50 protein-coding genes and 1 pseudogene (1 of these 51 cut by a window edge) are annotated in these 50,770 nt (G+C 63.8%); 39 read left to right on the forward strand and 12 right to left on the reverse strand.

All coding sequences use genetic code 11. The features are described from left to right. The 21 genes from PSOLE_RS10535 to urtE all read left to right on the forward strand — a co-directional run. A protein-coding gene (locus PSOLE_RS10535; protein ID WP_074856137.1) for a response regulator crosses the window boundary here: on the forward strand, positions 1–835 show its 3' portion. Its footprint begins 770 nt before the window's first position; 835 of the gene's 1,605 nt are visible here — the last part of the coding sequence; its start codon lies beyond the left edge, outside the window; the stop codon is at positions 833–835. 96 nt (positions 836–931) lie between these two features. Further along, a complete protein-coding gene (locus PSOLE_RS10540) occupies positions 932–2,896 on the forward strand; it encodes a methyl-accepting chemotaxis protein (protein WP_074856139.1) in 1,965 nt (654 codons plus the stop codon). A 326-nt stretch (positions 2,897–3,222) separates the two neighbouring features. Beyond that, a complete protein-coding gene (gene dsbD, locus PSOLE_RS10545; RefSeq protein WP_074856141.1) occupies positions 3,223–5,007 on the forward strand; it encodes a protein-disulfide reductase DsbD in 1,785 nt (594 codons plus the stop codon). Between the two features lie 265 nt (positions 5,008–5,272). After that, complete coding sequence (gene aroQ, locus PSOLE_RS10550; protein ID WP_074856144.1) at positions 5,273–5,719, forward strand: type II 3-dehydroquinate dehydratase; 447 nt, start codon at positions 5,273–5,275, stop codon at positions 5,717–5,719. A gap of 50 nt (positions 5,720–5,769) precedes the next feature. Then, complete coding sequence (gene accB / locus PSOLE_RS10555) at positions 5,770–6,231, forward strand: acetyl-CoA carboxylase biotin carboxyl carrier protein (RefSeq protein ID WP_004425115.1); 462 nt, start codon at positions 5,770–5,772, stop codon at positions 6,229–6,231. A 17-nt stretch (positions 6,232–6,248) separates the two neighbouring features. Continuing rightward, positions 6,249–7,604, forward strand: coding sequence for an acetyl-CoA carboxylase biotin carboxylase subunit (gene accC, locus PSOLE_RS10560; RefSeq protein WP_074856146.1), 1,356 nt, complete (start codon positions 6,249–6,251; stop codon positions 7,602–7,604). A gap of 128 nt (positions 7,605–7,732) precedes the next feature. Further along, positions 7,733–8,611 carry a 50S ribosomal protein L11 methyltransferase gene (gene prmA / locus PSOLE_RS10565; RefSeq protein ID WP_074856148.1) on the forward strand — a complete coding sequence of 293 codons (879 nt, stop codon included), beginning with the start codon at positions 7,733–7,735 and terminating at the stop codon, positions 8,609–8,611. Between the two features lie 53 nt (positions 8,612–8,664). Then, positions 8,665–9,942 carry a DUF3426 domain-containing protein gene (locus PSOLE_RS10570; protein WP_074856150.1) on the forward strand — a complete coding sequence of 426 codons (1,278 nt, stop codon included), beginning with the start codon at positions 8,665–8,667 and terminating at the stop codon, positions 9,940–9,942. A gap of 219 nt (positions 9,943–10,161) precedes the next feature. Beyond that, positions 10,162–11,160, forward strand: a complete 999-nt coding sequence (dusB, locus tag PSOLE_RS10575) for a tRNA dihydrouridine synthase DusB (protein WP_026088754.1) — start codon at positions 10,162–10,164, stop codon at positions 11,158–11,160. Continuing rightward, the gene (gene fis, locus PSOLE_RS10580) at positions 11,157–11,477 is read left to right on the forward strand and encodes a DNA-binding transcriptional regulator Fis (RefSeq protein ID WP_003242613.1); all 321 of its coding nucleotides are present in this window, start codon (positions 11,157–11,159) and stop codon (positions 11,475–11,477) included. The genes dusB and fis overlap by 4 nt, the downstream gene beginning before the upstream one ends. 74 nt (positions 11,478–11,551) lie before the next feature. Continuing rightward, positions 11,552–13,159 carry a bifunctional phosphoribosylaminoimidazolecarboxamide formyltransferase/IMP cyclohydrolase gene (gene purH, locus PSOLE_RS10585; protein WP_074856152.1) on the forward strand — a complete coding sequence of 536 codons (1,608 nt, stop codon included), beginning with the start codon at positions 11,552–11,554 and terminating at the stop codon, positions 13,157–13,159. Positions 13,160–13,361: 202 nt separating this feature from the next. Beyond that, positions 13,362–14,651 carry a phosphoribosylamine--glycine ligase gene (gene purD / locus PSOLE_RS10590; RefSeq protein ID WP_074856154.1) on the forward strand — a complete coding sequence of 430 codons (1,290 nt, stop codon included), beginning with the start codon at positions 13,362–13,364 and terminating at the stop codon, positions 14,649–14,651. A 115-nt stretch (positions 14,652–14,766) separates the two neighbouring features. Then, on the forward strand, positions 14,767–17,544 hold the full coding sequence (locus PSOLE_RS10595; protein ID WP_074856156.1) for a hybrid sensor histidine kinase/response regulator: 2,778 nt from the start codon (positions 14,767–14,769) through the stop codon (positions 17,542–17,544). Between the two features lie 75 nt (positions 17,545–17,619). Further along, positions 17,620–18,213, forward strand: coding sequence for a MarC family protein (locus PSOLE_RS10600; protein WP_004425132.1), 594 nt, complete (start codon positions 17,620–17,622; stop codon positions 18,211–18,213). A gap of 270 nt (positions 18,214–18,483) precedes the next feature. Beyond that, positions 18,484–20,283 carry an allophanate hydrolase gene (gene atzF / locus PSOLE_RS10605; RefSeq protein ID WP_172480655.1) on the forward strand — a complete coding sequence of 600 codons (1,800 nt, stop codon included), beginning with the start codon at positions 18,484–18,486 and terminating at the stop codon, positions 20,281–20,283. An 8-nt stretch (positions 20,284–20,291) separates the two neighbouring features. Further along, the gene (locus tag PSOLE_RS10610; protein ID WP_004425136.1) at positions 20,292–20,996 is read left to right on the forward strand and encodes a GntR family transcriptional regulator; all 705 of its coding nucleotides are present in this window, start codon (positions 20,292–20,294) and stop codon (positions 20,994–20,996) included. 73 nt (positions 20,997–21,069) lie between these two features. After that, on the forward strand, positions 21,070–22,335 hold the full coding sequence (gene urtA / locus PSOLE_RS10615; RefSeq protein WP_074856160.1) for an urea ABC transporter substrate-binding protein: 1,266 nt from the start codon (positions 21,070–21,072) through the stop codon (positions 22,333–22,335). 101 nt (positions 22,336–22,436) lie between these two features. Next, positions 22,437–24,005, forward strand: a complete 1,569-nt coding sequence (gene urtB, locus PSOLE_RS10620; RefSeq protein ID WP_074856162.1) for an urea ABC transporter permease subunit UrtB — start codon at positions 22,437–22,439, stop codon at positions 24,003–24,005. 125 nt (positions 24,006–24,130) lie between these two features. Beyond that, positions 24,131–25,219 (forward strand): urea ABC transporter permease subunit UrtC, encoded by a 1,089-nt coding sequence (gene urtC / locus PSOLE_RS10625; RefSeq protein ID WP_074856165.1) that lies wholly within the window; start codon positions 24,131–24,133, stop codon positions 25,217–25,219. Beyond that, positions 25,216–26,058, forward strand: a complete 843-nt coding sequence (gene urtD, locus PSOLE_RS10630; protein ID WP_074856167.1) for an urea ABC transporter ATP-binding protein UrtD — start codon at positions 25,216–25,218, stop codon at positions 26,056–26,058. The genes urtC and urtD overlap by 4 nt, the downstream gene beginning before the upstream one ends. Before the next feature lie 102 nt (positions 26,059–26,160). Next, positions 26,161–26,859 carry an urea ABC transporter ATP-binding subunit UrtE gene (gene urtE / locus PSOLE_RS10635; protein ID WP_074856169.1) on the forward strand — a complete coding sequence of 233 codons (699 nt, stop codon included), beginning with the start codon at positions 26,161–26,163 and terminating at the stop codon, positions 26,857–26,859. Between the two features lie 177 nt (positions 26,860–27,036). Here the strand turns inward: urtE and PSOLE_RS10640 are convergent, their stop codons facing one another. After that, positions 27,037–27,723, reverse strand: coding sequence for a class II aldolase/adducin family protein (locus PSOLE_RS10640; RefSeq protein WP_074856171.1), 687 nt, complete (start codon positions 27,721–27,723; stop codon positions 27,037–27,039). A 182-nt stretch (positions 27,724–27,905) separates the two neighbouring features. Here PSOLE_RS10640 and PSOLE_RS10645 point away from each other — a divergent pair, with 182 nt between their 5' ends. Further along, the gene (locus tag PSOLE_RS10645) at positions 27,906–29,225 is read left to right on the forward strand and encodes an aspartate aminotransferase family protein (protein ID WP_074856173.1); all 1,320 of its coding nucleotides are present in this window, start codon (positions 27,906–27,908) and stop codon (positions 29,223–29,225) included. 152 nt (positions 29,226–29,377) lie between these two features. Here PSOLE_RS10645 and PSOLE_RS10650 read toward each other — a convergent pair whose 3' ends face one another. Further along, complete coding sequence (locus PSOLE_RS10650; protein WP_244597245.1) at positions 29,378–30,301, reverse strand: aminotransferase-like domain-containing protein; 924 nt, start codon at positions 30,299–30,301, stop codon at positions 29,378–29,380. 44 nt (positions 30,302–30,345) lie between these two features. On the opposite strand from PSOLE_RS10650, the gene PSOLE_RS10655 reads away from it, so the two are divergent. From PSOLE_RS10655 to PSOLE_RS10665, 3 genes are read left to right on the forward strand one after another with little or no spacing between them, the layout of a single operon-like run. Next, positions 30,346–30,513, forward strand: a complete 168-nt coding sequence (locus PSOLE_RS10655) for a hypothetical protein (protein WP_211098120.1) — start codon at positions 30,346–30,348, stop codon at positions 30,511–30,513. After that, positions 30,506–31,264 (forward strand): amino acid ABC transporter ATP-binding protein, encoded by a 759-nt coding sequence (locus PSOLE_RS10660; RefSeq protein WP_074856176.1) that lies wholly within the window; start codon positions 30,506–30,508, stop codon positions 31,262–31,264. Before PSOLE_RS10655 ends, PSOLE_RS10660 begins: the two co-directional genes overlap by 8 nt. Positions 31,265–31,319: 55 nt before the next feature. Beyond that, complete coding sequence (locus tag PSOLE_RS10665; RefSeq protein WP_074856178.1) at positions 31,320–32,078, forward strand: SDR family NAD(P)-dependent oxidoreductase; 759 nt, start codon at positions 31,320–31,322, stop codon at positions 32,076–32,078. A 66-nt stretch (positions 32,079–32,144) separates the two neighbouring features. Here the strand turns inward: PSOLE_RS10665 and PSOLE_RS10670 are convergent, their stop codons facing one another. Further along, on the reverse strand, positions 32,145–32,858 hold the full coding sequence (locus PSOLE_RS10670; RefSeq protein WP_074856180.1) for a sulfite exporter TauE/SafE family protein: 714 nt from the start codon (positions 32,856–32,858) through the stop codon (positions 32,145–32,147). 178 nt (positions 32,859–33,036) lie between these two features. On the opposite strand from PSOLE_RS10670, the gene PSOLE_RS10675 reads away from it, so the two are divergent. The 5 genes from PSOLE_RS10675 to ureC all read left to right on the forward strand — a co-directional run bounded on the left by PSOLE_RS10675 (position 33,037) and on the right by ureC (position 37,014). Next, the gene (locus PSOLE_RS10675) at positions 33,037–33,873 is read left to right on the forward strand and encodes an urease accessory protein UreD (RefSeq protein ID WP_074856182.1); all 837 of its coding nucleotides are present in this window, start codon (positions 33,037–33,039) and stop codon (positions 33,871–33,873) included. Positions 33,874–34,057: 184 nt separating this feature from the next. Beyond that, positions 34,058–34,360 carry an urease subunit gamma gene (ureA, locus tag PSOLE_RS10680; RefSeq protein WP_017678731.1) on the forward strand — a complete coding sequence of 101 codons (303 nt, stop codon included), beginning with the start codon at positions 34,058–34,060 and terminating at the stop codon, positions 34,358–34,360. A 3-nt stretch (positions 34,361–34,363) separates the two neighbouring features. Then, positions 34,364–34,864, forward strand: coding sequence for a GNAT family N-acetyltransferase (locus PSOLE_RS10685; RefSeq protein WP_004425164.1), 501 nt, complete (start codon positions 34,364–34,366; stop codon positions 34,862–34,864). A 7-nt stretch (positions 34,865–34,871) separates the two neighbouring features. Beyond that, the gene (locus PSOLE_RS10690) at positions 34,872–35,180 is read left to right on the forward strand and encodes an urease subunit beta (protein WP_074856184.1); all 309 of its coding nucleotides are present in this window, start codon (positions 34,872–34,874) and stop codon (positions 35,178–35,180) included. Positions 35,181–35,313: 133 nt separating this feature from the next. Then, positions 35,314–37,014 carry an urease subunit alpha gene (ureC, locus tag PSOLE_RS10695; RefSeq protein ID WP_074856185.1) on the forward strand — a complete coding sequence of 567 codons (1,701 nt, stop codon included), beginning with the start codon at positions 35,314–35,316 and terminating at the stop codon, positions 37,012–37,014. 185 nt (positions 37,015–37,199) lie between these two features. Here the strand turns inward: ureC and PSOLE_RS10700 are convergent, their stop codons facing one another. The 8 genes and pseudogenes from PSOLE_RS10700 to PSOLE_RS10735 all read right to left on the reverse strand — a co-directional run bounded on the left by PSOLE_RS10700 (position 37,200) and on the right by PSOLE_RS10735 (position 42,857). Continuing rightward, complete coding sequence (locus tag PSOLE_RS10700; protein WP_074856187.1) at positions 37,200–37,745, reverse strand: REP-associated tyrosine transposase; 546 nt, start codon at positions 37,743–37,745, stop codon at positions 37,200–37,202. A 101-nt stretch (positions 37,746–37,846) separates the two neighbouring features. Next, positions 37,847–38,289: pseudogene (locus PSOLE_RS10705) on the reverse strand (hemerythrin domain-containing protein). A gap of 74 nt (positions 38,290–38,363) precedes the next feature. Then, the gene (locus PSOLE_RS10710) at positions 38,364–38,630 is read right to left on the reverse strand and encodes a DksA/TraR family C4-type zinc finger protein (RefSeq protein WP_004425171.1); all 267 of its coding nucleotides are present in this window, start codon (positions 38,628–38,630) and stop codon (positions 38,364–38,366) included. Between the two features lie 69 nt (positions 38,631–38,699). Continuing rightward, on the reverse strand, positions 38,700–39,563 hold the full coding sequence (locus tag PSOLE_RS10715; protein ID WP_088339316.1) for an isocitrate lyase/PEP mutase family protein: 864 nt from the start codon (positions 39,561–39,563) through the stop codon (positions 38,700–38,702). Positions 39,564–39,699: 136 nt separating this feature from the next. Further along, a complete protein-coding gene (locus tag PSOLE_RS10720; protein ID WP_244597244.1) occupies positions 39,700–40,143 on the reverse strand; it encodes a type II secretion system F family protein in 444 nt (147 codons plus the stop codon). Between the two features lie 128 nt (positions 40,144–40,271). Beyond that, positions 40,272–41,027 carry a substrate-binding periplasmic protein gene (locus tag PSOLE_RS10725; protein WP_074856189.1) on the reverse strand — a complete coding sequence of 252 codons (756 nt, stop codon included), beginning with the start codon at positions 41,025–41,027 and terminating at the stop codon, positions 40,272–40,274. 53 nt (positions 41,028–41,080) lie between these two features. After that, positions 41,081–41,854 (reverse strand): substrate-binding periplasmic protein, encoded by a 774-nt coding sequence (locus PSOLE_RS10730; RefSeq protein WP_004425179.1) that lies wholly within the window; start codon positions 41,852–41,854, stop codon positions 41,081–41,083. Between the two features lie 79 nt (positions 41,855–41,933). After that, a complete protein-coding gene (locus PSOLE_RS10735) occupies positions 41,934–42,857 on the reverse strand; it encodes a substrate-binding domain-containing protein (RefSeq protein WP_004425181.1) in 924 nt (307 codons plus the stop codon). A gap of 165 nt (positions 42,858–43,022) precedes the next feature. Between PSOLE_RS10735 and PSOLE_RS10740 the strand changes: the two genes are divergently transcribed. The 8 genes from PSOLE_RS10740 to PSOLE_RS10775 all read left to right on the forward strand — a co-directional run bounded on the left by PSOLE_RS10740 (position 43,023) and on the right by PSOLE_RS10775 (position 48,833). Continuing rightward, positions 43,023–43,748 (forward strand): VC0807 family protein, encoded by a 726-nt coding sequence (locus PSOLE_RS10740; RefSeq protein WP_074856191.1) that lies wholly within the window; start codon positions 43,023–43,025, stop codon positions 43,746–43,748. 12 nt (positions 43,749–43,760) lie between these two features. Further along, on the forward strand, positions 43,761–44,198 hold the full coding sequence (locus PSOLE_RS10745) for a YqaA family protein (RefSeq protein WP_004425185.1): 438 nt from the start codon (positions 43,761–43,763) through the stop codon (positions 44,196–44,198). 237 nt (positions 44,199–44,435) lie between these two features. Further along, positions 44,436–45,413 carry a lysylphosphatidylglycerol synthase transmembrane domain-containing protein gene (locus tag PSOLE_RS10750; RefSeq protein WP_074856193.1) on the forward strand — a complete coding sequence of 326 codons (978 nt, stop codon included), beginning with the start codon at positions 44,436–44,438 and terminating at the stop codon, positions 45,411–45,413. Positions 45,414–45,475: 62 nt separating this feature from the next. Then, the gene (locus PSOLE_RS10755; protein WP_074856195.1) at positions 45,476–46,741 is read left to right on the forward strand and encodes an Hsp70 family protein; all 1,266 of its coding nucleotides are present in this window, start codon (positions 45,476–45,478) and stop codon (positions 46,739–46,741) included. A gap of 285 nt (positions 46,742–47,026) precedes the next feature. Then, positions 47,027–47,191, forward strand: a complete 165-nt coding sequence (locus PSOLE_RS24670) for a hypothetical protein (RefSeq protein ID WP_244597243.1) — start codon at positions 47,027–47,029, stop codon at positions 47,189–47,191. Between the two features lie 140 nt (positions 47,192–47,331). Then, a complete protein-coding gene (locus PSOLE_RS10765) occupies positions 47,332–47,598 on the forward strand; it encodes a hypothetical protein (protein ID WP_242444984.1) in 267 nt (88 codons plus the stop codon). 271 nt (positions 47,599–47,869) lie between these two features. Further along, positions 47,870–48,403, forward strand: coding sequence for a hypothetical protein (locus tag PSOLE_RS10770; protein WP_004425194.1), 534 nt, complete (start codon positions 47,870–47,872; stop codon positions 48,401–48,403). Between the two features lie 4 nt (positions 48,404–48,407). Then, entirely contained in the window at positions 48,408–48,833 is a 426-nt protein-coding gene (locus PSOLE_RS10775; protein WP_074856199.1) for a bleomycin resistance protein, read from the forward strand. 38 nt (positions 48,834–48,871) lie between these two features. On the opposite strand, the gene PSOLE_RS10780 is transcribed toward PSOLE_RS10775, so the two are convergent. Then, a complete protein-coding gene (locus PSOLE_RS10780; RefSeq protein WP_074856201.1) occupies positions 48,872–49,771 on the reverse strand; it encodes an AEC family transporter in 900 nt (299 codons plus the stop codon). A 275-nt stretch (positions 49,772–50,046) separates the two neighbouring features. Here PSOLE_RS10780 and PSOLE_RS10785 point away from each other — a divergent pair, with 275 nt between their 5' ends. Next, the gene (locus PSOLE_RS10785; protein WP_074856203.1) at positions 50,047–50,478 is read left to right on the forward strand and encodes a hypothetical protein; all 432 of its coding nucleotides are present in this window, start codon (positions 50,047–50,049) and stop codon (positions 50,476–50,478) included. The last annotated feature ends 292 nt before the right edge of the window (positions 50,479–50,770 follow it).

Below are 50,770 nucleotides of genomic sequence, written 5' to 3' on the forward strand. Positions count from 1 at the left end.
CCAGGCGACGCACACCGAGCGCGTACTCAACAGTGCCGGCATTCTCACCCACACCCTTACCGAGCCTATCCTGGCGATGGATGCGCTGGCCGAGTTCCAGCCGGATCTGATCATCCTCGACATGTACATGCCCGAGTGCAACGGCACCGAACTGGCCAAGGTGATCCGCCATAACGACCGCTACGTCAGCGTACCGATCATCTATCTGTCGGCCGAGGACGACCTCGATAAGCAGCTCGATGCCATGAGCGAGGGCGGCGACGACTTCCTCACCAAGCCGATCAAGCCACGCCACCTGATCGCCACCGTACGCAACCGCGCGGCACGTGCGCGCAACCTCAAGGCGCGCATGGTGCGTGACAGCCTCACCGGCCTGTACAACCACACCCATACCCTGCAACTGCTCGACGACGCCTGCTACCGCGCACGCCGTGAAGAGCAGCCGCTGGCCTTCGCCATGCTCGACATCGACCACTTCAAGAAGGTCAACGACACCTACGGCCACCCCATGGGAGACCGGGTGATCAAGAGCCTGGCGCTGTTCCTCAAGCAACGCCTGCGCAAGACCGACCATATCGGCCGTTATGGCGGCGAGGAATTCGCCGTGGTACTGCCCGACACCGATGAACAATCGGCGCTCAAGGTACTGGAGGAAATTCGCCAGCGCTTCGCCGAAATCCATTACCCAGCCCAGCCGCAGGATCTGTCCTGCACCTTCAGTTGCGGCATTGCCATGCTGCAACCAGGCCTGGATGGCAATGCCCTGTCCAAGCGCGCCGACGAAGCACTGTACAAGGCCAAGCATGGCGGGCGTAATCGGGTCGAGCTGTACTGATAGCAATCTGATTGCACTTACCCCTGTGCCGTCATAAAACAGCAACCAAACCGCAATAAGCTCGCGACCATCGTCCAGTCGTCGATCGAGCCCGCCATGCGCCTCAAGCTGCTCACCAACCTCAATACAGCGCTGCTGGTCACTGTCTGCGTCGCGCTGGCGGCCACGCTCTGGTGGTCGCAGCGCGCCTTGCAACAGCCCATGCAACTGATGGCACGCTACCTGACGCTGTCCCAGCAGTTCCAGAGCCAGGTGGCCGATAACATCCTGGCCTACCTGGCCAGCGGCAATACCGTGCAGCACAGCACCGCGACCCAGGCCATCGACACCTTCGAGCAAGACCTTGCGCAACTCCCACCGCAACTGATCGTCGAACTGCGCCCAAGCCTCGAGCAACTGCGCGACTTCAGCGCCAATCAGTTGCTGGCGGCCGGCAAACTGGCCGGCGACCCACAAGGGCTGCTGCTGCAGGCCGAACGCGAGATGCTCGCCACGCTGGAACAACTGAGCCAGTACGTCGCAGATGCCAGCAGCCCCGCCGCCGGTGACTACCGCAAACCACTGCAGGAAGCCGGTTCGCGCCTGCTGAGGCTGGCCCACGCCCGCGAGCGCTTCATCGGCCAGGGTCGTAGTGAGCTACTCGGCGATGTCGAACGCGAACTCAAGGCTCTTGCTCAGCTGGCAGAGGCGCTGGATAAGTTGCCGCTACTCGGCGTACAGCAGGCCGATAGCTCTGCCAGCGTCGGTTTCGCCGCGCTGCTAGGTCTGGATGAGGCACAGCAGGAGCAACAGGCGCAGGACCGTGGCATCGAGCTGAAGCGTGAGTTGAATGCCCTGGTACGTCGCTACCCCGGTGAACTGCAGCGCACCCGTGAGCTGGTCGAGCAACGTCAGCAACTGGCCGTAACCACCACCGAACGCGTGACCCAGGTGCAACAGGCACTGGCGGCGCTGGAGCCGCTGGTGCAGAACGAATATGACCGCATCCAGGGTGAAGTACGCCTGCTCCAGGGCCTGATGATCGGCCTGATCCTGCTGATCGCCCTGCTCATCGACCGCATCCAGCGGCGCCTGTCGCAGGTGCTGGGCCATCTGGTTCCTGCCCTGTCGCGCTGGGCCAGCGGCGACTTCGCCATGACGATCACGATCGATTCGCGCACCCGCGAATTGCGTGACATCGAGGATTCGCTCAACCACCTGCGCCGCTACCTGGTGGAGCTGGTCGCCAGCATCCGCCATCACGCCGAACAGGTTGCCGACTCCAGCCACACGCTGGCCGACCTCACGGGAGGCCTGCACGCTGGCGCCGAACGCCAGGCCGGCGATACGGCATTGATCCGTGATGCGCTGGGCGAGCTGGAAGCAACCATCGGCCAGGTCGCCGAGGATGCCAGCCAGACCGCCGACGCCAGCCGCGACGCCGACCGCGCCTTGGTCCAGGGCCAACAGGTCATCGGCCAGAGCCTGGAAGGGCTGTATGCCCTGGTCACCGAGGTGCAGGGCAACGCCCAGGCCATCGAGCGCCTGGCCGACGAGACTGCCACCATCGGCAGCGTGCTCACGGTGATTCGCGGCATTGCCGAACAGACCAACCTGCTCGCCCTCAACGCCGCCATCGAGGCCGCGCGCGCCGGCGAGGCCGGCCGCGGTTTCGCCGTGGTCGCCGACGAGGTGCGCTCACTGTCACAGCGCACCGGCAGCGCCACCGCGGAAATCCAGGATGTCATCGGCCGCTTGCAACAAGCCGCGCATCAGTCGGTACAGACCATGCGTGCCCAGGTCGAACACGCCGAAGCGACCGCGGGCAAGGCCGAAGCGGCCGATGGTGCGCTGGACGAGATCGTCAGCGCCATCCGCACCATCGCCAGCATGGCCGGGCGCATCGCCGAGGCCACTGCCCAGCAGAGCGATGCGGTCAGTGAGATTCGCGAACATGGCGAACGCATCCACCAACTGGGCGACGACAACCTCGGCCTGATCGCCAACGGACGCAGCGAGAGTGAACGCCTGCTGCACTTGGGTGGCCAGTTGCACAGCGCCGTACAGGCGTTTCGCGTCTAACAGGCCGTTGAAAAACGTAGGCGAGGCAGCCAATGCAAGGCAAAAATAGGCGAAAAGCGGAGTTTACGAGCTGTAAATGAGCATTTTGATCGGACTCGCGCACGAGCCTGTTTTTAACGCAGCAGTAGCAACGCAGATAGTTTTTCAACAGCCTGCTAAGCGCCTGCGACACGGCAGCGCAGGCTTGATCTGCACGGGAACTCGACAAGGCCGGCCTGCTCCAAGGTTCCGCTCATCCCGGCAATCGACGCCCCGGCGCGGCGACGACGATACGGGTGAGCGCTTTCCGGTATCATGCCGCCACCTTTCGCCGAGATATTCGCCCGATGTCACTGTGTCGACTGCTGCTTCCCCTGCTTCTGCTCTGCCTGAGCCTGCCCGCCAGTGCCAACCTGTTCGACCAGCGCCCTGCTACCTCGCCGATTGGCGCACCGCTGAACAACAGCAGCGATTTCCTGCCGGTGCGTGAAGCCTTCAAGCTGAGCCTGGTGAGCAGCGACTCACAGGCAGTGACGCTGCGCTTCGTCGCGGCCGAGGGTTACTACCTCTATCGCCATCGATTCAATTTCAGCGTCGAACCGGCGGACTTGGTGCTCGGCGACGCCCAATTGCCAGCAGGCGAAGCCAAGCACGATGAATACTTCGGCGATGTCGAGGTGTACTACGGCGTGCTGGATATCCGCGTGCCGCTGGACAACCCGGATAACCGCCCGCTGCGCCTGCAGGTGGACTATCAGGGCTGCGCCGACAAGGGCCTGTGCTACCCGCCGGAAAGCGAGTTCATCGAGGTCGGTGATATGCCTGCCGCCAACAGCAGCGATGGGGCATCGATGGCATCCGGCTGGAACTGGAAAGAGCTGGCGCTGTTCTTCCTCGGCGGTCTGGCACTGACCTTCACCCCCTGCGTGCTGCCGATGCTGCCGATCCTCTCCGGCGTGGTGCTGCGCGGCCAACTGGGCGGCCTGCGCAGCCTGACCCTGTCACTGGCTTATGTCCTGCCGATGGCCGCCTGCTTCGCCATTCTCGGCACGCTGATGGGGCTGTTCGGCGCGGGCCTCAATCTGCAGGCTCGCCTGCAATCGGCCTGGGTATTGGTGCCTTTCGCCGCCTTCTTCGCCTTCTTCGCGCTGGCCATGTTCGGCCTGTTCGAGCTGCGCCTGCCTCGTTTCATCAGTGAACCTCTGGATCGCCTGGCAGGCAAAACCCATGGCGGCTCGCATCTGAATGCAGCCCTGCTCGGCGTACTCTCCAGCCTGCTGGTCAGCCCCTGCGTTTCGGCGCCGCTGGTCGGTGCCCTGCTTTATATCAGCGCCAGTGGCGATGCCTTGGGCGGCGGCCTGAAGCTACTCGCGCTCGGCCTCGGTATGGGTACGCCGCTGGTGCTGTTCGCCGTTGGCGGAGGTGCGCTGCTGCCGAAAACCGGCACTTGGATGGTCACGGTGCGCAATGCCTTCGGCGTGCTGCTGCTGGCCGTTTCGGTCTGGCTGCTCGAGCGCGTACTGCCGGGCAGTCTCAGTCTGGCTCTATGGGGGCTACTGGCTGGCGGTGTGGCGGTATTCCTCGGTGCGCTGGAGTTCGGCCCCAAAACACATCGACAAAAGCTCGGCCAGATCGCCGGTCTGGCACTGCTGGTCTATGCCCTGGCCGCCTGGGTCGGTGCGCTACAGGGTGCAAGCGACCCGCTCAAGCCACTCGGCCAGCTGGCTGGTGCCGGCCAAAGCAGCGCCAAGAGCGGTGCCTGGCAAACCCTGAGCAGCCCCGCCGAACTGGACGCCGCACTGGCCGAGGCCAAAGCCGGCGGCCAACCGCTACTGCTGGACTGGTACGCCGACTGGTGCATCAGCTGCAAGGTCATCGAGCGCGAGGTGTTCGGCAATGCCGAAGTAGGCAGCAAACTGGCCGGCTGGCGCCTGATCCGCTTCGATATCACCGAAAGCAATGCCGCCCAGCGCGCTCTGCTGGATCGTTACAACCTGTTCGGGCCACCGGCCATCCAGTTGTTCGCCGGCAATGGTGACGAATTGCTCGATCTGCGTGTCGTAGGTGAGATCAATGCCGCCACCTTCGCGGGCCGTCTGGATCAGGCAAGTAGCCGCCTAGGAAAACGCTGAAAAGCCCCAAACCGTCACTCCCGCGAAGGCGGGAGTCCAGGTACTGCGGGGTCTGGATTCCCGCCTTCGCGGGAATGACGACTATTTCAGACCATCCCCAGGTAGCTGAACGCCGCCAAGACGATCATCGCTAGCGCCTGGCAACGACCAAAACCAACGCTATAGTCATATTTCTGCCGCAAACAGCAGGCATCGTGTCGACTATTGCTGACATCGCGCAGCTGCGGCATAGTCCTGCGCAGCCCGAACAACAAGGAACGCGACCATGGCCACCCTACTGGTGCTGCACGGCCCCAACCTCAACCTGCTGGGCACCCGCGAGCCCGACAAATATGGCGCCACCACCCTGGCCGAGATCAATCAGGATCTGGAGCGCCGCGCCCGCGAGGCTGGCCACCACCTGCTGCATCTGCAGAGCAATGCCGAATACGAATTGATCGACCGCATTCACGCCGCAAAGGGTGAAGGTGTCGACTTTATCCTGATCAATCCCGCCGCTTTTACCCATACCAGCGTCGCATTACGTGACGCATTGCTGGCGGTGAGCATCCCATTCATCGAAGTGCACCTGTCCAACGTGCACAAGCGTGAACCTTTCCGCCATCACTCCTATTTTTCCGACGTTGCAGTAGGGGTGATCTGCGGCCTTGGCGCCAGCGGTTATCGGCTGGCCCTGGAAGCGGCACTCGAACAACTGACCGGGCGCGCCTGACGCGACGCTCGGTAGACAAGTCCTACCTCACCTCTGGGAGTTGAACCTTCATGGATATCCGTAAAGTCAAGAAACTGATCGAGCTGCTGGAAGAGTCCGGTATCGACGAGCTGGAGATCAAAGAGGGCGAAGAGTCCGTACGTATCAGCCGCCACAGCAAGCAGCCGGCCTACGCGCCGCAGCCGGTCTACGCTCAGGCTCCTGCGCCGGTCGCCGCCCCGGTTGCCGCAGCTGCACCGAGCGCTGACGCTGCCCCGGCCGCCGCACCGAAACTGAACGGTACCGTCGCGCGCTCGCCGATGGTCGGCACCTTCTACCGCGCGGCTTCGCCGACCTCGGCCAACTTCGTCGAAGTCGGCCAGACCGTGAAGAAAGGCGACATCCTGTGCATCGTCGAAGCCATGAAGATGATGAACCACATCGAGGCCGAAGCCAGCGGCGTGATCGAGTCCATCCTGGTGGAAAACGGCCAGCCGGTTGAGTACGACCAGCCCCTGTTCACCATCGTTTGATGCCCGGGGAGCCTGCAATGCAGAAGCTGGAAAAAGTCCTGATCGCCAACCGTGGCGAAATTGCCCTGCGTATCCTGCGTGCCTGCAAGGAGCTGGGTATCAAGACGGTGGCCGTGCACTCCACCGCCGACCGCGAACTGATGCACCTGAGTCTGGCCGACGAATGCGTCTGCATTGGCCCGGCTCCTGGCTCGCTGTCGTACCTGAACATCCCGGCGATCATCAGCGCAGCTGAACTGACCGGCGCCACGGGCATCCACCCGGGCTACGGCTTTCTCGCCGAGAACGCCGACTTCGCCGAACAGGTGGAGAATTCCGGTTTCGCCTTCATCGGCCCTAAAGCCGACACCATTCGCCTGATGGGCGACAAGGTATCGGCCAAGGAAGCCATGATCAAAACCGGCGTACCGGTAGTTCCCGGCTCCGACGGCCCGCTGCCGGAAGACGAGGAAGAAGCCCTGCGCATCGCCCGTGAAGTGGGCTACCCGGTGATCATCAAAGCTGCTGGCGGCGGCGGTGGTCGCGGCATGCGCGTGGTGCATAAGGAAGAAGACCTGATCAAGTCGGCCAAACTGACCCGCACCGAAGCCGGTGCAGCGTTCGGCAATCCGATGGTCTATCTGGAAAAATTCCTCGGCAACCCGCGCCACGTCGAAGTCCAGGTGCTGTCCGACGGCCAGGGCAACGCGATTCACCTGTACGACCGCGACTGCTCGCTGCAGCGTCGCCACCAGAAGGTGATCGAAGAGGCTCCGGCCCCACTGATCGACGAGAAGGCCCGCGCCGAAGTGCTCAAGCGCTGCGTCGATGCCTGTGTCGAGATCGGCTACCGTGGCGCCGGCACCTTCGAGTTCCTCTATGAAGACGGTCGTTTCTACTTCATCGAGATGAACACCCGCGTTCAGGTGGAGCACCCGGTCACCGAGATGGTCACTGGTATCGACATCGTCAAGGAGATGCTCAGCATCGCCGCTGGCAACAAGCTGTCGATCAAGCAGGAAGACGTGAAGATCCTCGGTCACTCGGTCGAGTGCCGGATCAACGCCGAAGACCCGGACAACTTCATGCCCAGCCCAGGCAAGGTCAAGCATTTCCATGCTCCGGGCGGTAATGGCGTGCGCGTCGATTCACACCTGTACAGCGGCTACAGCGTTCCACCGCACTACGACTCGCTGATCGGCAAGCTGATCACCTTCGGCAAGGACCGTGACGAAGCCATGGCCCGTATGCGCAATGCCCTGGACGAGATCGTGGTCGATGGCATCAAGACCAACGTGCCGCTGCACCGCGACCTGACTCGCGACAAGGGTTTCGTCAAAGGTGGCGTTAACATCCATTACCTGGAAAAGAAACTGGGTATGGACAAGCACTGAGTCCTGACTCGCTGCTTCACAGGGGCTGCCTTCGGGCGGCCCCTGTCGTTTCAGCGGTCGAACTGGCAAGCCGCCCGCCCCATCAAGTAAGCTGCGCGGCCAAACGCGCGCCCTTCACGAGGTTTTCCATGCCCTGGTTACAAGTCCGTCTCGCCATCACTCCTGAGCAGGCAGAAACCTACGAGGATGCGCTGCTGGAAGTGGGCGCCGTATCGGTAACCTTCATGGACGCCGAAGATCAGCCGATCTTCGAGCCGGATCTGGGCACCACCCCGCTGTGGTCGAACACCCACCTGCTGGCCCTGTTCGAGGCCGACACCGACGAGACCGCACTGCTCGCCCACCTGCAACTGCTGTGTGGCGGCGCACTGCCGGAGCATCATGTCGAGCGCATCGAGGACCAGGACTGGGAACGCAGCTGGATGGATGGCTTCCAGCCGATGCGCTTTGGCCAGCGCCTGTGGATCGTGCCGAGTTGGCACGCCGCGCCGCAGCCGGACGCGGTCAATCTGCTGCTCGATCCAGGCCTGGCCTTCGGCACCGGCACCCACCCGACCACCGCACTGTGCCTGGAATGGCTCGACGGCCAGAATCTGGACAACTGCAGCGTGCTCGACTTCGGCTGCGGCTCGGGCATCCTGGCGATCGCCGCCCTGTTGCTCGGTGCGCCGCAGGCAGCGGGCACCGATATCGACCCGCAGGCGCTGGAAGCCTCGCGCGACAATGCTTCGCGCAACAGCATCGATCCGGCGCGCTTCCCGGTGTATCTGCCGGCCGACCTGCCTCAGCAGCCTGCCGACGTGGTCGTCGCCAACATCCTCGCCGGCCCGCTGGTTTCTTTGGCACCTCAGATCACCGCGCTGGTCAAAAGCGGTGGACGCTTGGCGCTGTCGGGTATCCTCGCCGAACAGGCTGAGGAAGTCCGCGCCGCTTACGCAAGCGCCTTCGACCTCGACCCAACGGCCGTCAAGGACGGCTGGGTGCGCATCAGCGGCGTCAAGCGCTGAACCGCGCGCAGTCGTTGCGTTAGACTAGCTGCTTGGATTTTCCGGACCCGCGCATGAGCGAAAGCCACGTCACCCAGTGCCCCAATTGCCGTACCAGCTTCCGCGTCAGCCAGGCGCAGCTGGCTGCTGCCCATGGCGCAGTACGCTGCGGTGCCTGCCTGCACGTGTTCAATGCTGCCGAACAACTGTTCGGCCCGCGTGCCGTCGCACCTGCGCCAGCGGCAGCTAAAACGGTGAGCGCTCCGGCCACAGCCCAGCCCGACACACACACCAGGCCGCCAGCGACCAAGCCCGCCGACGATACCCTGTGGATTCATGACGATCTCGACCTGGACAGCCTCAACCTCGATGAGGAACTGGCCAGACTGGAGGAGCAGGAACAGCAGTTGTCGCAGCAGTTCCTCGCGCTGGAACAGGCGCCGCGCTACGCCGAGAATTTCGGCAGCCGCACGACGGACGAGCCCGACGACGTGCATGACGAAGCCTGGGCCGAAGCCCTGCTGCGTGACGAGCCGGTGAAGCGCGAGCGCGACAGCTTCGAACTGCAACCGACTGAAGAGCAGCCTGAACCGATCACCGCACCTGAGCCCAAAGCGGCCATTGAATTCGTCGCTCCCGCCGCGCCCCGCAAGCAGCAGCCCATCGCCGATGACCTCGACGACTCCGTTGAGCCGCGCCTGGGTGATCTCGATGACGAGCAGACCGAACCGGAGCGCCAGGACAAAGACCTGCGTACGGCACCTGAAGAACCCAAGGTAGTACGCAACGAGCCGGGGCTGCGCGAGGAACGGCTGTTCGAACTGGACGACGAACCCCTGCAACTCGACTGGCACCAGCCACCGGCCACATCATGGGGCCGTCTGTTCGGCTGGTGCTTGCTCAATCTGCTGGCGGCTGCTGGCCTGCTGGCACAATACGCTGCCTACAACTTCGATGAGCTGGCACGCCAGGACCGCTATCGCCCCTGGTTCGAACAACTGTGCCCGAACATCGGCTGCACCCTGCCCTCGAAAGTCGACATCAGCCAGATTCGCAGCAGCAACCTGGTGGTACGCAGCCACCCGGAGTTCTCCGGCGCACTGATCGTCGACGCCATCCTGTACAACCGCGCGCCTTTCGCCCAACCCTTCCCGCTGCTGGAGATGCGCTTCGCCGACCTGGGCGGACAACTGGTCGCCAGTCGTCGCTTCAAACCCAGCGAGTACCTGGCCGGCGAGCTGGCCGGACGGAGCGAGATGCCACCGCAGACGCCCATCCACCTCTCCCTGGACATCCTCGACCCCGGCCCTCGCGCGGTGAACTACAGCCTGAGCTTCCATTCGCCCGAGTAGTCTGGAGACGGCGCGCCCCGTGGTCGCAGGTCTTCCATCTAACTGCTGGCGATCAGCCCATAGCTGTTCAGAATTTGTTCAAAACGACCTTTATCCGGTCATCCAGAGCGGGTATCATGCCCACCCTTTCGCGAGCACCGCCCCACCATCGTCTTCCCCGCCGAACACAGTGGAGGGCAGGTTTTGATCGCAATCGACCAAACCCAGCAGGGACGCCCCATGTCGGCCCCACGTATTGGCCCTTACACATTGCCCAATCGGTTGATCCTGGCCCCCATGGCCGGTGTTACCGATCGCCCGTTCCGCCAGCTGTGCCGCCGCCTCGGCGCCGGCCTGGTGGTGTCGGAGATGGTCACCAGCGATGTGCGCCTGTGGAACAGCCGCAAGTCCAGTCTGCGTTTGCTGCATGCCGGTGACCCCGAGCCGCGCTCGGTACAGATCGCCGGTGGCGACCCGCAGATGATGGCCGACGCAGCACGCAAGAACGTCGAATTGGGCGCGCAGATCATCGACATCAACATGGGCTGCCCGGCCAAGAAGGTCTGTAACAAGGCCGCCGGCTCCGCCCTGTTGCGTGACGAGCCGCTGGTACGGGAGATCCTCGACGCCGTGGTCGGTGCGGTGGACGTGCCGGTGACCCTGAAGATTCGCACCGGCTGGGACCGGCAGAACAAAAACGGCATTACCGTGGCGAAAATCGCCGAAGATGCCGGCATTGCTGCACTGTCCGTACACGGTCGCACCCGCGCCGACCTTTATACCGGCGAAGCCGAGTACGACACCATCGCCGCCATCAAGCAGGCGATATCAATTCCGGTGTTCGCCAATGGCGACATCGACTCTCCACAGAAGGCCAAGGCCGTGCTCGACGCCACTGGCGCCGACGCCCTGCTCATTGGCCGCGCCGCCCAAGGGCGGCCGTGGATCTTCCGTGAAATCGAGCACTACCTGCGTACCGGCGAAACCCTGCCGGCACCGAGCCTGCTCGAAGTGGAACGCATTCTGCTAGAGCACCTGGCTGCACTGCACGCCTTCTATGGCGAATTGATGGGCACGCGTATCGCCCGCAAGCATGTCGGCTGGTATCTGGCAACCCTGCCGGGCGCCAGGGAGTTTCGCGCCCAATTCAACCGTCTGGACAGTACGGACGCACAGTGCGCCCACGTTCGCGCGTTCTTCCGCGAACGGCACAACGATGGAAACGAGGTGGCCGCATGACGTTGATGACAGAGACCCTAGTGAGTGGAATTGCACCCGTGAGTGACAACACCAGCCTTAAACAGCACCTGAACACGCCGAGCGAAGAGGGCCAGACCCTGCGCGGCGCCGTGGAGAAGGCGTTGCACAATTACTTCGCCCATCTCGAGGGCGCGGACGTCACCGACGTGTACAACCTGGTGCTCACCGAAGTCGAAGCGCCGCTGCTGGAAACCGTCATGAATCATGTGAAAGGTAACCAGACCAAGGCCTCCGAGCTGCTCGGCCTGAACCGCGGCACGCTGCGCAAGAAGCTCAAGCAGTACGACCTGCTGTAACCCTGAACTCCCGAAAAGGGCGGCCCGCATGAGCCGCCTTTTTTGCTGATATCCCCGCTCTGATGGATAGTGAAATGACCGACCAGACCACCCTTCTGCCTGTCCGCCGCGCGCTGATCAGCGTTTCCGACAAGACCGGCGTTCTCGAATTCGCTCGCGAACTGGCCGCCCTCGGTGTCGAGATTCTCTCCACCGGCGGTACCTACAAGCTGCTCAAGGACAACGGCGTAGCCGCAGTGGAAGTGGCTGACTACACCGGCTTCCCGGAGATGATGGACGGCCGCGTGAAGACCCTGCACCCGAAGATCCACGGCGGCATCCTCGGCCGTCGCGCCATCGACGGCGCGGTGATGGAACAGCACGGCATCAAGCCGATCGACCTGGTCGCGGTCAACCTCTATCCCTTCGAAGCCACCGTGGCCAAGCCTGATTGCTCTCTTCCCGACGCCATCGAGAACATCGACATCGGCGGCCCGACCATGGTCCGCAGCGCGGCGAAGAACCATAAGGACGTCGCCATCGTGGTCAACACCGGCGACTACGCCGGCATCGTCGCCTCCCTCAAGGCCGGCGGCCTGAGCTACGCCCAGCGTTTCGACCTGGCGCTGAAGGCCTTCGAACACACCGCTGCCTACGACGGCATGATCGCCAACTACCTGGGCACCATCGACCAGGCGGCGGACACCCTGTCCACCGAAGGCCGTGGCGCTTTCCCGCGTACCTTCAACAGCCAGTTCATCAAGGCGCAGGAAATGCGCTACGGCGAGAACCCGCACCAGAGCGCGGCGTTCTACGTCGAAGCGAAGAAGGGCGAAGCCAGCGTCTCCACCGCCGTGCAGCTGCAAGGCAAGGAACTGTCGTTCAACAACGTCGCCGACACCGACGCCGCGCTGGAATGCGTGAAGAGCTTCGTCAAGCCGGCCTGCGTCATCGTCAAGCACGCCAACCCCTGCGGCGTGGCCGTGGTACCGGAAGACGAGGGCGGCATTCGCAAGGCCTACGACCTGGCCTACGCCACCGACACCGAGTCGGCGTTCGGCGGCATCATCGCCTTCAACCGCGAGCTGGATGGCGAAACCGCCAAGGCCATCGTCGAGCGCCAGTTCGTCGAAGTGATCATCGCCCCGAAAATCAGCGCCGCCGCCCGTGAAGTGGTGGCCGCCAAGGCCAACGTGCGCCTGCTCGAATGCGGCGAATGGCCGGCCGAGCGTGCTGCGGGTTGGGACTTCAAGCGCGTCAACGGTGGCCTGCTGGTGCAGAGCCGCGACATCGGAATGATCAAGGCAGAAGACCTGAAGATCGTCACCCAGCGCGCGCCGAGCGAGCAGGAAATTCACGACCTGATCTTCGCCTGGAAAGTGGCCAAGTTCGTCAAATCCAACGCCATCGTCTACGCCAAGAACCGCCAGACCGTGGGCGTCGGCGCCGGCCAGATGAGCCGCGTCAACTCCGCCCGTATCGCCGCGATCAAGGCCGAGCATGCTGGCCTGCAGGTGCAGGGCGCGGTAATGGCCTCCGACGCCTTCTTCCCGTTCCGCGACGGTATCGACAACGCCGCCAAGGCCGGCATCACCGCAGTGATCCAGCCCGGTGGCTCGATGCGCGACAACGAAGTGATCGCTGCGGCCGACGAAGCCGGCATGGCCATGGTGTTCACCGGCATGCGCCACTTCCGCCATTGATGATTGTGCCCACGCTCTGCGTGGGCGCGCAGCCTGGGACGCAGAGCGTGGGCACGATCCAGATCCACCCTGCACACAGGCGAGACGTAGGAGCCCGCTTGCGGGCGATCAACCCGCAAAGCATCGCCGGCAAGCCGGCTCCTACAAACAGCACAGACTGATCCTCCTCACGCAGAGCGTGGGAACGATCCAGGAGAATGCAATGAATGTATTGATCATCGGCAGCGGCGGTCGTGAACACGCCCTGGCCTGGAAAGTGGCGCAGGACAAACGCGTCGAGAAGGTCTTCGTCGCCCCGGGCAACGCCGGCACTGCGGTGGAAGCCAAATGCCAGAACGTCGCCATCGACGTGCTGGCCATAGAACAGCTTGCTGATTTTGCTGAGCAGAACGTGCAACTGACCATCGTCGGCCCGGAAGCGCCGCTGGTCAAAGGCGTGGTCGACCTGTTCCGTACGCGCGGCCTGGATATCTTCGGCCCCACCGCCGCTGCCGCCCAGCTGGAAGGCTCCAAGGCCTTCACCAAGGACTTCCTGGCACGCCACAAGATCCCGACTGCCGACTACCAGAACTTCACCGAGATCGAGCCGGCACTGGCCTATCTGCGCGAGAAAGGTGCACCGATCGTGATCAAGGCCGACGGCCTGGCCGCCGGCAAGGGCGTGATCGTCGCCATGACCCTGCAAGAGGCCGAAGACGCGGTGCGCGACATGCTCGCCGGCAACGCCTTCGGTGAAGCCGGCTCGCGCGTGGTGATCGAGGAGTTCCTCGACGGCGAAGAAGCCAGCTTCATCGTCATGGTCGACGGCGAGAACGTGCTACCGATGGCCACCAGCCAGGACCACAAGCGCGTCGGCGACGGCGACAGCGGCCCGAATACCGGCGGCATGGGCGCCTACTCGCCAGCCCCGGTAGTCACCGCCGAAGTACACAAGCGCGTGATGGACGAGGTGATCTACCCGACCGTGCGCGGCATGGCCAGCGAAGGCAACGTCTACACCGGCTTCCTCTATGCCGGCCTGATGATCGACAAGGCTGGCAAGCCCAAGGTCATCGAGTTCAACTGCCGCTTCGGCGACCCGGAAACCCAACCGATCATGTGCCGCCTGGAAAGCTCCCTGGTGCTGCTGGTCGAGGCTGCCCTGGCCAAGGCCCTGGACAAGGTCGAAGCGACCTGGGACCCGCGTCCGACCGTGGGCGTGGTGCTGGCCGCCGGTGGCTACCCGGGCGACTACGCCAAGGGCGATGTCATCGAAGGTCTGGATGAAGCCGCCAAGCTCGACGGCAAGGTGTTCCACGCCGGTACCGCACTGAAGGACGGCCAGATCGTCACCGCTGGCGGTCGCGTACTCTGCGCCACCGCCATCGGCGCCAGCGTTGCCGACGCCCAGCAGCAAGCCTATCGCCTGGCCGAGAAAATTCGCTGGAACGGCATGTTCCACCGTAACGACATCGGCTACCGCGCCATAGCCCGCGAGCGCGGCGAAGGCTAAGGCCAGCACCACTCGGAGAATACGGTGCGGATAGCGCAAAAAGCCGCGCCGCGCCGTATTCTCGCGAGCAGATGCTTGGCTATAATCCGGCCACTCATTTAGAAGGATTTTGCCCGTGCGCCGGCTCAGGATTGCCATCGGACTACTCGCCAGCATGCTGTTTCTCAGCCTTGCGCTGACAGCCAGTGCGAACTCAGTCCCGCCAAGCGCGCACAGCTGGTCCTATCTGGTCGACGCCAGTGCCCGCCTGGGCCTCGAAGAGGTCCGCGCCCAGCGCCAGCAGTTCAAGCCCCTCAGCAAGCAGTCCTTTACCTTCCCGCCCAGTGACCACGCCGTCTGGCTGCGTGCCGAATTCGCACCGCAGCAGCAGCCCGCCTGGCTGTGGATATTCTCGCCGCGGGTGCAGTACCTCGATTACTACCTGCTGAGAGATGGCCAGCTGGAGCAGAACCTGCACACCGGCGAGGCCATGCCGCTGGATTCGCGACCGCTGCCGTCGCGCTTCTACCTGATGCCGTTGCCCAATGACGGCCAGGCCCGCGTCGCCTATGTCCGCCTGACCTCCAACCACCCGCTGATGACCTGGTTCAAGGTGATGGATCAGGCCGAACTGGTCAGCCTGGAAAAACCCGCCTACCTCTACGGCATGCTGTTCGGTGCTCTGCTGCTGACCCTGTACAACCTCATCCGCTTCATCTACAGCCGCAGCGCCAGCGGCCTATGGCTGGCCGGGGTGAACATCGGCCTGGCCGTGTGCTCCTCGGCCAACCTCGGCATTTTCGCCCAATGGCTGCCCAGCCTGGGCTACAACCAGTCATTGATCGCCGACCTCTCAGCGCTATTCGCCGCCTTCAGCGCCCTGGCCTTCGGCCTGAGTTTCATGCACGGCACCCCCGTGCAGCGCAGCCCACTCAACCGCCTGCTGCAGGGCAATGCCTTGCTGATCCTGGCCTACGCTCTGTGCATCGCCGTCACCGGGTTGTTCTGGTACAGCTCGCTGGTCTATTTGCTAGTGGTCATGAGCTCGATCAATCTGCTGCTGGTGAGCAGCCGGCACTGGCGCGCCGGTTATCAGCCGGCACGCCTGATCACCATAGGCATGCTGGTTTTCAACCTGGGCTTCGGCTTCTTCGTGCCGGTGCTGCTCGGCTTCGATCAGCTCAATCCGGGCTGGCTGGTGCTGGGCGTGTTCAGCGTTGCCACCCTGGCCGGCCTGATTCTCAGCGTGTCGCTGACCGAGCGGCAGCGGCAGATCCAGCGCGACACCCTGCAGGAAAGCACCGCCCTGGCCGCCAGCAGCGCCGAGCTGAAGGCCAAGGCCGAGTTCCTGGCCAAGATCAGCCATGAGATCCGCACACCGATGAACGGTGTACTGGGCATGACCGAGTTGCTGCTGGGCACGCCACTGTCGGCCAAGCAGCGTGACTACGTGCAGACCATCCACAGTTCGGGCAACGAGCTGCTCACCCTGATCAACGAAATCCTCGACATTTCCAAGCTCGAATCCGGGCAGATCGAGCTGGACGACGTGCAGTTCGATCTCGGCGCACTGATCGAAGACTGCCTCGACATCTTCCGCGCCAAGGCCGAACAACAGCGCGTGGAGCTGATCAGCTTCATCCAGCCGCAGGTACCACGGGTGATCAGCGGCGACCCAACGCGCCTGCGCCAGGCCCTGCTGAGTCTGCTGGACAACGCCTTCAAGCAGACCGACGAGGGCGAGATCCTGCTGGTCGCCGCCCTCGACAGCAGCGACGGCCAACACCGCCTGCGCATCGCCGTGCAGGACAGCGGCCGCCCGCTGCTGGCGGAAGAGCGCGACGCCCTGCTCAACGCCGAACTGCAGAGCCGCGACTTCCTTTCTGCCACCCGCCTGGGCGGGCGTCTTGGCCTGATCATCGCGCGCCAACTGGTGCGCCTGATGGGCGGCGAGTTCGGCATCCAGGGCAGCGGCAACCAGGGCACCACCCTGTGGCTGACCCTGCCGCTGGACGCCGCCCGCCTGGAACAGCCGGAAACCGACCTGGACAGCCCGCTGCAGGGTGCACGCCTGCTGGTGGTGGACGACAACGACACCTGCCGCAAGGTGCTGATGCAGCAGTGCAATGCCTGGGGCATGCAGGTCAGCGCCGTGCCCTCCGGCAAGGAGGCCCTGGCCCTGCTGCGCACCAAGGCACACATGCGTGAATACTTCGACGCGGTGCTGCTCGACCATGACATGCCCGGCATGACCGGCATGCAGCTGGCCACCAAGATCAAGGAAGACCCGAGCCTCAACCACGACATCCTGCTCATCATGCTCACCGGCATCAGCCACGCGCCGAGCAAGGTGATCGCACGTAACGCCGGGATCAAGCGCATCCTGGCCAAGCCGGTAGCCGGCTACACGCTCAAGACCACCCTGGCCGACGAGCTGGCACAGCGCCCCAACGACACCCCCGCCCAAGCCGCACCGACGCCGGTGAGCACACCACTGAACGTGCCGGCCGACTTCCGCATCCTGGTGGCCGAAGACAACAGCATCTCGACCAAGGTAATTCGCGGCATGCTCGGCAAGCTCAACCTCAAGCCAGACACTGCCAGCAACGGCGAAGAAGCCCTTAGCGCGATGAAGGCAAAGCCCTACGACCTGGTACTGATGGACTGCGAGATGCCGGTGCTCGATGGTTTCTCTGCCACCGAACAGCTGCGTGCCTGGGAAAAGAGCGAGAAGCGCCCGCGCACGCCGGTGGTGGCGCTGACTGCGCATATCCTCAGCGAACACAAGGAACGCGCGCGTGCCGTCGGCATGGATGGCCATATGTCCAAGCCGGTGGAGCTGTCGCAACTGCGCGAGCTGATCGAGCACTGGATCGCCGAACGCGAACTGCATCGCCAGCGCGAGGTATCGTAAGTGTCGTAGGGCGGGTGAAACCCGCCTGACTGTCGATGGCGGGTTGCACCCGCCCTACTCTCAAACGAGCGCCCCATGTCCGAGTTGTTCAGCCTGTACTTGAAGATGCTGGTGCTCTACAGCCCCTTCTTCGTCCTCTCCTGCTTTATCGGCCTCAGCCGCGGCTACACCCTCAAGGAACGCAAGCGCCTGGCCTGGAAGGTGGCGCTGGCCACGCTGATCGCCAGCGTGCTGCTGTACCTGTTCGGCAAGCACATTTTCACCCTGTTCGGCATCACCATCGACGCCTTCCGCATCGGCGCAGGCTCGGTGCTGTTCATCTCCGCGCTCGGCATGGCCCAGGGCAAGTCGGCGGTGCAGAGTGATAACGTGCAGCAGGATGTGACCATCGTACCGCTGACCATCCCCATCACCGTCGGCCCCGGCACCATCGGCGCCCTGCTGCTGATGGGCGCCAGCCAGCCGCACTGGGACGACAAGCTGGTAGCGGTGGCAGCGATCTTTCTCGCCAGCCTTACCGTCGGCGTGGTGCTGTACCTGTCCAACCAGTTCGAGCGCCTGCTCGGCGACCAGGGACTGCAAATCGTCAGCCGCTTGATGGGCCTGTTCGTCTGCGCCCTGGCCGCGCAGATCATCTTCACCGGGGTGAAGAACTACCTGATGCCATAAGACGGCGAGCTTCGAGCCCTCGGTGCGCACGGCGCCCCCTACCTAGCGAATGCCTGCAGGCCCCCCTCGATCCCGTAGGGAGGGCTATGCGCACCGCCAGCCCTTAAAACCCTGCACCATTCGCTTGCAGACCAGCCCCGCCTCGGTGCGACGCCTCTCGTCAAAACCCCTTCCGTTGCACTGTAATCCCCGAAAATAAAGGCCTGCACCAAACTGGCACCGTCATTGCTCCAGCGATTCCAACTTGGATACAAGATGGGATCTAAACGCATGTCCAACACACCAATCGCTTTCACCCTCGCACAATGGCAACAGGTCTACCGCGACGGCCAATCACCTGCTGAACTGCTGCATGCCCTGCGCCGGGAACTGCGCGCTGACGACACGGCGTGGATCGCCCTGGCCAGCGAAGCTCAGCTAAACGCCCAACTCGATGCCCTGACAATCGCACAGGAAGGTGCAGGCGGCGACCTGAGCAAGCTGCCGCTGTATGGCGTGCCCTTCGCCATCAAGGACAATATCGATGCGGACGGCTGGCCCACCACCGCCGCCTGCCCCGAATTCGCCTATCTGGCCAAGGCTGACGCCACAGTAGTCGCGCGCCTGCGCGCCGCCGGCGCGATCTTGGTCGGCAAGACCAACCTCGATCAGTTCGCCACCGGTCTGGTCGGCACCCGTTCGCCTCACGGCGCGGTGCCCAACAGCTTCAACCCGGCTTACGTCAGCGGCGGTTCCAGCTCCGGTTCGGCCAGTGTGGTCGCGCGCGGCCTGGTGCCCTTCTCGCTGGGCACCGACACCGCAGGCTCGGGCCGCGTGCCGGCGGGTTTCAACAATATCGTCGGGCTCAAACCGACCAAGGGCTGGCTGCCCAACACCGGCCTGGTGCCGGCCTGCCGCACCGTCGACTGCATCTCGGTATTCGCCCTGACCGTCGGCGATGCCCTGGCCGTGGCCAACATCGCTGGCGGCTATGACGCCGCCGATGCCTACAGCCGCAAGAACCCGAACAGCGCCAAGGCCGGTATGCCGGCCCAGCCGCGCCTGGCCGTGCCGGCCAACCCCGAGTTCTTCGGCGACAGCCAGAACCAGGCCGTCTATGAGGCCGCACTGGGCAAACTGCGTGAATTGGGCGCCGAACTGGTGGAGATCGATTTCGCCCCCTTCCAGCAACTGGCCGAGCAGCTCTACTACGGCCCCTGGGTCGCCGAACGCACCGTTGCGGTGGAAGGCGTGAACCCCGAACACATCAACCCGGTGGTGCGCGGCATCGTCGACAACGGCCACAAGTACAGCGCCTGCGACGCTTACAAAGCCGAGTACATTCGCGCCGAACTGAGCCGCGTGATCAACGACGCCCTGGCCGACTTCGACGCCATGGTGGTGCCGACCTCGCCAACCATCCGCACCCTGGCCGAGATGCAAGCCGAACCCGTGCTGTTCAACAGCCAGTTCGGCACCTACACCAACTTCACCAACCTCGCTGACCTGTCTGCCCTCGCCGTGCCGGCAGGGCTGCGCGCCGACGGCCTGCCGGCCGGCATCACCCTGCTCGCACCAGCCTGGCATGACCAGGCACTGGCCGCCTTCGGTCAGCGCTGGCAGCAGGCAGTCAATCTGCCGCTGGGCGCCACCGGCAAGCCGCTGCCAAAGCAAACCACCAGCGACAAGCCTGCACCCGGTTGCATCCGTGTTGCCGTGGTCGGCGCGCACCTGACCGGCATGCCGCTGAACTTCCAGCTCAGCACACGCGATGCGGTGCTGGTGGAGCAGGCCACCAGCACCGCGCATTACCGCCTCTATGCCCTGCCCGGTACCGTGCCGCCCAAGCCGGGCCTGGCCCGTGTGGCCGAGGACGGCGCGGCGATCATCGTCGAGCTGTGGGACGTGCCGCAGGCGCGCTTCGGTGAGTTCGTCGCCGAGATCCCGCCACCACTGGGTATCGGCAACCTGGAGCTGGCCGACGGCCGTTGGGTCAAGGGCTTTATCTGCGAGCCCTATGCGCTGGATGGCGCGCGCGACATCACCAGCTTTGGTGGTTGGCGCGCCTATATCGCCAGCACCAAGGCCTGAGCACGCTCATGCCGCGTGCTGCCGAGCGCCCAGAGAGCCTGGCCGAGCGCATCTACGCCCGGCTCAAGGACGACATCTTCGAGTTCCGCCTGATGCCCGGCGACCGCTTCTCCGAAGGCGAGGTCGCCGCGCGCATGGCGGCCAGCCGCACGCCGGTACGCCAGGCGCTGCACCGTCTGCAGCGCGAGGGTTTTCTCGACGTGCACTTTCGCAGCGGCTGGCAGGTTCGCCCGCTGGACTTCGTGCAATTCGATGAATTGTACGAGCTGCGCATCGTCCTTGAACTCGACGCCGTACGCCGACTTTGCCAGCGCCCCACGGACGAACACCCGCCTGCACTGCAGACGCTTGCGCGCACCTGGATGGTGCAAAAGGAAGACCAGTTGCAGGACGGCGTCGCCGTTTCACGCCTCGACGAAGCCTTTCATTGCCAATTACTGGAAGCCGCCGGCAATCGCGAGATGGCCCGCGTGCACCGTGAGGTCAGCGAGAAGATCCGCATTCTAAGGCGGCTGGATTTCACTCAGACCCGACGCATCGACCTGACCTATGCAGAGCACCAGCAAATTCTCGAGGCAATCCTGATCCGTCGCTCAGAACAGGCACAGCAATTGCTTAAGGGCCATATAGAGGTCAGCAAGGCAGAGGTGCATTCGATCACCTTGCACAAGCTGTACGGCGCTCGCCAGTGCGTAGAGCCGATGCCGGAATAACCGAGCCATGACCTTCACTGCCACCAATAAAAACGCTGTCCACTTAGTCACAATTGTGAATGGAGATCGCACCATGCAACGTCGCAGCCTGATCAAGGCCTTTACCCTTTCCGCTTCCATCGCCGCCATGGGCCTGAGCTGGTCCATCCAGGCTGCCGAGACCATCAAGGTCGGCATTCTGCACTCGCTGTCCGGGACCATGGCCATCTCCGAAACCTCGCTGAAAGACATGGCGCTGATGACCATCGACGAGATCAACGCCAAGGGCGGCGTGCTCGGCAAGCAGTTGGAGCCGGTGGTGGTCGACCCGGCGTCGAACTGGCCGCTGTTCGCCGAGCGTGGCCGCCAGTTGCTGACCCAGGACAAGGTCGCGGTGACCTTCGGCTGCTGGACCTCGGTATCGCGAAAATCCGTGCTGCCGGTCTATGAAGAGCTCAACGGCCTGCTGTTCTACCCGGTGCAGTACGAAGGCGAAGAGATGTCGCCGAACGTGTTCTACACCGGTGCAGCGCCAAACCAGCAGGCCATCCCGGCGGTGGAATACCTGCTCAGCGAAGACGGCGGCGCCGCCAAGCGCTTCTTCCTGCTCGGCACCGACTACGTCTACCCACGCACCACCAACAAGATCCTGCGCGCCTTCCTGCACAGCAAGGGCATCGCCGACAAGGACATCGAAGAGGTCTACACCCCCTTCGGTCATAGCGACTATCAAACCATCGTCGCCAACATCAAGAAGTTCTCCGCTGGCGGCAAGACTGCCGTGGTTTCCACCGTGAACGGCGACTCCAACGTGCCGTTCTACAAGGAGCTGGCCAACCAGGGCCTGGAAGCCACCGAAGTGCCGGTGGTGGCCTTCTCCGTGGGTGAGGAAGAACTGCGCGGCATCGACACCAAGCCACTGGTCGGCCACCTGGCGGCCTGGAACTACTTCCAGTCCGTGGAGAACCCGGTCAACGAGAAATTCGTCGCCAACTGGAAAGCCTACGCCAAGGCCAAGAAGCTGCCGAACGCCGACACCGTGGTGACCAACGACCCGATGGAAGCCACCTACGTGGGCATCCACATGTGGGCGCAAGCGGTCGAGAAGGCCGGCACCACCGACGTCGACAAGGTGCGCGAAGCCATGGCCGGCCAGGAATTCGCGGCCCCGAGCGGCTTCACCCTGAAGATGGACGAGAAGAACCATCACCTGCACAAGCCGGTGATGATCGGCGAGATCCAGGAGGACGGTCAGTTCTCCGTGGTCTGGGAAACCGAAGGCCCGATCCGCGCCCAGCCGTGGAGCCCGTACATCGAAGGCAACGACAAGAAAGCCGATACCCCGGTGAAGTCGAACTGATTCTACGGTTCTCACCCGCTGTAAACCTGTAGGAGCTGGCTTGCCAGCGATCACCCTGATCGCCCGCAAGCGGGCTCCTACAGGCCATCAAGGACCCCCTTATGCCCACTGCCCTTACCCGGATTCTCCTGAGCCTGCTGCTGTTGCTGCCACTGGCGGCGCAGGCTGGCGAGGCCGACGATTTCGTCGCTGCCAACGCCAGCAAACAGGCCAAACTGCTGCAGGACTGGGCCGCCACGCCCAGCACCGAACGCATGCCACTGCTGCAAGCTCTGCAGCAGGGCCGCGTCGGCAGCGATGCCGACAAACGCGCCTTCATCGAACAGGACGGCACCTGGCAAGCCGCTGATGGCGACGCCGAAGCCAACGGCACGCCACGCAAACTGCGCCTGAACAACCGCCTGCGCGGCTTGGTCACCTTCGCCGTGGCCAGCCATCAAATGCTCGATGACGACGCTGCCGTACGCCTCGCTGCCGCCAAGCAACTGCAACGCAACACGCCGCCAGCGTTGCTGCCCTTGCTGGAAAGCCGCCTGAGCATGGAAGCCGACGAGAACGTGCGTGACGCCATCACCCTGGCCCTGGCCAACCTGCAGCTGGAGGCCAGCGACCCGGCCGTGCGCCTGGCTGCCGTGGAGCGTCTGGGCAAGACCGGCGACCCGCTGGCCCGCACCCGCCTGCAAAGCCTGCTCGATGGCGAAGAAAGCGATGCCACCGTGCGCGCCGCTGCCGAGCAGAGCCTGGCTCAAGTGAAGAACAAACTGCTGATCGGCGAACTGCTCGGCCAGGCCTTCAGTGGCCTGTCGCTGGGTTCGATTCTGCTGCTCGCCGCCCTCGGTCTGGCCATCACCTTCGGCCTGCTCGGGGTGATCAACATGGCCCACGGCGAAATGCTGATGCTGGGCGCCTACACCACCTACGTGGTGCAGCTGAGCTTCCAGCGCCTGGCGCCCGAATACCTCACGCTCTACCCACTGGCCGCGTTGCCGATCGCCTTTCTGGTCACGGCCTGCATCGGCATGGCGCTGGAGCGCACGGTGATCCGCCACCTCTATGGCCGGCCGCTGGAAACCCTGCTGGCCACCTGGGGCATCAGCCTGATCCTGATTCAACTGGTACGCGTCACCTTCGGCGCACAGAACGTCGAAGTGGCCAACCCGGCCTGGTTGTCCGGCGGCATGCAGGTGCTGCCGAACCTGGTGCTGCCCTACAACCGCATCGTCATTATCGGCTTCGCCTTGTTCGTCGTGGTTCTGACCTGGCTGCTGCTGAACAAGACGCGCCTGGGCCTGAACGTGCGCGCGGTGACGCAGAACCGCAATATGGCCGCCTGCTGCGGCGTGCCCACCGGACGCGTGGACATGCTGGCCTTCGGTCTCGGTTCGGGCATCGCCGGCCTCGGCGGCGTGGCCCTGAGCCAGATCGGCAACGTCGGCCCGGACCTCGGTCAGAGCTACATCATCGACTCCTTCCTGGTGGTGGTACTCGGCGGCGTCGGCCAACTGGCCGGTAGCGTGCTGGCCGCCTTCGGCCTGGGCGTGGTGAACAAGTTCCTAGAACCGCAGATCGGTGCGGTGCTCGGCAAGATCCTCATCCTCGCGCTGATCATCCTGTTCATCCAGAAACGCCCGCAAGGCCTTTTCGCTCTCAAAGGACGGGTGATCGACTGATGACCAGCGACCGTTATTGCGCCAACGGGCGTAGGGCGGGTGAAACCCGCCAGACAGACCGAACGCCATCACTGCAGCGGCGGGTTGCACCCGCCCTGCGGGCTTAAAGGACGAGTGATCGACTGATGAATGCGATAAATCAAACGCTGCTGGCCCGTGCCAGCGCCAAGCTCGGCCCTCAGGTTTCGCTGGCCATCGGCCTGCTGGTGCTGGCCGTGCTGCTGGCCATGCCACTGCTGCACCTGTTGCCGGCCGACCATGCCCTGCACGTCTCGGCCTATTCGCTGACCCTGGTGGGCAAGATCCTCTGCTACGCCATCGTCGCCCTGGCGCTGGACCTGGTCTGGGGCTACGCCGGCATGCTGTCGCTGGGCCACGGCCTGTTCTTCGCCCTCGGCGGCTACGCCATGGGCATGTACCTGATGCGCCAGAGTGCCGGTGACGGCCTGCCGGCCTTTATGAGCTTCCTCGCCTGGAGCGAGCTGCCCTGGTACTGGTACGGCACCTCCAGCTTCCTCTGGGCCATGTGCCTGGTGGTGCTGGCGCCCGGTCTGCTGGCGCTGGTGTTCGGCTTCTTCGCCTTCCGCTCGCGGATCAAGGGCGTGTACTTCTCGATCATGACCCAGGCGCTGACCTTCGCCGGCATGCTCCTGTTCTTCCGCAACGAAACCGGCTTCGGCGGCAACAACGGCTTTACCGGCTTCACCCGCATCCTCGGCTTCGACATCACAGCGCAGAGCACTCGCGCGGCGCTGTTCTTCGCCACCGTGGTGTTGCTGGTGGGCAGCCTGTACCTGGGCTTTCGCCTGGCACGCAGCAAGTTCGGCCGGGTGCTCACGGCCCTGCGTGACGCCGAGAACCGCCTGCTGTTCTGCGGCTACGACCCACGCGGCTACAAGCTGTTCATCTGGGTATTGAGTGCAGTGCTGTGCGGCCTGGCCGGCGCGCTATACGTGCCGCAGGTGGGCATCATCAACCCCAGCGAAATGGCGCCGACGCAGTCCATCGAAGCTGCCGTATGGGTCGCCCTGGGCGGTCGCGGCACGCTGATCGGCCCGCTGCTTGGCGCCGGCCTGGTCAATGGCATGAAGAGCTGGTTCACCGTGGCCTTCCCGGAATACTGGCTGTTCGCCCTGGGCGCGCTGTTTATCGTCGTCACCCTCTTTCTACCCAAGGGAGTGATCGGCCTGCTGAAGAAGGAGAAGGATCAATGAGAGCCACTCCCCTGCCCGAGACCATGCTCGAAGCCGCCTTCGACCCTACCGGCCTGGCGCTGGACACCGGCAAGAACGTCGGCAAGGGCGTCAACGTCCGCCATGGCACCATCCTTACGCTGGAAGATATCAACGTCAGCTTCGATGGCTTCAAGGCGCTGACCAACCTGACCCTGTACATCGGCGTCGGTGAGCTGCGCTGCATCATCGGTCCCAACGGCGCCGGCAAGACCACCATGATGGACGTGATCACCGGCAAGACCCGCCCGGACAACGGCGTGGCCTACTTCGGCGAGCAGTACGACCTGACTGCCATGAGCGAAGTGCAGATCGCCCAGGCCGGCATCGGCCGCAAGTTCCAGAAGCCGACGGTGTTCGAAGCGCTGACGGTGTTCGAAAACCTGGAGCTGGCACAGAAGACCAACAAGTCGGTATGGGCCAGCCTGCGCGCCAGACTCAGCGGCGAGCAGAAGGATCGCATCGAAGAGGTGCTCAATACCATTCGCCTGGAGACGTCTCGCAATCGTCCCGCCGGTTTGCTCTCCCATGGCCAGAAGCAGTTCTTGGAGATCGGCATGCTGCTGATGCAGGAGCCGCATCTGCTGCTGCTCGACGAACCAGTGGCAGGCATGACCGACGCCGAGACCGAGTTCACCGCCGAGCTGTTCAAGTCGCTGGCACGCAAGCACTCGCTGATGGTGGTCGAGCACGACATGGGCTTCGTCGGCTCCATCGCCGACCATGTCACCGTGCTGCACCAGGGCAGCGTACTGGCCGAAGGCTCGCTGGAGCAGGTACAGAACGACGAGCGGGTGATCGAGGTTTATCTGGGTCGCTGAAAAGCCCCTCTCCCCCCGGCCCCTCTCCCGCAAGCGGTAGAGGGGAGAAGGCTGGCGCTCCGTAGGGTGCGCCGCGCGCACCGCATGCTTAAGGACATCGATATGCTGCAAGTCCAACAACTCCACCAGTATTACGGCGGCAGCCACATCCTCCGTGGCCTGTCGTTTGACGTGAAGGTCGGCGAGGTCACCTGCCTGCTTGGCCGCAACGGTGTGGGCAAGACCACGTTACTCAAGTGCCTGATGGGCCTGATTCCGGCCAAGGACGGTAGCGTGCAATGGGAAGGTAAACCCATCACCGCTTTCAAACCTCACCAGCGCGTACACGCCGGCATCGCCTACGTGCCACAGGGACGCGAAATCTTCGGCCGCCTGACGGTGGAAGAGAACCTGCTGATGGGCCTGTCGCGCTTCCCCGGCAGCCAGGCCAAGGCCGTGCCGGAATTCATCTACGAGCTGTTCCCGGTGCTGCGCGAGATGAAGCATCGCCGTGGCGGCGACCTGTCCGGTGGCCAGCAGCAACAGCTGGCCATCGGTCGCGCCCTGGCCAGCCAGCCGCGCCTGTTGATCCTCGACGAACCCACCGAAGGTATCCAGCCCTCGGTGATCAAGGAGATCGGCGCGGTGATCCGTAAATTAGCGGAGCGTGGCGACATGGCCATCCTGCTGGTCGAGCAGTTCTACGACTTCGCTGCCGAGCTGGCCGACCAGTATCTGGTGATGAGCCGTGGTGAGATCGTCCAGCAGGGCCGTGGCGAGAACATGGAAGCCGAAGGCGTGCGCGGGTTGGTGGCGATCTGATGCGGAACGTAGGGCGGGTGTAACCCGCCTGATCCATCCAGGGAGCATCAATTGGTGGGCTGAAACGGATCGCCGCCCGGCCCACCCTACAAATCTGATCCCGCCTTGTAGGAGCCGGCTTGCCGGCGATCCGTTGGCCGAAACGACGGATCGCCCGCAAGCGGACTCCTACAGGCATCACCCGGCGAAATCCGAACCCTCGCGCAGCAACTGGCGTTTCACGCTCTCCAGATGCAGATGCGCGCTTTCGGCGTTGCCCTGCAGCATCTGCCGGCACGCCGCACTGGCAATCGCCGGTGCCACGACCTTCAGCGGCCGACCGCTGGCCATGGCCTTGAGCTGCACCTCGGCGGCGCGCTCCAGGTAGTAGAGGTCGTCCCAGGCTTCGGCAATACTTAGCCCCAGCACCAAAGGGCCATGGTTCTTCAGCATCACCACATCGGCATCACCTGCCGCGCGGGCGATGCGCTCGCCCTCCAGCATGCACAGTGCCGTGGCGTTGGGCATATGGGTGTGGAACGCCGCCGTGGCGCGCGGGTTGAGGCGGTGCAACTGGGCATGGATAAAGAACGCCGTGGCCTCCGGGCGGCCATCGCCCAGCACCACGCGCCCGTCGAAATCGCAGACCAGCAGTGAGGACGCTGTAACCTCGGCGAAGGCCAGGCCATAAGGGTTGACCAGAAACAGCTCGGGCCGCCCGGGCACCACCACGGAAAAGTGGTTGCAGATGCCCTCGCCCATGCCGAGGCGTGCAGCCATGCGAAAGCAGGCGGCCAGGTCGATACGCGCCTGGGCGATCGCGGCGCTGTTCAGGCCCTCAGTGGACACCAGCGGGGCGGTGTTGATTTCGAATGCGTGGGCCATGGTTTCACTCCTGAAAACGGATGCCTCCAGCCTAGCCTGTACATACCAAGCGCCTAGGGACAGTTACCCGACGTCGGCGAGCCAGACGCGCTGACCCGGCCACTTCCAGCATCTGGCTCTACGGCCAACGACCGCTTTGTTCCTAAGGTGCAACCATCCGCAACGGCCAGCCCGAGGTCATCATGAGCACACCGATCAGCAACCAGTACGTCCACGATCTGGATCGCCAGCACGTCTTCCACTCCTGGTCGACCCAGGGCGCCCTCAACCCGCTGGTGATTGCCGGCGGCGAGGGCTGCACCCTGTGGGACTACGACGGCAAACGCTACCTCGACTTCAGCAGCCAACTGGTCAACACCAATATCGGCCACCAGCACCCCAAGGTGATCGCCGCCATTCAGGAACAGGCCGGTAGCCTGGTGACCATCGCCCCGGCCACCGCCAACCTGATGCGTGGCGAAGCGGCCAAGCGCATCCTCGCCCGCGCGCCGGCCGGTTTCTCCAAGGTGTTCTTCACCAACGCCGGGGCCGATGCCAACGAGAACGCCATGCGCATGGCGCGCCTGTACACCGGCCGCGACAAGATTCTCTCCGCCTACCGGTCCTACCATGGCAGCACCGGCGCGGCCATCGTTGCCACAGGTGATCCACGCCGCGTGCCCAACGAATACGCCCGTGGCCATGTGCACTTCTTCAACCCCTACCTGTACCGCAGCGAGTTCAATGCGGCGAACGAAGAAGAAGAATGCGCGCGTGCCCTGCAGCACCTGCGCCGGGTCATCGAATGTGAGGGGCCGGGCGCCATCGCCGCCATTCTGCTGGAGAGCATTCCCGGCACCGCCGGCATTCTGGTGCCGCCCAAGGGCTACATGCAGGGCGTACGCAAGCTGGCCGACGAGTTCGGCATTCTGCTCATCCTCGATGAAGTGATGGCCGGTTTCGGCCGTACCGGCAGCTGGCTGGCGCTGGAGCATTTCGACGTGGTGCCGGACCTGATCGTCTTCGCCAAGGGCGTCAACTCCGGCTATGTGCCGGCCGGTGGAGTGATGATTTCCAAGCCGATCTGCGAGCACTTCGACAACCACTTCTTCCCCGGCGGGCTGACCTACTCAGGCCACCCGCTGGCCATGGCCGCCATCGTCGCCACGCTGGATGCGATGAGCGAAGAAGGCATGGTGGAGAACGCCCGTAATATCGGCGCACAAGTGCTCGGCCCGGGCCTGAAGAAACTGGCCGAACGCTACCCGATGATCGACGAGGCGCGTGGTGTCGGCCTGTTCTGGGCACTGGAATTCGTCAGCGATGTGCAGAAGAAGACGCCGATGCCGGCGCCGGTGATGCAGGAAATGAAGGCGGCGTTGACCGCGCGCGGGCTGCTCAGCTTCGTGGTGGAGAACCGCATCCATGTGGTGCCGCCGTGCATCGTCAACGCCGCGCAGGTAAACGAGGCGCTGGCGATCTTCGACGAGGTGTTCGCCCTGTTCGCACCGCGTTTTGCCTGACTCTGTCCGGGCCGCAGACAGCCCCCTCTCCCATTTATTGGGGGCACGCCTAGTGGAGAGGGTTGGGGAGAGGGCAAGTACGGCAGATAGGAGTCGCCGGCAAACCCTCTCCCCCGCCCCTCTCCCGCAAGCGGGAGAGGGGAGACAAGCGATCACAACCCCGCCAGCACCTCCCCCAGCTTCTGCACGCCCGGCCGAATGCGTTCGGCATCGATGGCGTGGAACCCCAGGCGCATGAAGTTCTTCGGCGCCTCGCCATCACCCAGGAAGAACTGCGCCCCGGATTCGATCAACACGCTCTGCTGCGCCGCCGCCCAGGCCAGGCGCTGAGTGTCGATGCCCGCAGGCGCCGCCAGCCAGCAGGCGCTGGCACCAGGGCTGCCCATCGGCTGGCAGTCGCTCAGGTCGCTGCGCAGCGCCTGGTAAAGCAGCACGCGGCGGCGGCAATGTTCCTCGCGAAAACGCCGCAGGTGCGCGTCGTAATGCCCCTGGGCGAGGAAGTCGGCGAGCATGCGCTGGTTGTTCAGCGGCGGATGTCGGTACATCAGCCGGCGCAGGGCGCGGAGCTCGTCGATCAGCTCAGCGTCGGCGACCATGTAGCCGATCCGCAGCCCCGGCGAAAAGGCCTTGGACAGGCTGCTCAGATAGATCACCCGGCCGCTGCTGTCGCTGGCCTTGAGCGCCGGCAGTGGGTGGTTGTCGAGGTTGAATTCGGCATCGTAGTCGTCCTCGATCAGCACCTGGTCGTGCTCACGAATCAGCCTCAGCAGCTGTTCGCGCCGCGCCGCGCTCATCGCCACGCCGGTGGGCACCTGGTGCCCCGGCGTCACATAGAGGTACTGGCAGTCATCCAGTCGCCGGTCCACCACCAGACCCTGATCGTCGACATCCTGCAGGTGTACCTTGGCGCCGTGAATGTCGAAGATGCTCGCCGCATCGCGAAAGCCAGGGTTCTCCATGCCGACGCGCACCCCGCGCGCCATCAGCAGGCTGGCCAGCAGGTACAGGGCGTTCTGCGAACCGAGGGTCACCAGGATCTCGTCGGCCCGCGCCCAGATGCCGCGCTTGGGCAGCACGCGGGTACGCGCTGAAGGACACCGCCTTTCTCACCATCATCACCGTGCAGGAACTGACCGCTGCGGCCAACTCGGTGCAGGCCACCTACTTCATCCCCAGCGAGGCGTTCATCGTGGTCATCGCCCTGTACTGGATCATCAGCATCTGCCTGGAACTGGCGCTCAAGTGGGCGAGCCGGTTCGGCGCCAAACGAGGTTTCGAACATGCCTGACATCCCTGCGGTACAGATCGACAATCTTTCCAAGAGCTTCGACGGTGTCGAAGTGCTGCGCGACATCTCGTTGACCGTGAACAAGGGCGAAGTGGTCAGCGTGCTGGGCTCCTCCGGTTCGGGCAAATCCACCCTGCTGCGCTGCATCAACTGGCTCGAAGAGCCGGATCGCGGCAGTATTCACATCGCCGGCCAGCGCATCGGCGTCGACGCCCAGGGCAAGCGCATGAATAACCGCGACCTGGCAGCGATCCGCGCCAAGACCGGCATGGTGTTCCAGAGCTTCAACCTGTGGCCGCACCTGAACGTGCTGCAGAACGTCATGGAAGCGCCGATGCAGGTGAAGAAGATGCGCAAGGACGAAGCCCGCGCCATCGCCCAGACGCTGCTGGAAAAGGTCGGCATGGAACAGAAGGCCGAAGCCTTTCCCTACACCCTCTCCGGCGGGCAGAAGCAGCGCGTGGCGATTGCCCGCGCCCTGGCCATGAGCCCCGAGGTGATCCTGTTCGACGAGCCGACTTCGGCACTCGACCCGGAGCGAGTCGGCGAAGTGCTGACGGTGATGAAGAACCTCTCCAGCGAGGGCTACACCATGATCGTGGTCACCCACGAAATGGAATTCGCCCGCGCGGTGTCGGATCAGGTGGTGTTCCTGGAAAAGGGCCTGTTGATCGAGAAATCCGCCCCGGAGAAGTTCTTCACCAACCCGGAAACCGAACGCGTGCGCAAGTTCCTCGAACTGTCCGCATGACCCTCGCCGGCACGCAGCCGGCGAGCCAACCGCTAGTAACGAAACGAGGTTATCCATGAGCAAGGTGGCATTCATCACAGGCGCGACATCCGGTTTCGGCCGCGCCACGGCACGACGCTTCGCCGAGGCCGGCTGGACCCTGGTACTCAGCGGCCGACGCCTGGAGCGCCTGGAAGAATTGAAGGCCGAGCTGCAGGACAAGGTACCGGTGCACATCGCCGCGCTCGACGTGCGCGATGCGCCTGCGGTGAAAGCGCTGGTCGACGGCCTGCAAGCGCCCTTCGATCGCATCGACGTGCTGGTCAACAACGCCGGTCTGGCGCTGGCCCCGGAGGCCGCGCAGAAGGTTGCCCTGCAAGACTGGCACACCATGATCGACACTAACATCACCGGCCTGGTCAACGTCACCCATGCGGTACTGCCCAAGCTGCTGGAAATCGGCAAGGGCACCAGCATCATCAACATCGGCTCGGTGGCCGGCGAATGGCCCTACCCGGGCGGCCACGTCTATGGCGCCAGCAAGGCCTTCGTCAAACAGTTCAGCTTCAACCTGCGCTGCGACCTGGTATCCACCGGCGTGCGCGTCACCGACATCGCGCCGGGCATGGCCGAAACCGAATTCACCCTGGTGCGCACCAAGGGCAACCAGGCTGCCTCCGACGCGCTGTACGGCAGCACCACGCCGCTGACCGCCGAGGACATCGCCGAGCAGATCTTCTACGTCGCCACCCTGCCGGACCATATCAACATCAACCGTCTGGAAATCATGCCGAGCCGCCAGGCCTGGTCGCCCTTCGCCGTCGACCGCGATTGAAGGTCGTAGCTCACCGTAGGGCGGGTGCAACCCGCCAGACCACCCGTGTCTGGTGATGCCCCTGCCCTACACGCACAACACCCGCAACAGACTCCCCACCGACAGCAGCACCAGCAAACCACCGACCAGCACCCGCAACGACAACGGCTGCCAGCGCGGATGCAGCCACTGGCCGAGCAGGTTACCGGCCAGCGCCGGCAATGCCAGCTCCAGCGCCAGCCGCCACAGCGCGCCGTTCAGCACACCCGCAAGGCCCAGTCCGATTAGCGCAGCGCCACTGCTGGCCAGAAAGAACAGCACCGCCGTACCGCGCAACTGGCGTGCATCGAGGCCACTGCGCAGCAGGTAGATCATCAAGGGCGGGCCGCCAGCCGAAGCCATGGTAGTCGCCAGCCCTGATGCCAGGCCCGCCAACCAGGCCATGCTCTGACCCACCGGTGTGGCAACGGACGGCCGCCATAACACCAGCATGCCCCCGCATAAACAGAGCACCGCCACCAGCGGCGCCATGATGTGGGCAGGCAACCACAGCAACAGCCAGGCACCCAGCGGCACCGCCAGCAGCATGCCGACCAACAGACGCCCCAGCACGCGCCCATGCACGACACGCAGCGCCGCCGGCCACAGTGTCACGCTGCAGGCCACATCGAGAATCAGCGCCACCGGCACCGCTTCCGCAGGCGGCAGTCGCAGCATCAGTCCGAGCGCCATCAACATGGCGAAACCGAAGCCGCTATAGCCGCGCACCAACCCGGCGGCAAAGGCGATAAAAGTGAACATGAGCACTCCGCACGAATCGACGCCCCACTCTAGAGCTGGCCAGCCGCGAGAAGGCAGAGCCAGATACGGCAGTGCGACTGGCCACCGCCGCAAACAGCGTAATGCGCACCGAATTGGTTCAGGGCACGCCTCTTGCTTGCCCACTCGGTCAACTATCCTGCGGAACCGCTGCCTCAACATGAATCTGCCTGCCGCCCTGTTCACACCACGCTGGCCTGCCGAGCTGGAGCTGGCCTACGCGCGCCACGGCGAACGCACCACACCAGTGCAGAGACGCCACCTAGGCCCACTAAGAGTGCAGAAGCACCTGTATGCCGAAGGCCCGGAGGTGTGCCAGCACATCATCGTCCACCCGCCCGGCGGCATCGCCGGCGGCGACGTTCTGGATATCTCGGCCCACGCTGGCGAAAACACCTGGGTGCAACTCACCAGCCCAGGCGCAGCCAAGTGGTATCGCGCCGCGGGCGTCGCCCATCAGAATCTGCACCTGCGCGTCGACGCCGGCGCGACCCTTGAATGGCTGCCGCAGGAAACCATCATCTATGCCGGAGCCCAGGCCGAACTGCACACGCAGATCGACCTGCACGGCGACGCTCGCCTGTTCTACTGGGATATCGTCGCCCTCGGCCGCCCCGCTGCCGACGAGCGTTTTGCCAGCGGTCACTTTGAGGCCGCGCTGGACGTCCACCGTGACGGCAAGCTGCTCTGGCACGAACGCCAGCGTGTTGCCGGTGGCGACGGTCTGCTCGATTCACCTATCGGCCTCAACGGCCAGCCGGTGTTTGCCACTCTGCTGATCAGCGCCGATGTAGACAGTGATTTGCTGGAGCGCTGCCGGGAGCTGAAGATCGACGGTGTACGCGGCGACCTCAGCCAGCTCGCGGGCCTGCTGGTCGCGCGCTGCCTGGCCAGCGAAGCGCTCAAGGCGCGCGCCTGGTTGATCGAACTCTGGCGCCTGCTGCGCCCGGCGCTGCTGGGGCGCGAAGCAGTGCCGCCGCGAATCTGGAGCACATGAGCACAACGGACATGTAGGAGCCGGCTTGCCGGCGATCGACAGAGGCCTGATCGCCGGCAAGCCGGCTCCTACAAATTGCAGTACAGCCACGCCAGAGTGGAACAGCGCACGCCGCGTTCCACCCAGCGACCGAAGCACTATTGCGGACAAGGCACAGCCTTGCCGCTCCAAGACTGGAGCCGTCATGGATTTGTCACCAAGAGAAAAAGACAAGCTGCTGATCTTCACCGCCGGCCTGGTGGCCGAGCGCCGCCTGGCGCGTGGGGTCAAGCTGAATTACCCGGAGGCCATGGCTTACATCTCTGCCGCCCTGCTCGAAGGCGCGCGCGACGGCCAGACAGTCGCCGAACTGATGCATTTCGGCACCACCCTGCTGAGCCGCGATCAGGTGATGGAGGGTGTGCCGGAGATGATCCCGGAGATCCAGATCGAAGCCACCTTCCCTGACGGCACCAAACTGGTGACCGTGCACCAGCCGATCGCCTGAACCATGAATTTCGACATAGTGAATGCCGGCGAAGCCGACCTGCCCGGCATTCTCGCCATTTACAACGATGCGGTGCAGCACACCACGGCGATCTGGAACGAGACCCTGGTGGATCTCGCCAACCGCCGCGCCTGGCTGGCCGAGCGCACGGCGGCCGGCTTCCCGGTACTGGTCGCACATGACGCCGCCGGCGAGGTAGTCGGCTACGCCAGCTACGGCACCTGGCGCACCATCGAAGGTTTTCGTCAGACCGTCGAACACTCGGTCTACGTGCGCGCCGACCAACGCGGCCAGGGCCTCGGCCCGATACTAATGCAGGCGCTGATCGAACGCGCCCGCATCGCCAACCTGCACGTCATGGTCGCCGCCATCGAGTCGGAAAATGTCGCCTCGATCCGCCTGCACCAGCGCCTCGGCTTCGTCACCACCGGACAGATGCCCCAGGTCGGCCGCAAGTTCGGCCGTTGGCTGGATCTGACTTTCATGCAATTGATTCTGGAGTGAGCACCCCATGATTCCCGGCGAATACCAGATTGCCGACGGCGAGATCGAGCTCAATGCCGGTCGCCGTACCCTGACCCTTTCCGTGGCCAACTGCGGCGACCGACCGATCCAGGTCGGCTCGCACTACCACTTCTTCGAAACCAATGACGCCCTGCTGTTCGACCGCGCCAGTACTCGCGGTATGCGCCTGAATATCCCGGCCGGTACTGCCGTGCGCTTCGAGCCGGGTCAGAGCCGTGAAGTGGAACTGGTCGATCTGGCCGGTGCGCGCCGAGTGTTCGGCTTCGCCGGCCGGGTTATGGGCGACCTGGATTGAGGTGAATCGTGTAGGAGCGGCTTTAGCCGCGATAACGATTTCGCGGCTAAAGCCGCTCCTACAGAAGAACCGCAGCGCCTCATCCTCTGACAGACAAACACGCGCCAGCCTTCGCGCCACTAGGGAAGCGAATATGAAAATCAGCAGACAAGCCTACGCCGACATGTTCGGCCCCACCGTCGGCGACAAGGTGCGCCTGGCCGATACCGATCTGTGGATCGAAGTGGAGAAGGACTTCACCACCTACGGCGAAGAAGTGAAATTCGGCGGCGGCAAGGTGATCCGTGACGGCATGGGCCAGGGCCAACTGTGCGCCGCCGATGTGGTCGACACCCTGATCACCAACGCCCTGATCATCGACCACTGGGGCATCGTCAAGGCCGACGTCGGCCTCAAGGACGGGCGCATCAAAGCCATCGGCAAGGCCGGCAACCCGGATATCCAGCCGGACGTGACCATCGCCATCGGCGCCGGCACCGAAGTGATCGCCGGTGAAGGCATGATCCTCACCGCTGGCGGCATCGATACCCACATCCACTTCATCTGCCCGCAACAGATCGAAGAGGCGCTGATGAGCGGGGTGACCACCATGATCGGTGGCGGCACGGGACCGGCCACCGGCACCAACGCCACCACCTGTACTTCCGGACCGTGGCACATGGCGCGCATGCTGCAGGCCGCCGATGCCTTCCCGATGAACCTGGGCTTTACCGGCAAAGGCAACGCCTCGCTGCCCAAGCCGCTGATCGAGCAGGTCAAGGCCGGCGCCATCGGCCTAAAGCTGCACGAGGACTGGGGCACCACCCCGGCCGCCATCGACAACTGCCTCTCCGTGGCCGACCAGTACGACGTGCAGGTGGCGATCCACACCGACACGCTGAACGAGTCCGGCTTCGTCGAAACCACCCTCGGCGCGTTCAAGGGCCGCACCATCCACACCTATCACACCGAGGGTGCCGGCGGCGGCCACGCGCCGGACATCATCAAGGCCTGCGGCTTCCCCAACGTTCTGCCGTCCTCGACCAACCCGACCCGGCCGTTCACCAAGAACACCATCGACGAGCACCTGGACATGCTCATGGTCTGCCATCACCTCGACCCGAGCATCGCCGAGGACGTGGCCTTCGCAGAATCGCGTATCCGCCGCGAGACCATCGCCGCCGAGGACATCCTGCATGACCTCGGCGCGTTCTCCATGATCAGCTCCGACAGCCAGGCCATGGGCCGTGTCGGCGAGGTGATCACCCGTACCTGGCAGACCGCCGACAAGATGAAGAAGCAGCGCGGCGCGCTGCCCGAGGACGCGCCCGGCAACGACAACTTCCGCGCCAAGCGCTACATCGCCAAGTACACCATCAACCCGGCGATCACCCACGGTATCAGCCATGAAGTGGGCTCGATCGAAGTAGGCAAGTGGGCAGACCTGGTGCTCTGGCGCCCGGCCTTCTTCGGCGTGAAGCCGACGCTGATCCTCAAGGGTGGCGCCATCGCCGCCAGCCTGATGGGCGACGCCAACGCCTCGATCCCGACGCCACAACCGGTGCACTACCGACCGATGTTCGCCAGCTACGCCGGCAGCCGCCATGCCACCAGCATCACCTTTATCAGCCAGGCGGCGTTCGACGCCGGGGTGCCGCAGCAGCTCGGTCTGAAGAAGAAAATCGGTGTGGTCAAAGGTTGCCGCGAGGTGCAGAAGACCGACCTGATCCACAACGGCTACCTGCCGAATATCGAGGTCGATCCGCAGAACTACCAGGTCAAGGCCGACGGCCAGTTGCTCTGGTGCGAGCCGGCCGAAGTGCTACCGATGGCGCAGCGTTATTTCCTGTTCTGACATCGCAGGCTGAGACGACAATGGCGGGTTTCACCCGCCCTACGGGAGCGGCGATTGCCCCGCCTGCGCAAACCGCCTGGTTTGTTTTGACATCCTTGGCGGCTTGCACCCGCCCTACGGGGGAGGTGATTGCCCGCCTGCACAAACCTGTAGGGCGGGTGCAACCCGCCAATTCATTCTCCGGTTTATTCCCCGACACCCAGCTCATCAAGGCTCGCATCCCCGCCCCAATCGACGGGGTAAATGCCCTGCTTCACCCAACGGTGAAACGACGACCAAGGCCAATCCCGTACCCGCGTCACCAGCCCATGCTTGAGCGGATTGCCGTGCAGGTAGTCGAAATGGCGGGCGTAGTCGCGCTCATCGCGGATCAGATGCTCCCAGAAGCGCTGCTGCCAGAGCGTGCCCTGGCCCTTCGTCTGACGTCGGTGGCTCAACAAATCCGAGCGGTTATAGCGGCTGCCACACGCATGCGTGACATGCCGCTTGATCAGGCGCCAGCGATTGGAAAAGTCCGCATCACCGGGCGGCAAGCGCCAGATGGCATGCAGATGATCGGGCAGTAATACCCAGGCGTCGATGACGAAGGGCTGGGTAAGACGCACCGTTTCGATGGCTTCGCGCAAAGCCTGGCGGATATCGGGATCAGTGAGGATCGGCTGACGCCGCTCAGTGACAAGCGTGAAGAAATAGGTGCCGCCAGGAACAGCGGCGCGGCGGTAGTCAGACATGGCAACGTCCTTGTTGCGGAGTTGGCTGTGGCGGGTTTCACCCGCCCTACGGCCATGTGTAGGGCGGGTGAAACCCGCCGTTGCCATTGAGGCTAGCTCATTCAGGACGCCTGCTTCATCTCGTCGTAGGCGTTGAGGTAGTCACCCGCCAGTTGCTGCTTCTCCTTGTCGCGAAGCAGCTTGCCGGCCATCTGGAAGAAGGTGCGTTCTTCTTCCTTGAGATGATGCTCGACCTTTTCCGCAAGGGCCTTGGCTTGCGCCAGCCAACTCGGGCTGCTGGGGTCGGTTCCTCCAGGTTCTCGATCATTTCGTCCATCTGGTGATGCTCGGCCATCGCGTGGCGCGACAGATCCACGCCCGCATCCTGCTGCATCAGGGGAATATAGAAATGGCGTTCTTCGGCCACCGAGTGCACGGCCAGCTCCTGCTTGAGCTGAGAGAACAAAGCGTGGCGTTCGGCGCTGTCGCCCTGGTTGGCGATCAGTTTCTGCGCCAGTTCGCGCTGGATATCGTGGCTGATGCGTAGGGCTTCGAAAATCGTCATGCAGGCACCTCTTCCTGAGTCACGGTCTAGTAGCACTGGACCATCAGGACTCGAATAGGTGCCGTACCGCTTGCTCAGCGCAACTGGCTGTCCTTGCTACCGCGACGGTTGTAGCCGCTGTAGGCGGCGTTCTCCCGGTCGTGCTCGGCCTGACAGTTGACGCACAGGCGCACGCCAGGAATCGCCTGACGCCGAGCCTCGGGAATGATTGCATCGCACTCTTCGCAATGGCGCAGGCTCTCGCCCTTCGGCAGCTGGCTGCGAGCACGCGCGACGGCATCCTCGATGCTGCTGTCGATCTGCTCCTGTACTGCGTCGTCACTTGCCCATCCGCCTGCCATGCTCTGTTTCCTCGCACTCTCTGGACAGATATGCGCCCGAGAAATACGAAGTGCAAGTGCTGCTGGTCGTTATTCGCGCACTTCCATGAACTCCTTGGCCCAGAGGATGTAATCCTCGGGCATGCTGTACTTGTGCGTCAGCTCGGTGGCGTTGAGGTCGCACGGCTGGGCACCGCGCTGCTCACGCAAGCAGTCGTAGGTGGCCTTGATCGCGGCGAAGTAGGCAGCATGGCCGTTAACCACGATGCGCACGCCCAGGCGCGCCAGGCGTTGGTTGTCGCGCAGTTCGGGGTTGCCGTAGGTGACCAGCATCAACGGCACCTTGAGGCCTGCGGCGATCTGCTCCAGGTGGGCGAAATCCTTGATCCCGACCAGGCAGATGCCGTCGGCGCCGGCAGCCTCATAGGCGCGAGTGCGGCGGATCACTTCGTCCACCTCCAGCACCCCCGCGTGGGTACGGGCGATGATCGAGAGCTCCGGATCGATACGCGCCTCCAGCGCAGCGAGGATCTTGCCGACGCCTTCCTCGATGGAGATCAGGTCGGTGGACTTGCGACCGAACTGGGCCGGCAGCAGGGTGTCCTCGATGGTCAGCGCGGCGACGCCGGCGCGTTCCAGCTCGACCACGGTGCGCATCACATTGAGCGCATTGCCGTAGCCGTGGTCGGCATCGGCGATCACCGGCAAACGCGAGACGCGGCCGATGCGCGCGGCCTGCTCGACGAATTCGCTGAGAGTGATCAGGGCGAAGTCCGGCGCACCGAGTACCTGCAGGGAGGCGACGGAGCCACCGAGGATACCGACCTCGAAGTCGAGATCAGCGGCGATGCGGGCGGACATGGGGTCGAATACCGAAGCCGTGTGGTAGCAGCGGTCGGAAGCCAGCAGGGCACGAAAGGCACTGCGTAGCTCATGATGAGATGCACGTTGCAGGATGGGCATGGGGCGTATTCCAAAGTCGGTTGAATCGCTTTTTTCTCTTTTTAGTAATGGCGTAGACGTGACGAATGCTAGCGCAAGGCACTTGCTGCCAGCTTTCAAACGGCCGCCGTGGTCGATAACCAGCAAATTATCGGCCAGCCAGCTCCGCCGGCAGCGCCGGGAAGAAACCGCCACCGCTCAGCAGGCCGTACGCCATCCACACGGCGACGGCCAGATAGAACAGACGCGGCGCCCAGCTCGCCAAGGCCTGTTGGCTCGCAGCCAACTGCTGCGCCTGCAGGCGGGCGAAACGCAGCAGCGCCTCGCCTGGTCGGCCGGTCGCTTCGCCGGTATTGAGCACGCCGATGAGCATGGCTTTACCATGAAAACTCAGCCCATCGAAGGCCCGCACCAACGACTGCCCAGCCGTAACCCGTGGCGCCAGGTTGGCGAAATCCCGCCGCAGCCGTGCATTGGTCACGGCATTGCAGGCACGCGGCAAGGCATCGAGCACCGGCATGCCCGCCTCCAGCAACAGCCCGAGGCTGTCGCAGAAGCTACGGATATCCGCCCGCAGTTGCAGGCTGCCCAATATCGGCAGGGCCAGCAGAAGATCGTCGAGTGGACCTGGCTGATCGCTTCGCCGCTGCTGCCAGCGCTGTCACAACATCGGACTCGGTGGGTTTCAGCGCTCAGGTTAACCAGTCACCACGCAAGGCGCTACGGAGCGATGGGCGGCATCGGCGCATGCGGCAGCCAACGCCTGAGGATCGCTGCGAGGCTGCCGTCCTCATGCATCTGCTGCAACGCGCGCTGCCAGCGCACCACACGCACCACCGAAGTCTGCGGGGAGAAGGCGATGTAATAGGCCGAGCGCATGAACGGCACGTGCGCGGTGACGTCCTGCGGTTTGAGATCGACAGCAGCCAGCTCGCCAGCCAGGGTCAGGTCTTCGGTAGCAATCAGGTTGACCCGGCCATGCTTGAGCATGGTCACCATCTGTTTCGAACTGGGCACGCCGTAGAGGTTGGTAAAGCCCCTCGCGCTGAGGGTCTCGAAGGTGTACCACTGCTTGGGCAGCGCTAGTGGCCCGCTGGCCGCGGCCTGCTCCAAGGTGTCGATGACCAGGTCGCGCGACTTGAGCGAATAGAAGCTGGTGGTGCCGACCACGATGGGCCCGACCCACTGAAACCTGTTCTCGCGCTCAGGAGTGCGCACGGTGGAAAACAGCGCGACATCTTCATCCTGTTGAGCCAGATGCAATGCTCGCGTCCAGGGCATCAGTTCGATCTGGCCGCTGTCGCCGGTGCGCGCCAGTAATGCTCTGACCACCTCGATGGAGAAACCGCTGGGCTCGCCCTCGCGCAAGAAGCTCATTGGCGGCGCATCCTCGGTGAGCAGACGCAACTGAGCTTCCACCGGAGCGCACAACACCACCAGCAGGACACACAGCCATTGCTTAATACACTTGGCCATCACCGCCCCTCCCGCTTGCAGCCTAGCAAGACGTGGAGCGCCATGCAGCCACTTCACTCGAGGCGCAGCAAATCGACCAATGTCCGCTCATCGGCCGTCGGAAACCAGTGTCGATAGATCCGCTCCAGGCTGCCGTCATGACGCATCTGCTGCAGCGCCTGCTGCCATCGCGCGACACGAGCGGCATCCGTCTGCAGGGAAAAGGCGATATAGGAGTCATTGGGCATCAGGTCGAACTGCGCCTGCAGTTGCCCGGCATTCATGCCCTGTTCGGCAAGCATGCCGTCGAGGGTCAGGTTGTTGGCCAGCAGCAGCTTGACCCGGCCATGGCGAAACATGCGCAGCATGTCCTGAGGCGTCGGCACGCCATACAGGTTATCCAGCTCCTGTTCACGCAGCAGTTCGTAGCTGTACCACTGCTTGGGCACCGCAAGGGTGCCGAGCTGGCGCACGTCGTCCAGACTGGTGACTCGCAGCCCGGCATCCTTCTTGTGCGTGTAGAAGCGCGTATAGCCTCGTGCGATCGGCCCGACCCACTGAAACTCGGCTTCGCGCTGCACCGTGCGCACGGTGAAAAACAACGCCGTGTCGGCCTGATGACGAACCTGGTGATAGCCGCGTGTCCAGGGCACCAGTTCGATGCGCGCCAGCTCACCGGTACGGCGGATCAACTCTTCGACCACCGCCACAGCCATGCCACTCGGCTTGCCATTCTCGAGATAGCTGAAAGGTCGATAGTCTTCGGTATACAGCCGCAACTCGGCCGCCGTCACGTTGACGCAAAAACTGCAGAACAACAGAGCTGCGAGCAGGTACTTCAGGTTCATTGCACGCCACCGTCTAGAGCGCGCCCTACAGCGAATTCAGGGCGGCCAGGACAAGGATCATAAACCCGCGCTCTGCCCATCACCAAGGCTGTTGCGGCGCGGTCATATCGGCCAATTCCCTGGCGGTCATTACCCGTGGCTCGAGCAACAGCTGCAGGCGTGGAATGGCGCGTTCGCCACTCAGGGCCCGATGCACCAGACGCACCGCATGATCGCCCATGGCCTGCGGTTGCTGAAGCAACAGGGCGTGAATCTGTCCTTGTCTCACGGCATCGAACAGCAGTTCGCCTCCATCGAAGCCGACGAAGTCCACGGTACCGGCCTTGCCCAACTGGCGCAGGGCCGCCAGTGTCGCCCGGCTGTTGGTGCCATTGGGGCTGAACAGGCCGTCGATCCTGGGCAACTGCTCGCTCAGGGCCTCGGCGATGCGCTGGCGGTCATCCCCCAGATAGGTATCGAACACCACCTGCAGCCCTGACGCCTGTGCCGCCAGCAGAAAGCCGCGCTCACGTTCCTCGGTCGATTGCAGCCCGGGACGCAAACGCAACAACCCGACCCTGCCACCCTGCCCGAGACGCTCGGCCAGTTGTTGCCCGGCCAACTGACCTGCGAGGAAGTTGTCGGTCGCCACCAGCGCATAAGCGCCATCTCCCGCAACGCCGCGGTCGACATAGACGGTGTGAATACCTTCGTCACGCAAGGCCACTATCCGGGTATCGATGGCATCACCAGCCGGGGCAATGATCAGCGCCTTGCAGCCCTGTGCAAGCACGCGATCTATCAGTTGCAACTGCACCTCGACGCGGCCCTCCTGGGTCGGGCCGCGCGTATAGAGTTCCAATTGCAGATCGTCAGCGGCGCGTCTCGCGCCGGCCTCCAGCTCGCTCCAGAACGCCGATGTGCCAGCCGGCACCATACCGATGCAGTCCCGCGCCCAAGCCGGCACGGGCGTCAGGAAAAGAGCAGCCAGCAGCAGGTAAATGAAAGGGATGATTCTTGGCATGTTCGACTCCCAGGCCTTGCCATCACTTTAGCATCACCAGCCAGCTCTTCTCTCCTGTCGGATGGCTGTCGACTCATACTTTTTCACATTCAAAACCGACGGTCGGGCTAGCCCTGGCGCGCCGGGCAGGCGATCATCGGCCTTCCTACGCAGACTCCAGCCACCATGACCGCCACTACTGACAGCCGTACCCCGACGCACAAGCCCCGCCCGCTGATCGACCTGGTCATCAGCATCCTGATTCCCTCGTTGATCCTGATGAAGCTCAGTGGCGAGCACCGCCTCGGCGCCGATGGTGCGCTGATTCTGGCCCTGGCGTTCCCGCTGGGCTGGGGCGCGTTCGAGCTGATCAAATATCGCAAATTCAACTTCATCGCCCTGCTCGGCCTGATCAGCGTAGCGCTGACCGGCGGTATCGGCCTGCTCAAGCTCGACACTCAGTGGCTGGCAGTCAAGGAAGCACTGATTCCTGGTCTGATCGGCATTGCCGTGCTGGTTTCCACCCGCACCCGCTACCCGCTGATTCGCACCCTGCTGTTCAACAAGACGGTGCTCAACATCGACAAGATCCATGATCGCCTGGAGCAAGGCGGCCACGTCGAGCACTTCGAAACGCGCCTGATGCGCGCCACCTACTGGCTCAGCGGTACCTTCTTCTTCTCCTCGTTCATGAACTACGTGCTGGCCAAGTGGATCGTGGTCAGCCCGGCCGGCACCGAGGCCTTCAATGATGAACTGGGGCGCATGACCCTGCTCAGCTACCCGATGATCGCCATTCCCTCGATGGTCATGCTGATGGCCATCTTCTACTACCTGTGGAAGACCATTCACGGCCTGACCGGCCTGAGTCTGGAAGAGATCATGGCCAATCCCCAGGATCGCCAGTCCTGACCGGCTGATCCCATGCTGGCCGCCTCCGCCTACCTGGGCCTGTTCCTTTCTGCCTTCTTCGCCGCCACCCTGCTACCCCTGCAATCGGAGGCGGTGCTGGTGGCGCTGCTGCTCGGCGGCGCTCATGCCACCTGGGCGCTGCTCACGGTTGCCACCGCCGGCAACGTGCTGGGTTCCTGGGTCAATTGGCTGCTCGGGCGCTCCCTCGAACACTATCGCCAGCGGCGCTGGTTTCCGGTAAGCGACGCGCGCCTGCAACAGGCGCAGAGCTGGTATGCCCGCTATGGTCGTTGGTCACTGCTGCTAAGCTGGATGCCAGTGATCGGCGATCCGCTCACCCTTGTGGCCGGCGTGATGCGCGAACCGCTGTGGCGTTTTCTGCTGATCGTCACCCTGGCCAAGGCCATGCGCTACGCCGTACTGGCCGCAATCACCCTGACCTGGATCTGAGCCGATGACTCGCTCGCGGATATCCACACCCCCTGCGAGGACATACTCGGTAACGCCGCAAATGCGCACAGCGGTTGAGCATCTGCCGCGCCTCCGTGATACTGCGCAGCGCGCTGAGCAGGCATGACACGTCCGCGCGCCCGCATAACCGGCCCACTAAGCCGATGAACAGCAGCCTCGATAGGGGCGTACGGCCCGTCTTCACCGCCTCATGGGCCTATCGAGTGAGGAGTTGCAGTGTCCGTTGTTGAAGCCAAACCCAAACTGAAACGCAGCGATCTGATCTGGTCGCTGATTGGTCTTGGCGCCGTAGTGCTGTCCTGCTTCCTGCTCTACCGCGAATTGCGCAACATCTCCCTCGACGAGATTGCTGACAGCCTGCGCGCGATCAGCCACACCAATTGGTTGCTGGCAGCCGGCGCCACGCTCGGTGCTTATTGGGCCCTGGCCTGGTACGACCGCATCGCCATCGCCCACCTGGGCCGAAAGATCTCCTGGCGCTTCATCACGCTCTGCTCCTTCACCACCTATGCCCTGGCCCACAATATCGGCGCCTCGGTATTTTCCGGTGCCGTGGTACGTTACCGGGCCTACCGCAGCAAGGGCCTGACGCCACAGGAAATCGGCATCCTTATCGTTTTCTGTTCCTTTACCTTCGCCCTCGGCACCCTGCTCGCCAGCGGCTGCGTGCTGATCGCTCAGCCCGATCTGATTCACCGCGTTGCTGACGTCACACCTCTGGTCTCGATAGTCATCGGCAGCGTCCTGCTGTGTCTGGTAGGCCTCTACGTGCTGGGCTCCTGGCGCCAGTTCAAACCCTGGACGCTGGGCAAGCTGCATGTGGAATATCCGCGCTTGCCCATAGTCAGCCGCCAGTTGCTGGCAGGCCCGCTGGAGCTGCTCTGCGCCGCGGCGATCATCTATTTCGCCCTGCCGGCCGATAATCATCCCGGCTATCTGGTGGTGCTCGGCGTGTTCCTCGCCTCCTTCTCTCTGGCGCTACTGTCCCATGCACCAGGCGGCCTGGGTGTACTGGAAGTGACCTTCCTCGCCGCACTGCCGGAGATTCCCGCTGCCGATGTGCTGGCCGCGCTTATCGTGTTCCGCGTGTTCTATCTGCTGCTGCCGTTCGCCCTGTCACTGCTGGTAGTGCTGGGCTTCGAATGGACGCAATGGAAGCGCAAGCGCGAAGAGAGCCTTGACCTACCGTCCTGACGGCTCGCCGTCGCCGCGCCACTGACATAGAATGCGCGGCCGTTTTTCATGGCCTGCGTTTCATGTCTTTCTCCACTCCCGCCCGCGCCTGCGGCATCGACTTCGGCACCTCCAACTCCACCGTCGGCTGGCTGCGCCCCGGCCAGGACAGTTTGCTGACACTGGAGGACGGCAAGATCACCCTGCCCTCGGTGATCTTCTTCAACACCGAGGAGCGCCGCCCGGTCTACGGCCGCCTGGCCCTGCACGAGTATCTGGAAGGCTACGAGGGGCGCCTGATGCGCTCACTCAAGAGCCTGCTGGGCTCCAAGCTGCTGAAAAGCGAAACCACGGTGCTGGGCAGCGCCCTGCCGTTCAAGGACCTGCTCGGCTTCTTCATCGGCGAGCTGAAAAAGCGCGCCGAGGCCCAGGCCGAGCGCGCCTTCGAGGAAGTGGTGCTGGGCCGCCCGGTATTCTTCGTCGATGACGACCCAGCGGCCGATCAGGAAGCGCAGAACACCCTGGTGGCCGTGGCGCACAAGCTTGGTTTCAAGGAGGTGTCGTTCCAGTACGAGCCCATCGCCGCGGCCTTCGACTACGAGTCGAGCCTGGAGCGCGAGGAGCTGGTACTGATCGTCGACATCGGCGGCGGCACCTCGGACTTCTCTCTGGTGCGTCTGGCCCCTGAGCGCCACCATTTGGCCGAGCGCCAGGACGACATCCTCGCCACCGGCGGCGTGCATATCGGCGGGACCGACTTCGACAAGCAACTGTCGCTGGCCGGGGTGATGCCGCTGTTCGGCTACGGCAGCCGGATGAGGAGCGACGCCTTCATGCCCACCAGCTACCACCTCAACCTGGCGACCTGGCACACCATCAACGCGCTGTACGCGCAGAAGACCCAGTTGGCCCTGCAGAACATGCGCTACGACATCGTCGACGCCACCGGCATCGACCGCCTGTTCGGCCTGATCGAACAGCGCGCCGGGCACTGGCTGGCGATGCAGGTGGAAGAGAGCAAGATTGCCCTGAGCGAACAGGACGCGCGGCCCATCGACCTGTCGCGCGTCGAGCCGGGCCTGGTCGCCGAGCTGACCCGCCCGCTGTTCGAGAATGCCATCGAGCCGCTGCTCGAACGCATCCGCGCTAGCCTCACACAATTGCTCGCCGATGCCGGCATCGCTGCCGATCAGGTCGACACACTGTTCTTCACCGGCGGCTCCAGCGGCGTGCCGGCGCTGCGTCAGAGCGTGGCCGCCATGCTGCCGAATGCATGCAGTGTGGAAGGTAATACCTTTGGCAGCATCGGCAGTGGCCTGGCCATCGAAGCGAAGAAACGCTACGGCTGAGCCGATTCTGTTCCCAAATACTACCCGTACGTCGCAGCATCAGTTACAGGGCCTAGGTTTACCCGGTGTTCAATCAGCCCACCGGGTGATCGCCATGCTGAAGAAACTGCTGCTCACCACCACACTTGGCCTGCTGCTGGCTGGTGCCATTTTGCCCAGGCCCACCATGGCTGGAGTTTCTACGACGCCGATCAGCTTCTGAGCCTGGAAGTACCGCTGCAGACCGTCAACTACCGCAACCCGCACGCCGACGTGAGCATCGAGCACGACGGGCGCACCTAGCAGGTGATCCTCGCCCCGATCAGCCGCCTGCAGGCCCCCGGCCTGCCGGAATCCGACCTGACCGCGGGCAAGACCGTGATCATAGTCGGCTACCCACACAAGGACGGCACCACGGAGATCCGCGCCGAACGCATCATCGTCGACGGGCGCACCATCGAACTGCGCTAGATGAACAGCCTGATCGCCTGGGCCGCCTGGCTCGAAGCCACGGCGCTGGGCGAGCAGATGCGCAGCTCGATGCACGCCTGCTCGGCGCCGGCCGCAGTTTTCCGCTAACAGCCGTTTCGCGCACATTGACGCCACTGGCGGTGGCCGGCCTGTTGCTCCTGCTGGGCAGCGGCGTCTGTCTGTTCGCCGCCGACGCAGGGCCGCTGGCAGTCGACCGTCTGCTGCAGCTCGAGCTGCTGCTGATCGCCCTGGGTATTGGCAACGCTCTGTTGCTTCGCCAGCTATGGAGTGCCCGGCTGGGCGACTGGGATACGTACGCGCCACTGTTCGGTCGGCTGAAAGCGGCGCTGTCGCTGCTGTTGTGGCTCCCGGTGATGAGCCTCGGCCGCCTGCTGGACTACTTCTAGCGCAGCGTGCTTTGCCTTAACAGGACGTTGAAAACTACCTACGTTGGCAATCCTGCGTTAAAAACAACCTCGCGTGCGAGCCCAGTCAAAATGCTCATTTACAAATATGTAAACTGCGCTTTTTCGGTCGTTTGACTCGCTGGCGCTCGCCCTTCGGGCCAGCCTGCGGCTGTTACTCCCGTTGGTCGTTGCGCCTTGTCTTGCCTGCCTCGCCTACGTTTTCAACGACCTGTTATCCTGCGCGCCTTCGCCCTCGAACAGGAATGCCCCGATGAAAGCCCAGCTGGAAGAACTGATCACCAAGATAAGCTCCGGCTGCCTGGCCGAGGACGAGATCGCCCGTATCGCCGACGAGGCCACCCAGGCTTACGCCGATCCGACCGCCTTCCTCGCCGCCAACCCGGACGTCAACTACGACGACGAATTCCCCATCCCCCTGGGCGAATGGGTGGTGGTTGGCAGCCTGCCGGATACCGTGCTGTTCCAGGCCGACAGCTATGAAGAGCTGTTCCAGCGCATCACCGAGTCCTTCGGCCCGCAGGTGCAGTTCGTGCTCAAGGCCAAGCAACTGGCCAAGACCGAGCCACTCAAGGCGCTCAACCGCATTCAGGTGCAGCTTTCGGCCCTGTCGCCGGAAACTGGCGGCTACGTACTGCTGGATTTCAGCGAACCGTTGGACGACGAACTGCAGGCGGTACTGGTGTACGCCAGCGACCTGCCGCGGGTGATGGAACTGGCGGTGGAAGTGGGCATCTATGCGGCGCCAGCGCTCGAAGCGCTGAAAGCAGCTCAGTCTGACGAGTAAAGCCATGCCCCGGCCCTTGCCTGCACTGACCCCGGAGTTACTGGTGCATAACCTGTCCATCAGCCTTGGCTTCTATTGCGACTTGCTGGGCTTCAAGGTTCTGTTCGAGCGTGTAGAGCAGGGGTTCGTCGCGATTGGCCTGGGAGAGGCGACGCTCATGCTGGAGCAGATTGCCGACAACCAGGACAACGATGATCCCTGGGTCGTCGGCCCACTGGATGCACCATTGGGCAGGGGCATTAATCTGCAGATAACCGTGGATGACATTGAACGGCTGCATCAGCGGCTGCTGTCCTCAGACCAGCGCCTGAGACTGCCGCTGGAAGACGTGTCTTACCAGGCAGGGGCTCAATTGCTGAACGTGCGCCAGTTCATGCTGCAGGATCCGGATGGTTATCTGCTGCGTTTCAGCCAGATCGTCAAAGGCTGATCCCTCCCCCCCGCGGTCAAGGTCGGAGAGCACGACCTTCAGATGCCCATCACCATCATCCACAGCGGCAGCGTCACCGCCGACAACAAGGTCGACAGCGAGATCGCGGCGCTGACGCTACGGTTGTCCTCAGCCGTACGGCAGAACGCCATGACGTTGACACCGCTGGGGCAGGCTGCCAGCAGCACCAGCACCGTACGCGCTGAGTCGTTCAATCCCGGCAGCAGACCACTCAACAGCCAGACCATGGTCGGGAACAGCGCCAGCTTGGCGAAGGTCAGCCCCCAGGCCTCCGTCGTCGGGCGCAGGCGATACCGCGACAGGCTGGCGCCGAGCACGATCAGCGCGCAAGGCAAGGCAGCCTGGCCCAGCCAGGTGATCGCCCGCCACAGGCTTTCCGGCACCTGCAGCCCGGACAGGTTGACCAGCGCCCCCAACCCCAGACCGATGATCATCGGGTTGGCCAGATTCTTCAGCAGCGCGCGACCGTCGACACGCTCCTGACTACCGAAAGCGGCATAGAAACTGTGCAGGGAAAACAGTGTGAGGCTATGGAACACCAGGATGGCAAAGACGTAGAGCAGACCGTCATTGCCCATCAGGCTGGCGATCAGCGGAATGCCCACCAGCACGTTGTTGGAGAAGGCCGCCACCAGCCCCAGCGGCGTCGCCGTACCGCGACGCCAGTGCGCCAGCACGTTTACCACGCCGAACACCAGCAGTACCGGTAAGTAGTAGGCCAGCAGCAGCATTGGCGACAGACCTTCGGCCAGCGATGCCTTGGCGATACCGGCGAACAGCAGCGTCGGCATGAACAGCTTGAAAGTGATGTTGGCCAGACCGGTCGCCGACTCGTTGGTCAGCCATTGCCGCCAGCCAAGCACATAGCCGAGAACGATCAGAGAGAAGATCGGCAAAATTGCCTGTGCCGCGAGCATGACGGATCCTGCCTCCTGGGAACTGCTGAAGAAGGCGGATCGCACTGGACCCGCGAGGGTCGCCAAGCATACGCGTGCCGGGTCATCGGCGCGATGCGTGGCGAAACATTCGCCGCTCGGCTTGCCGGCCGGCCAGAAACCCCGTGATAGAGCCTCTCGACCAAGTATTGAAGGTATCGATGTTCACTATCAGGACAGTCAAGTTCTTATCTGCGCTCATGTCCTCAAGAATTGCCTCCGAAGCCACTTATTAACTCCCCCACGGAGACACCGACATGAAAACTCAACTGACCCTCGCCGCTCTGGCCCTCAGCCTGATGACCACCAGTGTATTCGCCGCCCCGAGTAGCGCGCCCTTCCCGCTGGTGGGCGAAGCCAAGGACAGCCAGGTACAACAGCAACCCATCGCACCGCTCGCCGAAGACGGCTCCGACCGTACGCCGGGTGCACAGCGCATCCAGCTGGCCGACGACGGCTACGACCGTACCCCGGGTGCACAGCGCATCCAGCTGGTAGAAGGCGGCTACGAGCGTACTCCGGGCGCTCAGCGCCTGCAGCTGGCCGAAGATGGCTACGACCGTACTCCGGGTGCACAGCGCATCCAGCTGGCCGACGACGGCTACGACCGTACCCCGGGAGCACAGCGCATCCAGCTGGCCGAGGGTGGTTCCGATCGCCTGATCGAGCAGCGTGGCCACACGGCCTGAGCCCTGTCGTCACACCCCAAAGCCCGGCGCATGCCGGGCTTTTTTATGGTGCGCCAGGCATGGCGCGTAGCGCCGTGACTGGCGCTGTCGGGTTCACTGTGGTGGTGAGCCTGGCGACTTGGAGGTGAAAGTCCTCTGCACGCCCGGCAAGGGGAAGTGCTAGCGGAAGGCAAGGGTGTCGCGGGCGACTGCGAATCTGAAGGAAGCCCGAGGCAAAATGCTGGCCTGACGAACAGGAAGCGGATGAGGCGGCGCAGCGGGGTGAGGTGGCCATAATCGCCAAAGCCCGATA

The sequence above is a fragment of the Pseudomonas oleovorans subsp. oleovorans genome, assembly GCF_002197815.1.
Taxonomy (GTDB): Bacteria; Pseudomonadota; Gammaproteobacteria; order Pseudomonadales; family Pseudomonadaceae; genus Aquipseudomonas; species Aquipseudomonas oleovorans.

What these genes read in the sequence shown, in the direction of transcription:
- PSOLE_RS10540 (WP_074856139.1), top strand. Translation starts at nt 932, where the DNA reads ATGCGCCTCAAGCTGCTCACCAACCTCAATACAGCGCTGCTGGTCACT.
- dsbD (WP_074856141.1), top strand. Translation starts at nt 3,223, where the DNA reads ATGTCACTGTGTCGACTGCTGCTTCCCCTGCTTCTGCTCTGCCTGAGC.
- aroQ (WP_074856144.1), top strand. Translation starts at nt 5,273, where the DNA reads ATGGCCACCCTACTGGTGCTGCACGGCCCCAACCTCAACCTGCTGGGC.
- accB (WP_004425115.1), top strand. Translation starts at nt 5,770, where the DNA reads ATGGATATCCGTAAAGTCAAGAAACTGATCGAGCTGCTGGAAGAGTCC.
- accC (WP_074856146.1), top strand. Translation starts at nt 6,249, where the DNA reads ATGCAGAAGCTGGAAAAAGTCCTGATCGCCAACCGTGGCGAAATTGCC.
- prmA (WP_074856148.1), top strand. Translation starts at nt 7,733, where the DNA reads ATGCCCTGGTTACAAGTCCGTCTCGCCATCACTCCTGAGCAGGCAGAA.
- PSOLE_RS10570 (WP_074856150.1), top strand. Translation starts at nt 8,665, where the DNA reads ATGAGCGAAAGCCACGTCACCCAGTGCCCCAATTGCCGTACCAGCTTC.
- dusB (WP_026088754.1), top strand. Translation starts at nt 10,162, where the DNA reads ATGTCGGCCCCACGTATTGGCCCTTACACATTGCCCAATCGGTTGATC.
- fis (WP_003242613.1), top strand. Translation starts at nt 11,157, where the DNA reads ATGACGTTGATGACAGAGACCCTAGTGAGTGGAATTGCACCCGTGAGT.
- purH (WP_074856152.1), top strand. Translation starts at nt 11,552, where the DNA reads ATGACCGACCAGACCACCCTTCTGCCTGTCCGCCGCGCGCTGATCAGC.
- purD (WP_074856154.1), top strand. Translation starts at nt 13,362, where the DNA reads ATGAATGTATTGATCATCGGCAGCGGCGGTCGTGAACACGCCCTGGCC.
- PSOLE_RS10600 (WP_004425132.1), top strand. Translation starts at nt 17,620, where the DNA reads ATGTCCGAGTTGTTCAGCCTGTACTTGAAGATGCTGGTGCTCTACAGC.
- atzF (WP_172480655.1), top strand. Translation starts at nt 18,484, where the DNA reads ATGTCCAACACACCAATCGCTTTCACCCTCGCACAATGGCAACAGGTC.
- PSOLE_RS10610 (WP_004425136.1), top strand. Translation starts at nt 20,292, where the DNA reads ATGCCGCGTGCTGCCGAGCGCCCAGAGAGCCTGGCCGAGCGCATCTAC.
- urtA (WP_074856160.1), top strand. Translation starts at nt 21,070, where the DNA reads ATGCAACGTCGCAGCCTGATCAAGGCCTTTACCCTTTCCGCTTCCATC.
- urtB (WP_074856162.1), top strand. Translation starts at nt 22,437, where the DNA reads ATGCCCACTGCCCTTACCCGGATTCTCCTGAGCCTGCTGCTGTTGCTG.
- urtC (WP_074856165.1), top strand. Translation starts at nt 24,131, where the DNA reads ATGAATGCGATAAATCAAACGCTGCTGGCCCGTGCCAGCGCCAAGCTC.
- urtD (WP_074856167.1), top strand. Translation starts at nt 25,216, where the DNA reads ATGAGAGCCACTCCCCTGCCCGAGACCATGCTCGAAGCCGCCTTCGAC.
- urtE (WP_074856169.1), top strand. Translation starts at nt 26,161, where the DNA reads ATGCTGCAAGTCCAACAACTCCACCAGTATTACGGCGGCAGCCACATC.
- PSOLE_RS10640 (WP_074856171.1), bottom strand. Translation starts at nt 27,723, where the DNA reads ATGGCCCACGCATTCGAAATCAACACCGCCCCGCTGGTGTCCACTGAG.
- PSOLE_RS10645 (WP_074856173.1), top strand. Translation starts at nt 27,906, where the DNA reads ATGAGCACACCGATCAGCAACCAGTACGTCCACGATCTGGATCGCCAG.
- PSOLE_RS10660 (WP_074856176.1), top strand. Translation starts at nt 30,506, where the DNA reads ATGCCTGACATCCCTGCGGTACAGATCGACAATCTTTCCAAGAGCTTC.
- PSOLE_RS10665 (WP_074856178.1), top strand. Translation starts at nt 31,320, where the DNA reads ATGAGCAAGGTGGCATTCATCACAGGCGCGACATCCGGTTTCGGCCGC.
- PSOLE_RS10670 (WP_074856180.1), bottom strand. Translation starts at nt 32,858, where the DNA reads ATGTTCACTTTTATCGCCTTTGCCGCCGGGTTGGTGCGCGGCTATAGC.
- PSOLE_RS10675 (WP_074856182.1), top strand. Translation starts at nt 33,037, where the DNA reads ATGAATCTGCCTGCCGCCCTGTTCACACCACGCTGGCCTGCCGAGCTG.
- ureA (WP_017678731.1), top strand. Translation starts at nt 34,058, where the DNA reads ATGGATTTGTCACCAAGAGAAAAAGACAAGCTGCTGATCTTCACCGCC.
- PSOLE_RS10685 (WP_004425164.1), top strand. Translation starts at nt 34,364, where the DNA reads ATGAATTTCGACATAGTGAATGCCGGCGAAGCCGACCTGCCCGGCATT.
- PSOLE_RS10690 (WP_074856184.1), top strand. Translation starts at nt 34,872, where the DNA reads ATGATTCCCGGCGAATACCAGATTGCCGACGGCGAGATCGAGCTCAAT.
- ureC (WP_074856185.1), top strand. Translation starts at nt 35,314, where the DNA reads ATGAAAATCAGCAGACAAGCCTACGCCGACATGTTCGGCCCCACCGTC.
- PSOLE_RS10700 (WP_074856187.1), bottom strand. Translation starts at nt 37,745, where the DNA reads ATGTCTGACTACCGCCGCGCCGCTGTTCCTGGCGGCACCTATTTCTTC.
- PSOLE_RS10710 (WP_004425171.1), bottom strand. Translation starts at nt 38,630, where the DNA reads ATGGCAGGCGGATGGGCAAGTGACGACGCAGTACAGGAGCAGATCGAC.
- PSOLE_RS10725 (WP_074856189.1), bottom strand. Translation starts at nt 41,027, where the DNA reads ATGGCCAAGTGTATTAAGCAATGGCTGTGTGTCCTGCTGGTGGTGTTG.
- PSOLE_RS10730 (WP_004425179.1), bottom strand. Translation starts at nt 41,854, where the DNA reads ATGAACCTGAAGTACCTGCTCGCAGCTCTGTTGTTCTGCAGTTTTTGC.
- PSOLE_RS10735 (WP_004425181.1), bottom strand. Translation starts at nt 42,857, where the DNA reads ATGCCAAGAATCATCCCTTTCATTTACCTGCTGCTGGCTGCTCTTTTC.
- PSOLE_RS10740 (WP_074856191.1), top strand. Translation starts at nt 43,023, where the DNA reads ATGACCGCCACTACTGACAGCCGTACCCCGACGCACAAGCCCCGCCCG.
- PSOLE_RS10745 (WP_004425185.1), top strand. Translation starts at nt 43,761, where the DNA reads ATGCTGGCCGCCTCCGCCTACCTGGGCCTGTTCCTTTCTGCCTTCTTC.
- PSOLE_RS10755 (WP_074856195.1), top strand. Translation starts at nt 45,476, where the DNA reads ATGTCTTTCTCCACTCCCGCCCGCGCCTGCGGCATCGACTTCGGCACC.
- PSOLE_RS10770 (WP_004425194.1), top strand. Translation starts at nt 47,870, where the DNA reads ATGAAAGCCCAGCTGGAAGAACTGATCACCAAGATAAGCTCCGGCTGC.
- PSOLE_RS10775 (WP_074856199.1), top strand. Translation starts at nt 48,408, where the DNA reads ATGCCCCGGCCCTTGCCTGCACTGACCCCGGAGTTACTGGTGCATAAC.
- PSOLE_RS10780 (WP_074856201.1), bottom strand. Translation starts at nt 49,771, where the DNA reads ATGCTCGCGGCACAGGCAATTTTGCCGATCTTCTCTCTGATCGTTCTC.
- PSOLE_RS10785 (WP_074856203.1), top strand. Translation starts at nt 50,047, where the DNA reads ATGAAAACTCAACTGACCCTCGCCGCTCTGGCCCTCAGCCTGATGACC.